The sequence below is a fragment of the Microbulbifer sp. genome, from assembly GCF_051659245.1.
Taxonomy (GTDB): domain Bacteria; phylum Pseudomonadota; class Gammaproteobacteria; order Pseudomonadales; family Cellvibrionaceae; genus Microbulbifer.
In genome coordinates this window covers 1-56,934 of sequence record NZ_JBOFOC010000194.1, presented here as the reverse complement: position 1 = coordinate 56,934, position 56,934 = coordinate 1, and the positions used below count along the sequence as shown (strand labels likewise).

At 63.5% G+C, this 56,934-nt stretch carries 53 protein-coding genes and 1 riboswitch (1 of these 54 only partly in view); of the genes, 8 read left to right on the top strand and 45 right to left on the bottom strand.

Annotation, left to right across the window (positions count from 1 at the left end):
- The 23 genes from ACRC0P_RS18540 to yrfG all read right to left on the bottom strand — a co-directional run.
- Positions 1-684, bottom strand: the 5' portion of a protein-coding gene (locus tag ACRC0P_RS18540; protein WP_438632789.1) for a cobalamin-binding protein. The gene continues 123 nt to the left of window position 1, outside the view; the window shows 684 of its 807 coding nt (coding positions 1-684); it begins with the start codon at positions 682-684; its stop codon lies off the left edge, out of view.
- 75 nt (positions 685-759) lie between these two features.
- Entirely contained in the window at positions 760-1,791 is a 1,032-nt protein-coding gene (locus ACRC0P_RS18535; protein WP_438632788.1) for a threonine-phosphate decarboxylase, read from the bottom strand.
- Between the two features lie 82 nt (positions 1,792-1,873).
- Positions 1,874-2,794: an adenosylcobinamide-phosphate synthase CbiB gene (gene cbiB / locus ACRC0P_RS18530; RefSeq protein WP_438632787.1), complete on the bottom strand. Its 921-nt coding sequence runs from the start codon at positions 2,792-2,794 to the stop codon at positions 1,874-1,876.
- A complete protein-coding gene (cobS, locus tag ACRC0P_RS18525; RefSeq protein ID WP_438632786.1) occupies positions 2,788-3,612 on the bottom strand; it encodes an adenosylcobinamide-GDP ribazoletransferase in 825 nt (274 codons plus the stop codon). The genes cbiB and cobS overlap by 7 nt, the downstream gene beginning before the upstream one ends.
- Complete coding sequence (locus tag ACRC0P_RS18520; RefSeq protein WP_438632785.1) at positions 3,596-4,195, bottom strand: histidine phosphatase family protein; 600 nt, start codon at positions 4,193-4,195, stop codon at positions 3,596-3,598. The genes cobS and ACRC0P_RS18520 overlap by 17 nt, the downstream gene beginning before the upstream one ends.
- A complete protein-coding gene (gene cobT, locus ACRC0P_RS18515) occupies positions 4,185-5,222 on the bottom strand; it encodes a nicotinate-nucleotide--dimethylbenzimidazole phosphoribosyltransferase (RefSeq protein WP_438632784.1) in 1,038 nt (345 codons plus the stop codon). Before cobT ends, ACRC0P_RS18520 begins: the two co-directional genes overlap by 11 nt.
- A gap of 159 nt (positions 5,223-5,381) precedes the next feature.
- Positions 5,382-5,903 carry a bifunctional adenosylcobinamide kinase/adenosylcobinamide-phosphate guanylyltransferase gene (cobU, locus tag ACRC0P_RS18510; protein ID WP_438632783.1) on the bottom strand — a complete coding sequence of 174 codons (522 nt, stop codon included), beginning with the start codon at positions 5,901-5,903 and terminating at the stop codon, positions 5,382-5,384.
- A 5-nt stretch (positions 5,904-5,908) separates the two neighbouring features.
- Complete coding sequence (locus ACRC0P_RS18505) at positions 5,909-6,703, bottom strand: heme ABC transporter ATP-binding protein (RefSeq protein WP_438632782.1); 795 nt, start codon at positions 6,701-6,703, stop codon at positions 5,909-5,911.
- Positions 6,700-7,713: a FecCD family ABC transporter permease gene (locus tag ACRC0P_RS18500; RefSeq protein ID WP_438632781.1), complete on the bottom strand. Its 1,014-nt coding sequence runs from the start codon at positions 7,711-7,713 to the stop codon at positions 6,700-6,702. Before ACRC0P_RS18500 ends, ACRC0P_RS18505 begins: the two co-directional genes overlap by 4 nt.
- Complete coding sequence (locus ACRC0P_RS18495; protein WP_438632780.1) at positions 7,710-9,182, bottom strand: cobyric acid synthase; 1,473 nt, start codon at positions 9,180-9,182, stop codon at positions 7,710-7,712. Before ACRC0P_RS18495 ends, ACRC0P_RS18500 begins: the two co-directional genes overlap by 4 nt.
- A gap of 84 nt (positions 9,183-9,266) precedes the next feature.
- Complete coding sequence (gene cobO, locus ACRC0P_RS18490) at positions 9,267-9,881, bottom strand: cob(I)yrinic acid a,c-diamide adenosyltransferase (RefSeq protein WP_438632794.1); 615 nt, start codon at positions 9,879-9,881, stop codon at positions 9,267-9,269.
- Positions 9,882-9,926: 45 nt separating this feature from the next.
- Positions 9,927-11,789: a TonB-dependent receptor plug domain-containing protein gene (locus ACRC0P_RS18485; RefSeq protein ID WP_438632779.1), complete on the bottom strand. Its 1,863-nt coding sequence runs from the start codon at positions 11,787-11,789 to the stop codon at positions 9,927-9,929.
- Positions 11,790-11,890: 101 nt separating this feature from the next.
- Positions 11,891-12,028: riboswitch (cobalamin riboswitch) on the bottom strand.
- A gap of 190 nt (positions 12,029-12,218) precedes the next feature.
- Entirely contained in the window at positions 12,219-13,436 is a 1,218-nt protein-coding gene (locus ACRC0P_RS18480; RefSeq protein WP_438632778.1) for an alpha/beta hydrolase family protein, read from the bottom strand.
- A gap of 192 nt (positions 13,437-13,628) precedes the next feature.
- On the bottom strand, positions 13,629-14,726 hold the full coding sequence (locus ACRC0P_RS18475; RefSeq protein WP_438632777.1) for an AI-2E family transporter: 1,098 nt from the start codon (positions 14,724-14,726) through the stop codon (positions 13,629-13,631).
- A gap of 155 nt (positions 14,727-14,881) precedes the next feature.
- Positions 14,882-15,583, bottom strand: coding sequence for a D-Ala-D-Ala carboxypeptidase family metallohydrolase (locus ACRC0P_RS18470; RefSeq protein ID WP_438632776.1), 702 nt, complete (start codon positions 15,581-15,583; stop codon positions 14,882-14,884).
- Between the two features lie 16 nt (positions 15,584-15,599).
- Complete coding sequence (locus tag ACRC0P_RS18465; RefSeq protein WP_438632775.1) at positions 15,600-16,286, bottom strand: D-Ala-D-Ala carboxypeptidase family metallohydrolase; 687 nt, start codon at positions 16,284-16,286, stop codon at positions 15,600-15,602.
- A 404-nt stretch (positions 16,287-16,690) separates the two neighbouring features.
- Positions 16,691-17,398 carry an alpha/beta fold hydrolase gene (locus ACRC0P_RS18460; protein WP_438632774.1) on the bottom strand — a complete coding sequence of 236 codons (708 nt, stop codon included), beginning with the start codon at positions 17,396-17,398 and terminating at the stop codon, positions 16,691-16,693.
- Between the two features lie 76 nt (positions 17,399-17,474).
- The gene (locus ACRC0P_RS18455) at positions 17,475-19,034 is read right to left on the bottom strand and encodes a phosphoenolpyruvate carboxykinase (protein WP_438632773.1); all 1,560 of its coding nucleotides are present in this window, start codon (positions 19,032-19,034) and stop codon (positions 17,475-17,477) included.
- A gap of 406 nt (positions 19,035-19,440) precedes the next feature.
- Complete coding sequence (gene hslO / locus ACRC0P_RS18450; protein ID WP_438632772.1) at positions 19,441-20,319, bottom strand: Hsp33 family molecular chaperone HslO; 879 nt, start codon at positions 20,317-20,319, stop codon at positions 19,441-19,443.
- 48 nt (positions 20,320-20,367) lie between these two features.
- The gene (locus ACRC0P_RS18445; RefSeq protein WP_438632771.1) at positions 20,368-20,799 is read right to left on the bottom strand and encodes a DUF4124 domain-containing protein; all 432 of its coding nucleotides are present in this window, start codon (positions 20,797-20,799) and stop codon (positions 20,368-20,370) included.
- A gap of 31 nt (positions 20,800-20,830) precedes the next feature.
- Positions 20,831-22,336 carry a S1C family serine protease gene (locus ACRC0P_RS18440; protein ID WP_438632770.1) on the bottom strand — a complete coding sequence of 502 codons (1,506 nt, stop codon included), beginning with the start codon at positions 22,334-22,336 and terminating at the stop codon, positions 20,831-20,833.
- Between the two features lie 137 nt (positions 22,337-22,473).
- Complete coding sequence (locus tag ACRC0P_RS18435) at positions 22,474-22,851, bottom strand: RNA-binding S4 domain-containing protein (protein ID WP_438632769.1); 378 nt, start codon at positions 22,849-22,851, stop codon at positions 22,474-22,476.
- 74 nt (positions 22,852-22,925) lie between these two features.
- Positions 22,926-23,579, bottom strand: a complete 654-nt coding sequence (yrfG, locus tag ACRC0P_RS18430; protein ID WP_438632768.1) for a GMP/IMP nucleotidase — start codon at positions 23,577-23,579, stop codon at positions 22,926-22,928.
- Between the two features lie 292 nt (positions 23,580-23,871).
- Here yrfG and cysK point away from each other — a divergent pair, with 292 nt between their 5' ends.
- The 5 genes from cysK (at position 23,872) to ACRC0P_RS18405 (ending at position 27,085) form a co-directional block, all read left to right on the top strand.
- A complete protein-coding gene (gene cysK, locus ACRC0P_RS18425) occupies positions 23,872-24,789 on the top strand; it encodes a cysteine synthase A (protein ID WP_438632767.1) in 918 nt (305 codons plus the stop codon).
- 149 nt (positions 24,790-24,938) lie between these two features.
- Positions 24,939-25,778: a 3'(2'),5'-bisphosphate nucleotidase CysQ gene (gene cysQ / locus ACRC0P_RS18420; protein ID WP_438632766.1), complete on the top strand. Its 840-nt coding sequence runs from the start codon at positions 24,939-24,941 to the stop codon at positions 25,776-25,778.
- Between the two features lie 83 nt (positions 25,779-25,861).
- On the top strand, positions 25,862-26,068 hold the full coding sequence (locus ACRC0P_RS18415; RefSeq protein WP_183458065.1) for a hypothetical protein: 207 nt from the start codon (positions 25,862-25,864) through the stop codon (positions 26,066-26,068).
- Between the two features lie 135 nt (positions 26,069-26,203).
- A complete protein-coding gene (locus ACRC0P_RS18410) occupies positions 26,204-26,485 on the top strand; it encodes a type II toxin-antitoxin system HicB family antitoxin (RefSeq protein ID WP_438632765.1) in 282 nt (93 codons plus the stop codon).
- A gap of 39 nt (positions 26,486-26,524) precedes the next feature.
- Entirely contained in the window at positions 26,525-27,085 is a 561-nt protein-coding gene (locus ACRC0P_RS18405; protein ID WP_438632764.1) for an outer membrane protein, read from the top strand.
- A gap of 72 nt (positions 27,086-27,157) precedes the next feature.
- On the opposite strand, the gene ACRC0P_RS18400 is transcribed toward ACRC0P_RS18405, so the two are convergent.
- The 9 genes from ACRC0P_RS18400 to ACRC0P_RS18360 form a co-directional block, all read right to left on the bottom strand.
- On the bottom strand, positions 27,158-28,195 hold the full coding sequence (locus tag ACRC0P_RS18400; protein ID WP_438632763.1) for a hypothetical protein: 1,038 nt from the start codon (positions 28,193-28,195) through the stop codon (positions 27,158-27,160).
- A 154-nt stretch (positions 28,196-28,349) separates the two neighbouring features.
- A complete protein-coding gene (locus ACRC0P_RS18395; protein ID WP_438632762.1) occupies positions 28,350-28,775 on the bottom strand; it encodes a hypothetical protein in 426 nt (141 codons plus the stop codon).
- A gap of 258 nt (positions 28,776-29,033) precedes the next feature.
- Positions 29,034-30,368 carry a DUF58 domain-containing protein gene (locus ACRC0P_RS18390; protein WP_438632761.1) on the bottom strand — a complete coding sequence of 445 codons (1,335 nt, stop codon included), beginning with the start codon at positions 30,366-30,368 and terminating at the stop codon, positions 29,034-29,036.
- Positions 30,365-31,363 carry an AAA family ATPase gene (locus tag ACRC0P_RS18385; RefSeq protein WP_438632760.1) on the bottom strand — a complete coding sequence of 333 codons (999 nt, stop codon included), beginning with the start codon at positions 31,361-31,363 and terminating at the stop codon, positions 30,365-30,367. Before ACRC0P_RS18385 ends, ACRC0P_RS18390 begins: the two co-directional genes overlap by 4 nt.
- On the bottom strand, positions 31,360-32,667 hold the full coding sequence (locus tag ACRC0P_RS18380; RefSeq protein ID WP_438632759.1) for a DUF4350 domain-containing protein: 1,308 nt from the start codon (positions 32,665-32,667) through the stop codon (positions 31,360-31,362). Before ACRC0P_RS18380 ends, ACRC0P_RS18385 begins: the two co-directional genes overlap by 4 nt.
- Positions 32,660-34,216, bottom strand: coding sequence for a DUF4129 domain-containing protein (locus tag ACRC0P_RS18375; RefSeq protein ID WP_438632758.1), 1,557 nt, complete (start codon positions 34,214-34,216; stop codon positions 32,660-32,662). The genes ACRC0P_RS18380 and ACRC0P_RS18375 overlap by 8 nt, the downstream gene beginning before the upstream one ends.
- The gene (locus tag ACRC0P_RS18370; RefSeq protein ID WP_438632757.1) at positions 34,206-35,165 is read right to left on the bottom strand and encodes a stage II sporulation protein M; all 960 of its coding nucleotides are present in this window, start codon (positions 35,163-35,165) and stop codon (positions 34,206-34,208) included. Before ACRC0P_RS18370 ends, ACRC0P_RS18375 begins: the two co-directional genes overlap by 11 nt.
- Positions 35,166-35,846 (bottom strand): RDD family protein, encoded by a 681-nt coding sequence (locus ACRC0P_RS18365; protein WP_438632756.1) that lies wholly within the window; start codon positions 35,844-35,846, stop codon positions 35,166-35,168.
- Between the two features lie 18 nt (positions 35,847-35,864).
- Entirely contained in the window at positions 35,865-36,614 is a 750-nt protein-coding gene (locus ACRC0P_RS18360) for a hypothetical protein (RefSeq protein WP_438632755.1), read from the bottom strand.
- A gap of 159 nt (positions 36,615-36,773) precedes the next feature.
- Here ACRC0P_RS18360 and ACRC0P_RS18355 point away from each other — a divergent pair, with 159 nt between their 5' ends.
- Complete coding sequence (locus ACRC0P_RS18355) at positions 36,774-37,358, top strand: DUF2939 domain-containing protein (RefSeq protein ID WP_438632754.1); 585 nt, start codon at positions 36,774-36,776, stop codon at positions 37,356-37,358.
- 1 nt (position 37,359) lies between these two features.
- Positions 37,360-37,737 carry a DUF2237 family protein gene (locus ACRC0P_RS18350; RefSeq protein WP_438632753.1) on the top strand — a complete coding sequence of 126 codons (378 nt, stop codon included), beginning with the start codon at positions 37,360-37,362 and terminating at the stop codon, positions 37,735-37,737.
- A 172-nt stretch (positions 37,738-37,909) separates the two neighbouring features.
- Here ACRC0P_RS18350 and ACRC0P_RS18345 read toward each other — a convergent pair whose 3' ends face one another.
- The 13 genes from ACRC0P_RS18345 to ACRC0P_RS18285 form a co-directional block, all read right to left on the bottom strand.
- Positions 37,910-38,878, bottom strand: a complete 969-nt coding sequence (locus ACRC0P_RS18345) for an AgmX/PglI C-terminal domain-containing protein (protein WP_438632752.1) — start codon at positions 38,876-38,878, stop codon at positions 37,910-37,912.
- A gap of 1 nt (position 38,879) precedes the next feature.
- Positions 38,880-39,404: an ExbD/TolR family protein gene (locus ACRC0P_RS18340; RefSeq protein ID WP_438632751.1), complete on the bottom strand. Its 525-nt coding sequence runs from the start codon at positions 39,402-39,404 to the stop codon at positions 38,880-38,882.
- Position 39,405: 1 nt separating this feature from the next.
- On the bottom strand, positions 39,406-39,942 hold the full coding sequence (locus ACRC0P_RS18335; RefSeq protein WP_438632750.1) for a biopolymer transporter ExbD: 537 nt from the start codon (positions 39,940-39,942) through the stop codon (positions 39,406-39,408).
- 12 nt (positions 39,943-39,954) lie between these two features.
- Positions 39,955-40,620 (bottom strand): MotA/TolQ/ExbB proton channel family protein, encoded by a 666-nt coding sequence (locus ACRC0P_RS18330; RefSeq protein WP_438632749.1) that lies wholly within the window; start codon positions 40,618-40,620, stop codon positions 39,955-39,957.
- Positions 40,621-40,774: 154 nt separating this feature from the next.
- Positions 40,775-41,050 carry a hypothetical protein gene (locus tag ACRC0P_RS18325; protein WP_438632748.1) on the bottom strand — a complete coding sequence of 92 codons (276 nt, stop codon included), beginning with the start codon at positions 41,048-41,050 and terminating at the stop codon, positions 40,775-40,777.
- Entirely contained in the window at positions 41,051-41,728 is a 678-nt protein-coding gene (locus ACRC0P_RS18320; protein ID WP_438632747.1) for a tetratricopeptide repeat protein, read from the bottom strand. It abuts the gene before it with no gap.
- Positions 41,715-44,564 (bottom strand): tetratricopeptide repeat protein, encoded by a 2,850-nt coding sequence (locus tag ACRC0P_RS18315; protein ID WP_438632746.1) that lies wholly within the window; start codon positions 44,562-44,564, stop codon positions 41,715-41,717. The genes ACRC0P_RS18320 and ACRC0P_RS18315 overlap by 14 nt, the downstream gene beginning before the upstream one ends.
- Positions 44,557-46,452, bottom strand: a complete 1,896-nt coding sequence (locus ACRC0P_RS18310; protein ID WP_438632745.1) for a hypothetical protein — start codon at positions 46,450-46,452, stop codon at positions 44,557-44,559. Before ACRC0P_RS18310 ends, ACRC0P_RS18315 begins: the two co-directional genes overlap by 8 nt.
- Positions 46,453-46,458: 6 nt before the next feature.
- Positions 46,459-46,980, bottom strand: a complete 522-nt coding sequence (locus ACRC0P_RS18305) for an AraC family transcriptional regulator (protein ID WP_438632744.1) — start codon at positions 46,978-46,980, stop codon at positions 46,459-46,461.
- A 157-nt stretch (positions 46,981-47,137) separates the two neighbouring features.
- The gene (locus tag ACRC0P_RS18300; RefSeq protein WP_438632743.1) at positions 47,138-48,220 is read right to left on the bottom strand and encodes an FAD:protein FMN transferase; all 1,083 of its coding nucleotides are present in this window, start codon (positions 48,218-48,220) and stop codon (positions 47,138-47,140) included.
- Positions 48,221-48,324: 104 nt separating this feature from the next.
- The gene (locus tag ACRC0P_RS18295; RefSeq protein WP_438632742.1) at positions 48,325-49,899 is read right to left on the bottom strand and encodes a hypothetical protein; all 1,575 of its coding nucleotides are present in this window, start codon (positions 49,897-49,899) and stop codon (positions 48,325-48,327) included.
- 109 nt (positions 49,900-50,008) lie between these two features.
- Positions 50,009-52,585 carry a LamG domain-containing protein gene (locus ACRC0P_RS18290; RefSeq protein WP_438632741.1) on the bottom strand — a complete coding sequence of 859 codons (2,577 nt, stop codon included), beginning with the start codon at positions 52,583-52,585 and terminating at the stop codon, positions 50,009-50,011.
- 121 nt (positions 52,586-52,706) lie between these two features.
- Positions 52,707-53,927: a hypothetical protein gene (locus tag ACRC0P_RS18285; RefSeq protein WP_438632740.1), complete on the bottom strand. Its 1,221-nt coding sequence runs from the start codon at positions 53,925-53,927 to the stop codon at positions 52,707-52,709.
- A 183-nt stretch (positions 53,928-54,110) separates the two neighbouring features.
- On the opposite strand from ACRC0P_RS18285, the gene ACRC0P_RS18280 reads away from it, so the two are divergent.
- Positions 54,111-56,768, top strand: a complete 2,658-nt coding sequence (locus ACRC0P_RS18280; protein ID WP_438632739.1) for a hypothetical protein — start codon at positions 54,111-54,113, stop codon at positions 56,766-56,768.
- Positions 56,769-56,934 lie beyond the last annotated feature (166 nt).

The following is a 56,934-nucleotide window of genomic DNA, read 5'->3' as shown; positions in this document are numbered from 1 at the left end:
AAGCGCTGGATATTCCAGCCAATCACCCAGCCACTCGGGGCGCTGCTCGCCCATGCCACTGGCAACAATGGCGTCCGGGTTGCGGGCAAGGACGGATTCGATATTAACCTTGGGCGCCAGGGATACGGCATCGGCGAAGGCGTTGCGACCTCCGCACAGGCGAATCACATCACTCACCAGATGCTCACCGTTCAGGGTTTGTAAGGGGTCGTTCCATACCTGGTAGAAAACGCTCACCGGAGCGGCGCCCCGATACAGCTGCTTTAGTTCACGCAAGCGCGCGAGCCACTGATCCCCTCTCCGATTGGCCACCTCGCTGGTACCGGCGAGTAACCCGAGGGTGCGCACTTCACCAACAATATCTTCGAGGCTGCGCAGCTCGTCCACATACACCGTGAGCCCCAGCCGCTCAAGCTGGCGCGCCACTTCCGGGCCGTTACCCGAAGACCAGGCGAGTACCAGATCGGGTTTGAGTGCGAGCACGGTTTCGTAGTTGACCAGCTTGTAGCTGCCCACCTGAGGCAGCTCCGCAGCCTCAGGTGGGTAGTCGCTGTAGCTGACCGCCGCTACCAGTTTATCGCCAGCACCGGCGGAATAGACGTTTTCCACAATATGTGGTGCCAGAGCCACAATCCGGCTGGCCGGCTCCTGCAGGCGAATTACCTCGCCCCGCGCGTCGGACACTTCAATAGGCGCCGCTGCGGCCGCTGCCGGGAGCAGAGTACATAAGAGTGTGAAAAGCAAAACCTTTATCATCACCTAACCTTTGACTTCGCAAGCATGGTCCAGAGCCAGCCCCAGGCGCTGACCACCATCATCCGCCAAACCCAGCCGCAACCAGGCCTGTTGTTCATCCCCGGGCACTTTATAACCCCAGCGTGAATAAACACCGGCTCGCCCCAGGCGCTGGTACAAGCTATACAAGCTTCGCGATTCGCCATGAAGCGAAATAAACAATCCAGCATTCGTGGCAACGGCAGCCTCAGGCAGACGCCCTTCGAGCAATTCCATAAGGCGCTGACTTGTATCCGCGATGTGTCGTCGCTGCATCCCGTGCCAGGCGGAATCCGCAAGCGCGCGGGTAGCAGCCCAGAGCGCGGGGGCGCTCACTGCCCAGGGGTCCATGGCATCCCGCAGTTGCTGGACACAGGAACCTGAGCCCAGCAGAAAACCCAAACGCACTCCCGCCAGGCCAAAAAACTTGCCCAGCGAGCGCAGGACGTAGAGTCGGGGGTTTTCCGCCACCCTCCCCGCCAGCGAGAGCTCTGGATTCACATCGGCAAAGGCTTCATCAACCAGCATGATGCCCGGGAGTTCCCGATAAAGGTCGAGCAGCGCTTGCGAAGAGATGCGTTCACCGGTGGGGTTGTTCGGATTGATAACGACCGCGTGCCGCACGCGCCCGGAGAGAATCAGCTCGGACAACGCCTCACGGGAGCGGTAGTACAAAAGCTGGTGCCCCGCGTTTTTCCAGCAGCGGGCGTGCTCCGCATACCCAGGCGCAGGCACTGCCACCGCTGCGCCATCTAACAGGCCCGGGAATCGCGATATCGCATATTGGCTGCCCGGCACCGGCAACAGGTGTTCCCGCCCCGCGCCGTAATATTCACTGGCTGTATCCATCAGCGGAGACTGATCCGCGGGCAGCGAGCGCCAGACGTATTCGGGAACCTCTCCCAGCGGGTAGCTCCAGGGGCTGACGCCTGTGGACAGGTCCTGCCAGCCGCCATCCGGTTCGCCGAACAATTCCGTGGCATGGGCGAGATTACCGCCGTGAAATGTCTTACTCAATTACAATTTCCAAACAAAAACATGTAACTACTCAATCATAGGGAACCTGCATTGGCTTAAGCGAGCCACCCTGTAGGAGCGGCTACAAACAAAAACCAAGAAGCATCATCAGCACCAGTGTTGCGGCAACGGCACGGGCAGCCAGAGCCTGCGCGCGGGGAATATCCGCCGCCGTTGCCACTCGGCCGGCAGTAGCCGGCTTTTCCTGCCACTGGCCGTGATAACTGGCACCGCCGCCGAGGCGAAGTTCGAGTGCCCCGGCGCCGGCGGCAATAACCGGGCCGGCGTTGGGACTGGCCCAGTGGCCCGCACAGCTGCGCCACTGCTGGAGCGCCTCCGGCCTGTTTCCAAACAGGGTGAAGGCGGTGGCGGTGATACGAGCGGGAATAAAATTGAGCAGATCGTCGAGGCGCGCGGCGGCCCAGCCGAAGGCGCGATAGCGCCGGTTGCGATAACCCCACATGGCATCCAGGGTATTGCTCAAACGGTAAATCAGCACTCCGGGCAGGCCGGCAATGGCAAACCAGAAGAGTGGGGCTACTACCGCATCGGAGGTATTTTCCAGTAGGGATTCTATAGCCGCACGCGCCGTTTGCGCTTCGTCCAGGTTATCGCAGTCGCGGCTGACAATGCGCCCCACCGCAGTGCGCGCACCGGCCAGGTTTCCCCGCTCCAATGCCCGGGCAACTGGCGCTATGTGGTCGCTCAATGCCTTCCAGCCAACCGCAAAATATACGGAACCCGCTCCGAGAATCAGTGCCCAGGGCCCCTGCACCTGCAGCGCCCGGTCCCAGAGCAGGTTGCCGGCCAACCACACCGGCACCAGCAGCAGTGCCACGGCCAGTATGCCGTACACCTTTGGGTATTTGGCATCGGTGCGATTGAGCTTGCGCTCGAGCCCGCTGGCCAGCCGCCCAAACCCCACCAGCGGGTGAAGGCGACGGGGCTCACCCAGCAACCTGTCGAGCAGCATCCCGAGCAGCAATGCGGCAGCGATTACCACAGCGCCACCAGGAGAATCAGGACCAGCAACTCACTCAGTTCCACCAGCGCACCCAGGCAATCCCCGGTGTAACCGCCGATCTGTTCGTGCCAGAAGCGCCACCAGTAGAGCACCAGCAGCGCCAGCGCCGAAAATAACACGCCGGCGACCAGGGGGCCGAGCAGTAAACTGACCAGGGCACAGGTGACCAGGGCCACCAGCCAGAGTGTCTGCACACCAGCCGTTTGCGCAGGTGCCACCACACCCTCGCTGCGGGCGTAGTCGGCCAGGGCCATAAAAGGCAGTACCACCGTGCGCGCGAGCAGCGGAGCCAGCAATACCGCCAGCAGCGATACGCCCTGTTCCCACAGGCTGGCCACAGCCACCACCTTGAGCAGCAGCACCAACAACAGCGCTACCAGCGCTACGGCGCCGCAGGCGGGATCATGCATTACCTGCAGAATACGTTCGCGCCTCGCCGATTTGTCGGCCATCTTGTGGCCGGCGCAATAGCCGTCCATGCAATCCGCCAGGCCATCGAGATGCAGGGCGCCAGTGAGGAGAACCCACAGGGTCACCATCAGCGCCGCCGCCAGCCAAGTGCCCAGGGGCGCGAGGATAATGGCGGAGAGCAACAGCAGGCTTCCCATCAGCGCTCCCACCAATGGATAGAAATACACTGCCCTGGCGGCGACTTCGGTATCTGAACTCCGCACAAACCTCCCCACCGGCAGGCGGGTGAGAAACATCAGTGCATAGAAAAATGCCTCGGTACCCCGGCGCAGTTGATCCCTCACATAGGGTTTGTCCCCGGTATGCAGTTTATCCTTGATATACATAGGCGGATTCCTGCGGGTAGAGAATATTCAGATTGCGGCTATCGAAATTCAGCGAAGCGGCAAAACCGTACCCGACCGTCAACTCCATCATGTCCGACGGCGGCATCCCGCGCGCCACCGAGAGCAGCAGCCTGATCACACCGCCATGGGTAACCAGCAGTGTCCTGTCACCAGCCCCCGCGCACGCTATCTTCTCCACCGCCGCCAATACCCGCTGGCGAAAATCCCCGTAGGGCTCACCGCCGGGCGGACCCACTTTGTCCGGTGCGCGCGACCAGGCCAGGCAGTGGTTTTTGTGCTCCCGCCAGATTTTCTCGATACTCTGGCCTTCCCACAGGCCGAAACCGAATTCCCTGACCCCCGGTTCTATACTCAGGGGCAGATTCAACTTTTTCGCCTGCTGCTCGGCGAAGGTGCGGCACCGCTGCAGAGGCGAGCTGACAATGTGCGTCCAGGGTCCGGCGAGCTGTGCCAGGCCTTCGCGCATCTGCCGCCACCCCTCTTCCGTCAAAGGCACATCGGTATCCCCGCGAAAGATATGCCCACCCTCGCAGGCTCCGTGCCGCAACAGATCAATCTGCACTGGCCACTCCGGCCTCGGCAAAAGTGGCCATTTGGTTGTGCAGCGCCAGGGCCTGGCGAATCACACCCGCCGCCATGGCCGCACCGCTGCCCTCGCCCAGGCGCATATCCAGGGATAACAGCGGCTCTGCCCGCAATTTGTCCAGCGCCAGCTTGTGCCCGGATTCATTGGATAAATGGGAGTACACCAACCAGGGCTCTATGCCGGGATTGATCGCCAGGGCAACGGCGGCAGCGGCGGTGGTGATAAACCCGTCCACCAGTACAGGCACGCCTCGCTGGGCGCAGCTGATATAGGCGCCCACCAGTGCGGCAATCTCAAAACCGCCCAGGGTCTGCAGCAGTTGCAACGGGCTCTGGCGTTTGGGGCTGTGCAGGACCAGCGCTTTTTCGATCACCGCTACTTTGTGTTCCAGGACCCGGTCATCAATGCCGGTGCCGCGGCCGGTGATGGCTGCCACAGGCAGCTGATACAGCGCGGCCAATATTGCAGCGGCGGCGGTGGTGTTGCCGATTCCCATTTCACCGCCGAGAAATACATCCGCCCCGACGACCTGATCGCGGCCGGCATTGAGCGCCATTGCCAGTTGCTCTCTGCTCATGGCAGGCTCCCGGGTAAAATCGCCGGATGCAGGCGCGATACGCGCGTCGATCAGATCGGGATGCTCGGGTGTCTCGCCGGTACAACCGAGGTTGACCACCTTGAAATCCGCCCCCAGTTTCCTTGCCAGCACACAAATCGCCGCACCGCCGCGACAGAAATTCGCCACCATTTGCGCGGTTACCGACTGGGGAAATGCCGACACACCCTGTGCGGCCACACCGTGATCGGCGGCAAAAACGCGAATGACAATGCGCTCGAGCTGCGGCTCGGCGGTTTGTTGCAACCCGGCAAAACGCACCGCCAGGCTTTCGAGCTGTCCCAGGGAGCCCGGCGGTTTGGTCAGATTTTGCTGGCGCGCGAGCGCCGCCTGGATAAATGTTTCGTCCGGTACCCGGGCGGGTACCGTCAGCCAGTCCAGATCCATAATTAACCTTTAACAGTTATGCTGAGCAGAGTGATAAGGCCCGCCACCAGCCTAGTTTCGTAGGATGGGCAAAGCGAAGCGTGCCCATCAAGGCCGCGGAAGATGGGCACGTCGCTTCGCTCCTTTGCCCATCCTACAAAGAGAGCGGGCCATTCAACCTCAACCTTTCAGTCGCAGTGGCAGGCCCGCCACAACCAGTGTCACCTGATCACAGCGTTCGGCCAACGCCTGGTGCAGCCAGCCGCTGGCATCCACGAATTCCCGGGACAGCTGCCCCAGCGGCACGACGCCCGAGCCGACCTCGTTGCTCACGAACAGCCAGTTGGGAGCAGTGCCGGTTGCCTGGCGCCGGTCCACTTCCGCCAGCAATTGCCCGCGCTCCTTTTCCCAGCAGCCGACGTGCAGGCAATTGCTGATCCACAGGGTCAGGCAATCCACCAGCACCCAGGTGTCGGGCCCGGAGATGCGCGCGAGGGCCCGCGCCAGGTGAAGGGGCTCTTCGCGGGTCTGCCAGCGCGGGCCGCGATCACCGCGGTGCCTGACAATGCGCTTTCGCATCTCATCGTCGCGCGCTTCGGCGGTGGCCAGGTAAATCGGGCTCTTATCGCCACACTGCGCTTCAGCGCGCTCCTGCGCATACCGGCTTTTACCGCTCCTGGCGCCGCCCAAAATCAATTGCATCGCAGCTAACCCCCGAGAATCACCGGTTTGCCCGTTTCCGGGTGAGAGAGTATCAATACCTGTGTATCGAATACGTCGCTCACCAGAGTGTCCGTCAACACGACTTCCGGTTCGCCCTGGGCGACGCAGTGGCCATTTTTTATCAGCGCCAGCCGGTCGCTGTAGCTGGCGGCGAGGGTGATATCGTGCACGGTCATCAGGACCCCCACCCCGGTTGCGGCAAATTCCCGCACGGCGCGCATCAACTGATACTGGTGGCCTATATCCAGGCTGGTCGCCGGCTCGTCCAGCAACAGTAGGCGGTACTGGCCCCCGGCATCCTCCGCCCGCCAGATTTGCGCCAGTACCCGCGCCAGTTGCAGGCGCTGCTGCTCGCCGCCAGAAAGCGTTGGATACAGCCGCCCGGCCAGGTGCCCCACATCCATCGCCTCCATGGCTTCGCGACAGATGTGCAGATCCAGGGCCGCGCCGGTGCTGTGCGGGCCCCGCGCCAGTGACACCACCTCCAGGCCGGTAAAGGCAAACTCCAGCGAATTGTGCTGGGTAAGCACCGCCACCCGCCGCGCGCGCTCGCGCGCGTCTATGCCGGCGATGGCCCGGCCGCCGAGCTCTATCACACCGCTGTCCGGCTGCAGGTCATTGGCAATGGCGCGCAGCAAGGTGGTTTTACCCGCACCATTGGGGCCGATAACCGATACCACCTCACCGGCGCTCACGGACAGTTCGGCGGCATGCAGCAGGCGCTTGCCCGCCACATCCACGGAAACCCCCGAAACTTTCAGTAACTTCAGCGGGCTCACCGGATCAGCTCCCGGTGGCGAACCAACAGAAAGACAAAAAAGGGCGCGCCTATCAGGGCTGTCACCAGCCCCACCGGCAGTTCGGTGGGCGCTATCACCGTGCGGGCAAGGGTATCGGCCAGCAGCAGCAGGCTGGCGCCGCCCAGCGCCGACAGCGGCACCAGCATGCGGTGATCCGGCCCCACGCACAGGCGAATCATATGGGGCACCACCAGCCCGACGAAGGCAATACTCCCCGCTACCGCGACGGATACGCCCACCCCCAGTGCCACCAGCACGATCAAGTGGGATTTCAACCGCTCCACATCCACCCCCAGGTGGCGCGCCTGGGATTCGCCCAGCAGCAGGGTATTCAGCCCCCGCACCGTGGATTTCATACTGAGCAAAAGCACAGCCAGTGTCGTCAGCACCAGCAGAGCCCGCGCACCGGTGGCACCATCCAGCCCACCCATGCGCCACAGGCTCATGCGCCGCAGGTTGGCGCTATCGGCGAAGTAATCCATCAATCCGGTTAGGCTGACAGCCAGTGCCTTAACGGCGATGCCCATCAGCAGCATGGTGGCCACCGAGGTGCCGTGTACGCCCGTGGCAACCCGGTACACCAGCCACACGGCAACCAGGCCGCCGGCAAAGGCGCCCAGGGATACGACTCCCAGCATACCGCCGCCGAACATGATCGCCGCACTGGCACCCACGGAGGCACCGGCGGTTACGCCGATCAAAGAGGGGTCCGCCAGTGGATTGCGAAACATGCCCTGCAGGTAGGCGCCACATACCGCCAGCACGGCGCCCACGGAAGCCGCCAACAGCGCCCGCGGCAGGCGAATGGCTCGCACGATATCGCCACCAAACCCCTGCAGTTCACCGCCGGCCAGGGCCCGCAATACGTCGGCAAAGGGCAGAGCCACCGAGCCCAGGGCTATGGCGACCACCAGGCTTGTGGCCAGCAGTGTCGCCAGCACGATGGACGTCCACAGGCGGCGCTGTATACGGTTGGCGGCAAGGTTCATTGGGCGGCCAGTCTGGCGAGCCAGCTTGCATCCAAATGCTGTTCGAACACTTCCGCCAGGCGTTCCAGCTGCGCCTCGCGGTGGGCGTTCAGGTCGAACTGTGCCGGGGATTGGGATGCAAAGCCGGCCCAGAGCAACAACTGTTCCAGTGCCTCGGGGTGATCGAAGAGACCGTGCATATAGGTGGCGAGAATATTGCCGTCCTCGCTCAGGGAACCATCAGTGGTTTCCCCATCTTCTCCATGCACTTTGAAAACACCCGAGGCCATGGCGGGGCCATTGGTTGCGCCGCAGTGAATTTCGTAACCGGTGAAGGGCACGCTGAGATTATTTAAGGTGAGTCGCCCGTGCCGGTTGTGGAGTTTTTTATCTTCCAGGAGTTCGCTGGAATAATTCAGATAGCCCAGACCGGTGGTGCGCCCGGGAGTACCTTCCATGCCATTGGGATCGTCAATAAACTCACCCAGCATCTGCAGGCCGCCACAGATACCCAGGATTTTGCCGCCGTAGCGCAGGTGTCGGTCGAGCTTGTTCCGCCAGCCGTTGGCGAGCAGGTGCTGTAAATCCGCGCGCACGCTCTTGCTGCCGGGCAGTATCACCAGGTCACAGGGCGGCAGTTCATCCGCCGCGGACAGATACTGGAAATCCACTTGCGGGTGCAGCCTCAACGGGTCGAAATCCGTGTGGTTGCTGATACGCGGCAATACCGGCACGATAACTTTTAGCAGCTTTGCGCCGCCCTGCCGCTGGGCGTTGTGAATGGCATCTTCCGCGTCCAGGAAGAAATCGGCCAGGTAGGGCAGTACGCCCAGTACCGGTTTGCCGGTTTTTTGCTCCAGCCAGTCCAACCCCGGCTGCAGGAGTGAGAGATCTCCGCGAAAGCGGTTGATGACGAAGCCTTTCACCCGTGCCCGTTCGCTGGGTGACAGCAGCTCCAGTGTCCCTACCAGGTGGGCGAAGACGCCGCCTCGGTCGATATCGGCTACTAGTATGACCGGGCAGTCCACCGCCTCGGCAAAACCCATATTGGCGATATCGTTTTCGCGCAGGTTGATTTCGGCGGGGCTGCCCGCGCCTTCCACCAGTATGCAATCGTACTGCTGGCGGAGGCGATCGAAGGATGCCAGCACTGCGTTTTTCGCTGTGGTCTTGTAGGCGTGATAATCCAGCGCCTGCATATTGCCCAGGGCCCTGCCGTGAATAATCACCTGCGCGCCGGTATCGGAAGCGGGCTTTAGCAGTACCGGGTTCATATCGGTATGCGAATCGAGGCCGCAGGCCTGTGCCTGCAGGGCCTGGGAGCGGCCTATCTCGCCACCATCGACGGTCACGGCACTGTTGAGTGCCATGTTCTGGGGTTTGAAGGGGGCGACCTTGACACCGCGTTTTTTCAGCAGCCGCGCCAACCCCGCCACCAGTGTGCTTTTACCGGAATCCGAGGTCGTGCCCTGTACCATAAGGCAGTTCATGCTGTGCGCGCCCTGTTAATACTCAAGTTTCGGAGTTCAGACCGAGCTGTGCAACTCCCAACCTTCTGGACTCCGAAACTTGAGTTAATAGTCCACACCCTTTCTGGCTTTGACGCCGGCTTTATAGGCGTGCTTTATATCCTTGATCTCCGAGACGGTATCGACCAGTTCCTGCAGTGCGCTGCCGCCACCGCGGCCGGTGATTACCACGCTCTGCTCGCGGGGGCGGCTGGCAATGGCTTGCAGCACCCGGGTTTCATCCAGGTACTTGTAGGCGATCATATAGGTCAGCTCATCCAGCACCACCAGGTCGACGCTCTCGTCGGCGAGCAGTTTTTCCGCCTCGGCCCAGGTTTTTTCCGCCTCGCGGATATCGCCGCTGCGGTCCTGGGTATTCCAGGTAAAGCCGGTGCCCATTTGATAGAGATACACTTGCGGGCAGTGGTTTTTAAGGTAAAGCTCCTCACCGGAGAGCTGCGCGCCCTTGATAAACTGCACCACGCCCACCTTCTGGCCGTAGCCCAGGGCGCGCATCACCATACCGAAAGCAGAGCTGGATTTTCCCTTGCCGTTACCGGTGAGCAAAACGGCCACGCCCCGTTCGATATTCGCGGCGGCGATGCCGGCATCCACCTTGGCTTTCTGCTTTTGCATCGCCGCCTTGTGGCGTTCGTTCTTGCTTTTCTCCTGCTCGCTCATAGTCGCCTCAATGGGCGCCCGCATCGCGAGCACCCTTTTCGTAGATTAAAAAGTAACCTCGACACCCGCATAACCGGAGGCACCGGCGGTGCGGTAACCCGGCACTTCCACATAGGACTTGTCAGTGAGGTTTTCACCGCGCAGGTATACCGTTACCGAGGGGTTCAGTGTATATCGCAGGCTGGCATCCAGCACTTGGTAGTTGTCCTGTGCCTCGCCGCTGGTATCCACGGCACCCCGCGCTGCGCGCAGGTTCAGGGAGGCGCTGAGCGTATCCACCGGTACATAGGTGAGGCCGATGTTGGCCATGTGCTCGGGCATCCGCGCGCGCGGCGCGTCGGCGGCGTCCTCGGCATCGGTGTAGGTGTAGTTGGTGTTCAGTACCAGGGTGTCGGTCAGGGGCGCATCCGCGATCAGTTCTACCCCGCGCGAGCGGCTCTCGCCATCGCTCTGGATATACCCGGTCCAGTTCACCAGGTCAAAACCTATCTCATGATCGATTCTCTGATCGAACAGCACGGCCTCCAGGTGCAGGCCATCGTCGCCGAAGTACTCCACGCCGATATCAATCCCTTCGCTTTCTTCCGGCGAGAGGGCGGCCAGTTCTATACCGTACAGTTCCAGTGCCTGGTTGTTGTAGTCGGTTTCGAACAGGCTCGGCGCGCGGAAACCCGTGCCGTAGCTGGTTTTCAATTTGAGCGAGCCGGCGGCAAAGGCGTCGATCAGGTAGGCGCCGCTGAGGCGCAGGCTGTCGTGATGACCGAAATCGTCGTTATCGTCCCGGCGCACGCCGGCGGTGAGATAAAAAGTATCGGCGTAGTTGCCCTGGTATTCGGCGTAGAGGGCCCATTGGTCCCGCTGCAGTTCTCTTACCGAGTCCTCGCGCTGCTCCAGGCCATAGACCAGGGCATGGGCATCACTCAGGTCGGCGCGGCCGGTGAGGTTGAGTTTTTCAATCTCGCCTTCGGTATCGTAGGAGACCGCCCCCCCGGCGAAGTTTTTGCGGGCAATTTCCGTGCGCGAGTAAGCCAGCTGGTTTTCCAGTATCCCGGTTTTGTGGGTCATGCTTACGCGGGCATTGGTCTGATCGAAGTCGCCTGTGCAATCATCCACCGCGGGGAAACTACAGCGGTCGAACTCGTTGGAGGCATCGGTATCCCGCGCCACCGCTTCCAGGCGCAGCGAATCGCTGATGTTCCAGCCGCCACGCGCATGCAGGGTGGTATTTTTGTAACCGTCGTCATCGCGCAGCTCCTTATCGTTCAGGCTGGTATTGAAACCGTCGGTGTCGGCGCGGGTCGCGGAGACAAAATAATCGGCGGCTTCCCCACCACCGCCAAGGCTGGCGCTGTAACGCTGCGAGCCGAAGCTGCCGCCCTCGGCGGCAATGTTGACTTCCGTATCCTCTCCGGTGCTTCGGGTGCTGATATTGAGTACGCCGCCGGCATCGGCGCCGTACATCATGCCCTGCGGGCCGCGCAACAGCTCCACCCGCGACACATTGCTGCTCAGGATATGCTGGATGGGCGCGCTGGCCTGGAGGTCCGTGGGGTCGGAGACGTCCACACCGTCGATTCGCACCAGGGTGCGGAAGCCCGCCTCGCCCCGCACTCGCAGGGAGCTGACCTTGCCCATGCCGCCGGAGTTGCTTACGGAGACGGAGGGCATGGCCCGCAGCACATCCGCCAGGGCGGTAAAGCCGCGTGCCTCGATCCGCGCTTCATCCATCGTCGCCACAGAGGTGGCCACCTGGCGTAACGGCATCTCCCGGCGGGAGCTGACCACCACGACGGTTTCCAGTCTTGGGGTTTCCAGGCCGGGTACGATCTGGGCATTATCGGTCGTCTGCGCCGCAACAGGCGCACTGGAAGCGGCAACCACTGCCGCAGTGAGAATAGACTTTTTCAAGGTTCAATCCCTAAGTTAGGAGAGCTTGGGATCGAGGGAGGAATAGCAATGCGGACGCCGGGCGCGATGATTCGTATTGCCAGATGGTAGCCCTCCGCTCCATCACGGTTTGATATCGGGCCGGTATCGGGCTGACAGCATCTTCTGGGAGGGCTGATCACCGTTGCGGGGGCAGCGCCGGATTTCCGGACTTCCCGTTTAACCTACTCAGCTATAACACCGCCAATTAAAGACGGGTCATGCAGCAGGCACCTGATATCGTGGCCCGCAATTTACGAGGCGCCGGACAAATTGTCAATTTGGCGGACAGGAGTTCAAGTCGCTCCCGGACAACGCCCGCGGCTCTGGTGGCAGCCCCTGCCGGTAGCCCATCCCCACGAAAGCAGACCGCCAGTATGAGCACAGTCATATTCACCGCAACTACTTCCCTCACGCCGGCATCACCCCCGCGAGCCAGTCGAACATACGCTGGTCATAGAGGCTGCGCGCCTTGGGTTCGCAGTGCCAGTTGGCGCCTTCCGCGGCGGTGAAGCTGGCGATGGTTTTCGGGCAGGTGAGTGCGTTGTAGACCTCTGCGGACTGCCCGGGCCAGAACTGTTCGTCCTCCGGATCGGCGACAAACATCGGGCACTGAATCCGCCCGATCACGTCGCGGACGCTGTACTGGCGCACGGCCTTGTACAGTTGGTAGTAGCTCTGCACGCCGTAGGGTTTCATTCTCCAGAGGAGGTTCTGGCGCAAATCCGCGCTCTCCTCTTCGAGTCCGGTATCCATGGCCTCGTTGAAATCCTTTTCCCTACCCGCGTTGAGAAGTTCGATCATTTCCGGCGGCATATAGCGGAAAAAGGGCGTGAACACATCCATCACACCCGGATCGGCAATACCCGCGGCGATCCGGTGTTCGAATGCCAGTGCGCGCAGTATCCAATAGCCTCCCTGGCTCAAACCGGAGAGGGCGATCCGCCTCGGGTCCACGTCCAGCCGTTCTTCCAGGAAATCCACCACCGGCGCAATGACTTTTTCCCAGTCGTGGCGGAAGGGTATGCCGTGCAGCCACAGCATCGCATTCTGGCCGGGGCCGTCGAATACCAGCGCGGCGTAGCCCCGTTCGAGCGCCGCCGCCACTCCGAATTGCCACATGGCACTGGTGGCGCCGTCGCTGCCGTTGTTGAAGATAATCGTGGCCCTGCGCCCGCCGCTGCTGTTGGGGCGGAAGAAATAGCCGGGCAATGAAGCTCCTTCATAGGGAATGTAAACTTTCTCTGCCGGCGGGCTCAGCCCGGCGCAGAACTGCTCCCAACAGTCCAGGTGCCGTTTCCAGGCGGGCACGCCCCGGGACGGGTCTTCGGTGCCGTCGATAAAAATGGCGGAAGCGGAAAAATAGCCGGCGGCACGCAGAAAGGCTTTCCTCGCACTCACCGGGTGGCCGGCCGCGGCGCAGCCTTCCGCAATTTTCTGTATCCGCTCCGCGAGTGCATGCCACTCCCGATACCATTGCTCAAAATCGCCGGAGGGAATACGCCCTATTGTCGAGAGGATCTCTCCCGCGTCCGCCGCGCCATAGTAACAGCCGCCGAGGAGGATCTGGGTTTCAAAGTCCATCTGCTCGTGCTGCATGAAATACTGCTTTCGCTGGGTTGCACTCATTGGCACAGCTTTCCCTCAAGGTGTTTTGATGTCCCTAAGTTTAGACCGGGGGATCGGATAGGAAGCTCGGGAGGCGCGCCCGGGATGGCGGGCGGAGGCGGGGCGCTATTCGCGTGCAAGTCACGGCGGGGTTCCCGCCCGGAGCCTGGATTCGCTGCCGGGCGGTTTCCGCCGGATTTCGGCGCCGGTGGGCTACCGGTCCGGAACGTCGCTTTGCTCCGGGCCGGCGCTCAATGGGGTGCTGTCGGAGGGGCTGACGAACTCGCGGATAAAGATTTCCCAGAAGGCCATAAACAGCGCCGCCAGCAACGGTCCTATGGCGAAGCCGCTGATGCCGAACATAAACAGCCCGCCCACGGTGGAGAACAGCACGATATAGTCCGGCAGCTTTGTGTCGCGGCCGACCAGGATGGGGCGCAAAAGGTTGTCCACCAGCCCGACCACCGTGATGCCGTAGACGATCAGCACCGTGGCCTTGATCGGCTCGCCGGTGGCGTAGAGGTAGAGGGCGGCGGGAAACCAGATCAGCGCCGCGCCCACCGCGGGCAGCAGCGACAGTAGGGTCATGACCACGCCCCACAGCAGCGGTGCCGGCAGCCCCAGAATCCAGAAGATCAGCCCGCCCAGGGCGCCCTGGGTGACCGCGACCACCAGGTTGCCCTTGATGGTGGCGCGGGTGACCTCGGCGAACTTGGCCAGCAGCAGGTGTTCGCGTTCATCCCCCAGGGGCAGGGCGCGGATCAGCAGGGTCACCAGCTTGTCGCCGTCGCGGATGAGGAAGAAAGTGAGGTAGAGCATCAGCCCCAGCATCACGAAAAAGTTGAGGGTGTTCTGCCCCAGGGCCAGGGCGTTTTTGGCCAGGAAGCCGCCGGCGCTCATCACGCCGCTGAGCAGCCGCTCTTTCAGCTGATCCAGGTCGACACCGATCCGCTCCAGCAGGGAGTTGATGCCGGGAAAGGCGCTGTGCACCTGCTCCAGTTGCTGGGACAGGTCTATCTCCCCGCTCTGGATTTTCTGGTACAGGTTGACCCCTTCGTTGACAAAGGAGCTGGCCACCAGCAGTACCGGGATCACCACCATCACCACGCACAGCAGCAGGGTGAGCAGCGCCATCGAATTGCGCCAGTTGGGGTAGCGCCGCAGAAGGCGGCGGTACACCGGGTAAAAAATCAAGGTGATGGCACAGGCCCAGAAAATCGGGGTGAAGAATGGCTTGAGCAGCAGTGCGAAGGCCAGGGTGACCAGCAGCAAGGCAAGTACAAACGAGCGCTGTTCCAGCTTTTCCTGCACTTGGGTTCCTCTCGCAGAGATTTTATTTGTCGATGACTTTCGATTTGTAAGTTGCAGGGCGGATAAGCGAAGCGCATCCGCTACCGAATGCCGGTGGATGACTACCCTACGTCTTGTTGGTTTCGCGGGCCAATGAAAGCAGATCGGAGCAGTTTTTACCAGCGCCGGTAGCCACAGGTGTCCACGTGAAAGCGGATGCCGCTGTAGATGCCCAGCCCCATGTTCCATTGCTTGCCGGATTTCTTATGGATCTTGCGCAGTACGGGCAGCAGCTGTTTGCGGGTGAATTTGTGCTGGGGCACCAGGTCCACGCCGCAGAAGTGCAGGTGCTTGCTGGCATTGGCCCCGCCGGCCTTGCCGTTGTAGTGGGGGGTGCGCCAGCCGGAGAGCACCACGACCGGGCCGATGCGCGGAATGATTTCCCGCTGTATCACGCGCAGGGTGTTCACCATGGTCCCCCATTGTTCCATAGGCGGAATGGCGAAGGGCGGCTCGCCTACCAGCAGCCAGTCGCTGCCCTGGCGCAGCAACTCGTAGGGGGGCACCACCTTGTCCACCCTTTTGAACTGCAGATACTTCTCCAGCATGGCGAAGCGTAAGCGGTTGTCGCCGCGGCTCAGGAATTCTTCGAATAGTTTTTCCGAGGCGGCGGGATAGCCCTGGATGTCGTAGACATCCGGGGTGGGTCTGTACTCCTCCGGGGTGACGACGCGCTCGGCCAGTTCCCGGATTTTGTCTACGGTGAGCACCACCAGTGAGAGCAGGCCGATAAGCACCAGTATACTGATCCAGATAAACCGGCGGCGCTCGATATGGATGTCGACGTACTCTTCGTCCTTCCTCTCATGTATGTCCATAGGGAGAATCCATCACTCACCAGCTCCGGTAGCCACAGGTGTCCACGTGGAAGCGCACATCGCTGTAGACCCCCAGGCCGAAATTGCTCTCGGGGCCCAGGCGCGCGTGCAGGCTGCGCAGCTCCTCTATCAGTTCCTTGCGGCTGATATTGGATTGGGGCACCAGGTCCAGGGCACAAAAGCTCCCGTGGACCCGCCCGTTGGCACCGCCGGCCTTTTGGTTGTAGCTGTCGCTGCGATAGGCGGAGACGATCTCCACCGGGCCCACAGCCGGCTTCACCCGGTCGCGCACCATCGCCAGGGTGGCAATCATATTGCGCCACTGGTCCTGCGGTGGAAGGGCAAACGGCGGCTCCTCGATATCCAGCCAGTCGGGGCCCTGGCGCAGCAGGTTTGCCGGCGGGGTTACCTCGCCCACTCCCGCGCGCTCGAGGAAATCCGTGAGCTGGGCCAGCTGCGCGCGGTTCTCCTCCCGGCGCAGGAAGGCTTTGAGGCTGCGATGGTCGGCCACACGGTAGCCTTTGAGTTCGTAATAGGGTCTTTCCAGGGATTTCAGGTGGAGGTACAACCACAGGGCGACCACCACCACCAACAGCAGCGCCATGAGCGCAAGCAGTACTCCCCAGTTGGTCTTTTCCCCGCGGGACAGCCGGCGGAAGCGGGAGAGCAGCGGCGTTATAGGGTTGATTGGAGGTAGTGACATGGGCCGTGTATCGCGCTATTCCTTCAATCACTATAGCCACCAAAAACAAAAAGCCGCCGCAGATTGCTCTGCGGCGGCTCTTGGGGGCCGGACTGAATGGCACTGCGTTAAGGGACGGCAGGGCAACTTTTGTAGGATGGGCAAAGCGCAGCGTGCCCATCAAGGCCCGGAAGGGATGGCACTAAGTTAAGCGGAATCCCCCTGTAGGAGCCTGCTTGCAGGCGAATTGAGGTCGCGGCAAGGTACCGGGAATGTTCGCCTGCAAGCAGGCTCCTACAGCGCAATCCTCAGGGCAGGAGCAGCTCGGAGCTTAGCTTAGTGCCATTCAGGCCCGGAAGATGGGCACTGCCCATCCTACAAGGAGAAGCGGCTTATCTTTGTGCCAATTTGGGGCTGGACGGGGATCAGGTCTGGGGGGCGATGGACGCGATCCGCCAGTGATTGATTTCCCGTGCCAGCAGCGCCGGGGCCTCCAGCGGCAACATATGGCCCGCTCCGGGCAGCTCGCATACGGGAGCGTGGCGGGCAATGGCGGCCATCCAGTCGCGGTTCACCAGCCGGTCCAGCTCGCCGTAGCAGTAAGTCACCTTTGCGCCCAGCGCCGCCAGCGGCTTGTACAGGTCCCGCCGATCGCTGGTGGCCGACAACTGGGACACCAGGACGGCCTGTCCCAGACGCTGGTCCATGGCCTTCATGCAGTCGGTGATGGCGCGGTTGGCCAGGTTGGCCGGCGCCACCATCTGCGCGATCTTGCGGTCGCTCAGGCCGCCGTAGCCCTGACGTTGAACCCAGGCCAAAAGTTGGCGCCGTTGCTTCACTTCGTCTACAGGTAGGGCGCAGGGGCTGTTGGCAGAGACCATGACCCGCGCAAAGCGGTCCGGCGCCGCCACTACCAGCGCTGCGGCAAGGTAACCGCCCAGGGAAAAACCCAGCAGATCCACCGGCGTGTCGGGCAACTGTGCCAACAGCGCCCGCACCAGTCCGGGCACCGAGTCCGCATTGGGAATCGGGATGTGAACGAGCGGTTGCTCCAACTGCGGACGCAGAAACTGCCACAGCTGCTGGTCGCACATGGTGCCGGGAATGGCGTAGATGGGGGATGAGTCGATCATGGTCGAACCGGGCCGGCGCCTGTTGCCGGCCAGCCTCGTATGGGAAACTTGCAAAAGACGGACAGGACACTGGGACTTAGGCCTGTGGTCCCGCGGCTTTCACCTCGTGGCTCACGTTGAATTTCTCAATATTCTCCGCGAACAGCCCGGCCAGCTTGCGCGCCTGCTGGTCGTAGGCCGCGGTGTCGGCCCAGGCGCCGCGGGGGTTCAGGTAGCCCTTGTCCACGCCCGGCACCTCCAGCGGGATATCCAGGTTGAGGATATCCAGGTGCTCGGTCTCGACATCTTCCAGCGCGCCGCTCTGGATGGCGGCGACCACCGCGCGGGTCACCGGGATCGGGAAGCGCTTGCCCTGGTTTTGAGAAGAGCCGCCGGCGCCGCCGGTCCAGCCGGTGTTGACCAGGTAGACCCTGGAGCCGAAGTCCTCGATGCGTTTCATCAGCAGGTCGGCGTACTCTCGCGGCGGGCGCGGCATGAAGGGTGCGCCGAAACAGGTGGAGAAGGTGGGGTGGATGCCCGCCTCCGCGCCCAGTTCGGTGGAGCCCACGCGGGCGGTGTAGCCGGACAGGAAGTGGTAGGCGGCGGCTTCCTTGGACAGAATGGACACCGGCGGCAGTACGCCGGACACGTCGCAGGTCAGGAAGATCACGTTCTTTGGCTCGCCCGCGCGGTTTTCCGGCTGGCGCATCTCCACGTGTTCCAGCGGATAGGAGCAGCGGCCGTTCTCGGAGAGGCTGGTGTCGTCGTAGTCCGGCACGCCGCTTTCGTCGGTGACCACGTTCTCGACGATGGCGCCGAAGCGGATGGCCTCCCAGATCACCGGCTCGTTCTCGCGGCTCAGGTTGATGGTCTTGGCGTAGCAGCCGCCCTCGATATTGAACACCGCGCCCTTGGCCCAGCCGTGCTCGTCGTCGCCGATCAGGTAGCGCTCCGGGTCGGCGGACAGGGTGGTCTTACCGGTGCCGGAGAGGCCGAAGAACAGGCAGGTATCGCCGTCTCTGCCCACGTTGGCGGCGCAGTGCATCGACATCACGTCTTTTTCCGGCAGCAGGAAATTCTGCACGGAGAACATGGCCTTTTTCATCTCTCCGGCGTAGCGCATGCCGGCCAGCAGCACCTTGCGCGCGGCGAAGTTGATAATCACGCAGCCGTCGGAGTTGGTGCCGTCGCGCTCCGGCTCGCAGACGAAATTGGCCGCGTGCAATATGCGCCACTCCTCCTTGCCTTTGGGATTGTACTTGTCGGTGCGGATGAACATGTTGTGCGCGAACAGGCTGTGCCAGGCGGTCTGCGCGGTCACGACGACGGGCAGGTAGTGGTCCTCGTCCTGGCCCACGTGCAGTAATTGCACGAAGCTGTCGCCGCCGGCGACGAATTCGTCTACCCGCTTCCACAGGGCGTCGAACTTGTCCTGCGGGAAGGGCCGGTTGATGCTGCCCCAGTCGATGCTGTCGACGGTGGAGGGCTCTTCAACGATAAAGCGATCCGCCGGGGAGCGGCCGGTGCGGGCGCCGGTTTCCGTTACCAGCGCGCCGGTTTCGGAGAGCCTGCCCTCACCGCGCGCCAGCGCCTGTTCCACCAATTGCGCTGGCGCCAGGTTCCTGAAAATCTGCGCCGTGTCGTCCATCTGTGCCATTCGTCGATTACCCGTGTTGTATCTAAAGAAAGTAGTCGGGCCGGCGCAGAAAGCGGCGACCGGGCAAATTCGGGGGCGCATTATGGCAAACTTCAAATTACCCGGATAGCAAGTCTGGTCATTTTTTATTCGATGACAACGCTATCAGGGAAAATTTTGCGTTGTTTTATTTGTTTTGTTTATTATGAATTTTTAGATAATAAATTGCATGGATTTTTGTTTGGCGATGGCGCCATTGTAGGTGCCCATGGCCGCGATCGGAGTTCGGTAGATACCCGGAGATTGATCGCGGCCATGGGCGGATGGCCGCCCCGCCGCTCCTACAGGGCACACTCATTGCGAGTCCCGAGTCCCGAGTCCCGAGTCCCGAGTCCCGAGTCCCGAGTCCCGAGTCCCGAGTCCCGAGTCAATGCATCGTGTGCGGCGGGGCGCTGAACAGGGCCTCTATCTGCTCCCGGTCGAAGCGGTACTGCCTGTTGCAGAACTGGCAGTCGGCGGCTATCTCTCCACCCTGCTCTTCCAGCAGCTTGTAGACCTCCTCCGGCCCCAGTGAAACCAGTGCGCGGGCGCTGCGCTCGCGGGAGCAGCTGCATTTGAAGCGGATATTGGCGGTGCCGAGATGCGCCGGCGCCAGCTGGTGGAACAGGCGGTGCAGCAGCTGGTCGTGCGGCAGACTGTGCAGTTCCTCCGCGGTGACGGTTTCCGCCAGGTGCTGGGCGGTCTCCCAGGCGTCGTGATTCTCCGCCTCGGCGGCGGCGTTGTTGCCCGGCAGCACCTGCAGCATGATGCCGCCCACGGTGTCGGGGCTGGATTCGATCCAGAAGCGCGTGGCCAGCTGCTCTGACTGGGTGAAGTAGTCCTCCAGGCACTCGGCCAGGGTGTCCTTTTCCAGCGGCACTATGCCCTGGTAGCGTTCGCCCTGCCGGGGGTCCAGGGTGATCGACAGCACGCCCCGGCGGCCGATCAGCTCGCGCAGGGTGCCGCCCCCGGCGATCTCCGCGCCCTCGGCCACGCGGGCGATACCGCGCAGGTCGCTGTGGTGGGTGCACTCGGCGAGGATCAGCGGTACGTCGCCCTCACCGCGGGCCTGCAATATCAGCAGGCCCTCGAACTTGAGGGTGGTGGAGAGCAGGCAGGCGGCGGCGAGGAACTCCCCCAGCAGCTGGGCGACCGGTTGCGGCAGCCGGTTGTTCTCCAGCACGGCGCGGTAGGCTTTGGTGAGGGTTACCACCTGGCCGCGGATATCGTGGTGGGAAAAGATAAAGCGTTCCAGCTGGTCTGACATGAACGGATTGCCTCGGCAAAAAACGCGGGATTTTAGGGGGGTGCCGCTTCAGCCGCAAACGCGGCTGATCTCCCGCTTCAACAGCTCCGCCTGCCGCTGCCGCTCGCGCTCGGTCATTTTCACTTCTTTGCCGTCTCCGCCCACGAAGGTTACGGGGCCCTGGAGAATGCGCAGTTGCCTGCGTGCGTTGTGGCAGGCTCGGGCCATCTGTTGCCGGTGCTGCAGCTCTTTCCTCTGCCGGCGGCTTTCGTACTCCTGTTGCAGCTTGTCCTGCTGTCGGGGGGCCTTCTGCGGGGCGCCGCCATCGGCGCTGTTGATGGGGCGCAGTTCGCCCTCGACATTTTTCGCCGCGGCCTGCGCCGGCGGGCGGTCGCCGAAGTGGACCTTGCCCTCTTCATCGACCCAGCGGTAGACCTCTTCGGCGGTGGCCATGGCGGCCGACAGCGACAATGCGATAATTCCAATCCCTGCTCTTATCACGATTTCTTTTCCTCTGATCACTGGCCGCCGATCACTCGCCGCCCTCCCCCTGGGCCAGGGTGCTGAACAATCCCTGGGAGTGGCGGTTGGGGATGTGATAGGTCTGCAGTATGAAGGGCTGCTGTTCGCGCGCGTCGGCGGCGTCCAGCACCATGCGATAGCCGGCCTGGTCGCGCAACTCGACGAAAGACTGCTCATTGCTTTCCATCAACTGGGCGAATTCCTCGAAGTCCGCGACCGGCGAGCCGTTGACCGAATCGATAATCCAGTTTTTCCAGTCGTGGTAGCCCAGGTTCACCGCCGCCGGCAGCACCTTCAGCGCCACCACCAGTTCGCGGCGCCGGGCGTCGCCCCACTGGTTGCGCGCGTAGAGGTAGTCGATGGGCGCCTTGGAGTGCCAGTTGTTGCCCCAGCGTTTGATGAGGTTCATGTTCAGCGGCACGAACACTACACCGCCGTAGATGTAATAGCGCGGGCGCTGGTCGTACTGTTCGCTCAGCACCAGCGAGCGCGACGGCGGCGCTGCGGCCAGTTCGATCTGCGCGCTGCGCACCTCGCCGTTGCGGGAGAAGCGCACCGGCAGCTGGTCGCCCACGTGGTACTGATCCACCGCGTAGTGGTAGTTGGTGCGCTGGTTCTCGCTCCACTCCACGGTACGGTCCGAGGCCACCGCGTAGCCGTCCACCTCCAGCAGCACGTCCCCCGGGCGCAATACCTGGGCTGCGGGCGAATCTTCGAAGACCTTCACGATCAGCGCGCCCTCCTGGCTGTCGTCGAGATCCGCCGCCTGCTTCATGGCCGGGCTCTCCATGCTCTGGGTGATTGCACCCAGCTCGGGGAAGCCCTGGTGCACGCCGTCCCCGGCATCCTCCAGCACGTGCTCAATCACGCTGGGCGGGACGAAATAGCCCAGGTTCTCGGCGCCCTGGCTCTGGTTGGTCTGCATCGCCACGCCGACGATACGGCCGTTGGAGATCACCGGTCCGCCGCTGTTGCCGGGATTGATGGCGGCGTCTATCTGCCCGGCCATCAGGTAGCTCTCGGCGTGGGCGTAGTACTGGTGTTCAACCCGCGAGAGCACACCGCGGGTGATGGACAGGGACTTGCCGCCGATAGGGTAGCCGTACACCGTGACTTCTTCCTGTAGGTCCGGCAGTTCGCCCATGGCCAGGGGGCGGGTGCCCTTGAAGAAGCTGTCGTCCTCCACGGTGAGCAGGGCCAGGTCCGCATCGTGGGATACAAACTGCACCCGGGCGCGGAATTTCTTCGCGTCCCCGTGGCGCTGTACCTGGATAAAGCTGCCGTTGGCCACCACGTGGGCGTTGGTGAGGATACGCTCGCCATCGATCACCGCGCCGGAGCCGGACAGCTGCTGGGCGTTGAGCAGTGCCCAGGGATTGAAGTAGTCCGGCGCCGCGGCGGTGGTGTAGATCTTGATAATGGAGCGCTTGAGCTGCTCCCGTTCGCGGCTGTCGGCGGCGGCGGGCTGGGTGAATATCAGAAGCAGGAGGGCGAGGGGGGCTAGTCGTTTCATCATGGGCGGCGAAGTTATTGCTTGGTGTGGCGAGTTTAGCAGTTGGTGCAGTACTCCTGTAGGAGTCTGCCTGCGGGCGAAAATTCCCTAGTGTCCTGTATGGTACCTAGCTGCTTAGCGGCCCGCTGGTGTCACTAACACTAGTCCTGGTCGCGCAGGAAGCGGTGAATCTGCCGGCGCTGTTTCTTGTTGGGGCGCTCGCTGCGGATGCCGGCGTTGCCGGCCCGTCGCTCGGCGCTAGCCTGCTCGCGCCTGGCGATACTGGCCTCGGTTTCCCGGTACAGGGTGCGGGCGACATCGGCGCCGCGGCGCTGGTCGGACAGGGCCAGCACCTCCACTTCCACCAGGTCCCATCCCTGGCGGATGCCCAGGGTGATGCCGGTGGTGATCTCCTTGCTGGCTTTGATCCGCTGGCCGTCGGCGTGCACCTTGCCGCCCTCGATGGCCTGTTTGGCGATGCTGCGGGTTTTGTAAAAGCGTGCGGCCCAGAGCCACTTGTCGATGCGTACTTTGTCCATTCAGGTGCGGGTTTGATTACTCAATTGAAAGGATTTGTGCCCGTAGGAGCGGCGAGAACCAGCCGCGGCTCGTTTCAAATAATCATTATCTCATCGAACTGGTGAATCGCCGGAAAATCGGCGATCACCCGCATGGGGCCGCGGCTGTCCGGCTGGCGGATGCACAGCAACCGGCCGATGCCGTAGTCGCGGGCGGCGGCGAGTACGCTCTCGTTGTCGTCCACGAACAGGGTGCGGGAGGGCTCAAAGTCGATATGCTGCCGCAGCGCGGCCCAAAAATGTCCGCTCTCCTTGGCGTGGCCCAGGTCGTGGGATGAGACGATGCCGTCCAGCCAGCGGTCGATGCCGGTGATCTCCAGCTTGTGGGCCAGGCTGTCCGGGTGGGCGTTGGTGACCAGAAATGCGCGCTTGTTCAATTGGCGCAACCCTTCGAGAAAGGATTCGGTCTGCGGGCGCAGGGCGATGCGGTCCTCGATCTCGCGCAGGATGGTGGCGATATCCAGTTTCAGTTCCCGGGACCAGAAGTTCAGGCAGTACCATTCCAGGGTGCCGCGGCGGGCGTCGATCTGCGCGCCCAACCGCTCTTCCGCCTGTGCCAGCGGGATATCGTGGATCTCCGCGTAGCGCCTGGGCAGGTGGGTGAGCCAGAAGTGGTTGTCGTAGTGCAGGTCGAGCAGGGTGCCGTCCATATCCAGCAGCACCGTATCGACGTCTTGCCAGTCGAGCATGGGGTCAGTTTACCTCTCGTATAGGCCATGTTCCTGTCGCCCTTATTAATGCCCCCATTATGCCCGCGCGCGGCCCAGCCCGTACAGCAGCATCAGTTGCGCGAGCAGAAAGGCACCCGGATAGATCGCCGCACGCGCCGTGAAGGCCAGTAGCGGTGCGGCGGGACTGTGACAGCGGATTCGCGACGGTTGCGGGGGACCCGGTCATGGCTTTTCGCGCGTTTTTCTTGTATTTGTGTGGGGCAGTATTTGGCAAAGGTTATCCGACAGGCAGATCAGGAGAGCGTCGCGCATGAAGGCAGCCAATATTCTCGAAACCATCGGCAACACACCCCACGTCCGCATCAATCACCTGTTTCGCCCGGATATCGAGGTGTGGATGAAGGTGGAGCGCTTCAATCCCGGCAGCAGTATCAAGGACCGCATCGCACTGTCGATGGTGGAGGAGGCGGAGGCCAGCGGCGAACTCAAGCCCGGCGGGGTGATTGTCGAGCCCACCTCCGGCAACACCGGCGTCGGCCTGGCGATGGTGGCCGCGGTGCGCGGCTACCGGCTGATTCTCACCATGCCGGAATCCATGTCGGTGGAGCGGCGCAAGATCATGAAGGCGATGGGTGCGGAAATCGTGCTGACGCCCAAGGAGCGCGGCATGGGTGGCGCCATCGAGCGGGCCCGGGAGCTGCTGGAGGAGAACGCCAACAGCTGGATGCCGCAGCAGTTCAACAACCCCGCCAACGTCAAGGCGCACCGGGAGAGGACCGCACAGGAAATCCTCGCGGATTTTCCCGAGGGGCTGGACTACCTGATCACCGGCGTCGGCACCGGCGGTCATATCACCGGCTGCAGTGAGGTGCTGAAAGAGCATTTCCCCGAGTTGAAGACCTTCGCGGTGGAGCCGGAGAAATCGCCGGTGATTACCGGTGGCGAGAAAGGCCTGCACCGGCTGCAGGGAATCGGTGCCGGCTTTATACCGGAAATCCTCAATATCGACGCCCTCGACGACGTTATCCTGGTCAGCGAGGAGGACAGCTTCGAGATGGCTCAACAGTGCGCCCTGAAGGAAGGCATCTTCGTCGGCATCTCCTCCGGCGCCACCCTGGCGGCGGTAAAACAGCGCCAGGACCAGCTTCCCGCCGGCAGCCGGGTGCTGATATTCAGCTACGACACCGGCGAGCGGTACCTGTCTATCGAGGGGTTCTTTCCCGCCTGAAAAATTGTTCAAGTTGAGCCGTAGGGTGCGCCGCGCGCACCACTGCGGAGCCGAGCCCCGGTGCGCACGGCGCACCCTGCGGTCGGTTTACCGGTGGGATCGCCGCAGCCGATGCGTATAATCCCCCGCTCATACAAGTTGGAGTGATTATGGACAAGGCGTTGGATACGAAGGTGTTGGTGAAGCAGGTGATCGACATCTGCACCCGCGCGGGCGAGGCGATCCTCGAGGTGTACAACAGCAGCGCCGAGCTGGAAGTGGATACCAAGGCGGACGATTCCCCGGTCACCGCCGCAGACCTGGCCGCCCACCGGTTGCTGGCGCCGGCGCTGGCGGCGCTGATCGAAGGTGTGCCGGTGCTCTCCGAGGAACAGGAATTCCCGCCCTATAGCGAGCGCCGCCAGTGGAAGCGCTACTGGATCGTCGACCCGCTGGACGGCACCAAGGAATTTATCCGCCGCACCGGCGAGTTCACCGTGAACGTGGCGCTGATCGAGGGCGGCGAGCCGGTGCTGGGGGTGGTGCACGTACCGGTGCTGGATATCACCTACGGTGGCTGCAAAAACAACGGCGCCTTCAAGCGCAGCGCCGGGACTGAACAGGCGATTCGCGTGCGCAGCCTGGCGCCGCGCCTGGAGGCCGGCGAGCCGGTGGAACTGGTGGCCAGCCGCAGCCACGGCGCCGGCGCCGTGGACCGGCTGGTGGAGTGTATCGAATCCGAACTGGGCACTGTGGCCTGCAAGAATATGGGCAGTTCGCTCAAACTGTGCCTGGTGGCTGAGGGCGCCGCGGACCTGTACCCGCGCCTGGCGCCCACCTGCGAGTGGGATACCGCCGCCGCCCAGGCGGTGGTGGAGGCCGCGGGAGGCGTGGTCGTGGATGACAAGTTCCAGCTGTTGCGCTACAACACCAAGGATTCCCTGCTCAATCCCCACTTCTACGTCATCGGCGATTCCGGATTCCCCTGGCGAGAATTGCTCATAAAATAACCAATTTCGTCTAAGCTCTACTGTAAGCCAAGTTTTCGGGCGACCCGGTTCGCCCGGCTGTCTGTATTGGTAGAGGTAGAGCCATGACCCGCCCCCGCAGCGCTCACGTCAACATCAGCGAGAGCGAGACCCGCAAGCTGCGCCAGCAGCTGGAAGTGGAAATCACCTGGCTGAACCGGCAACTGGAGGAGCTGCAGGGCGCGGAGACCGACCTGGACATCTCCCTGCTGCAGACCTACCGGGAGATGATCTTCTCCCGCCGCGCGCTGCTAGGCCGCATTCCCCGCTGACCGGCTCCCCCTCTCCCTAACCCTCTCCCCCCAAGGGGGAGAGGGTACTGGAAGGGATTTTTTCGCGCGCAAATTTGCCACGAAAAACTGAAAGCCGTCTACGCTTGGTACGTTAATGTAAAAGAGTAACGTCCGATGCGTTATCCGGTTGTGGTTCACAACATTGAATACGCCGGCTTCGGCGCCATAGCGCCGGACCTGCCCCATTGCCACTGCCACGCCGACACCCTCGACGCCACGCTGCAGAAAATGGCGGAAACCATTTTGCAGCGCCTGGAAGAAGTGCGCGCCGCTGGAAAGGCGCCGCCGACGCCGGGCAATATCGAAACCCTGCGCAACAACCCGGCTTTTGCCGGCGGCATCTGGGCCATTATCGACGTGGCACATTCCCACCCGTCCCCCAGCGCCGAACCCTGAATACCGGTCGGTAAATCGTTTGCACCAAGGAAGGTTGTGATGAAAAAAATCCTGTTTGTCCTCGCTTTTCTCACCTCATCCACAGCCGGCGCGATAGGGTGGAACAACCCCATCGAAGGTATCTGCGCCGGCGAGTACCGGGTGATTACTACCCTCGGTTCGGGGCAGGGCGATCTGCAGATCGAGAACGACCAGGATTTTTTTGGCCTCGCCAGTATCGGCATCACGCCCACGGTGGGAGTTTGGCAGGTGGAGCTGCGCTACTCCCATTTCGACGGTAGCGGTGTTTCCGTCGACCAGTACGGCATCAACTTCAAGGTGGATTTCAGCCTCGCCTGCGACGTGCAGTGCCTCTATTGGATGGCGGGCTGGAACTACGGCGAGTTCGACGTGGACACCGTGGAGCAGCACGGCTTTGTGTTCCTGGTGGACGACCACGACGAGCGGAGCTACTGGAACGCCGGAGTCGGCTATCGCTACAACTGGACGGACGATTTGGATACCTCGTTGGAGTACAACTACAACGATATCGATCGGGTGGCGGGGGTTGACCTGGGGCACCTGCGTACGTGGACGCTCAATCTCAGCTACCGTTTTTAGCACAAGCCGGCAAGTTTGATCGCGGCCATGGGCGGATGGCCGCCCATGGCCGCGATCAGGCTTTCAGGTTAACTAAAAAGCATAGGAAAGGCTCATATTCACCCCATCCTCCCGCGCCAACTGGTAGCCGTTGTAGTGCGCGGAAATATCCTCCACCCACTCCAGCCCCAAGCGTATACCGGCCAGTGCACCTCCCTGCGCCACCAGATTGAAACCCAGCCCCAGGTCCAGCATCTCACCGCCGTAGTTGCCCTGCAGATCCGCCGGGCTCGAGTGGTTGTGCGGGCCCGTGTAGTGACCGTCGATATCCCCCTCTTTGGAGTACTGCAACCGCGCCGACAGGCTCAGCCAGTCGGCCACGCGATAGGCGCCCCAGGCGCTGGCCCCGTAGCGTTCGCCGAAGACAAACCCGGAATCGTTTTCGCTCTCCATGGGCAGACGCGCGGAGAGCTGGGCTCCCCAGCTCAGCCTGTCCAGGGCGCTTGTGTAAGTGAGGGAGGGCATCAGGTCCCAGGTGCCGGTGCCCAACTGCATACCGTAGTGGACGAAGGTGCCGTCGGCATTTTTCTCGTTCACCGAACCGGTGGGCGCGCTCACCGCCAGGGTTGCGTGCAGCCGCTGGGCGCCGGCGTCCGCCAAGCGGAAGAGTCCGCCTACCACCGTGTCGCCGGTGCCGGAAACCCGGCCCCTGTGGCTGCCCATCTCGTGGCCGCCGTGCATATCGCCGTGGCCGCCGCCGGTCATCGCCATGTCCATTTCCATGGACATGACCTGGGGCATCAGCATCAGGGTCAGGTCGTCGGACACCGCGTACATGATGTCCAGCATATGCATTTCCATGGTCATACCGGTGGGCATCATCGAATAGCCGGCCGCGACCAGGTCCGTCGCACCCACCTCGTCCGAACCGCGATAGACCCCGGAATATTCGTCGCGCACGGCGCGGTAGCCGAACATCCACTCACCTTTCGCGTGCAGGTGATCGGCCATCACCCCGGCGGGGGCGTGGCCTTCAGGTAGATAGAAGGGCGCTTTGTTATCGTGGGCAAAAGCGGATTGGGTGGCGAAGCCGGCCGCTACGGCCAGCAAAGTCAAATTGAAGTGTTTCACGGATTTTCTCCTGCCATAGGTTCGCGCACCGCAAACGTTTTGCAGTGCGCAAATTAAAAAGTTTTTTCGTAACTGCTCACTCGCAGGGAATGTGCGTTGGCTTAAGGGAGCCACCCCGCCGCTCCTACAGGGGTGAGTAGTTACGTTTTTCTTTCTAGAGATGCAGGAAATTGGGAGGGGCGCGCTCGGGCGGCAGAAAATAGCGGTGCCTTTGAGCGGCATTTTGAACGGGGCCGGCAAAGGAAGGGGAAATCCCGGCGATACTCGGGAAAATTTCCGCAGAGCCGGTAACCGCCGCGGTGGCGACGGAGGAAAAGCTGCAGTGGTTGTCGGCAAAATTCTGCGCCGTGGGCGCATCGTGCTGGTGGCCGGCCGGATGGTGGTGGCCGTTGTGGCGCGGGGCGAGCAGTTCGAGCAGCAGCGCACTGCGGCTGTCGCCGTGGCAGTATCCGTAGGGAGCGCCGCCGGCCAGCGGCGCGGGCATAAAGCCCGCGGGCACCAGGCCGCGCACCGCGAGGAATACCGCCAGCAGCAGTACGGCCTGCCAGCGGTGTAAATTAAAATTTCTGCGTTGTGCCATCGTACTTATCGGGTTCGGCTTCGACAGCGGGTCTGATCGCGGCCATGGGCCGCTCCTACAAGGGTTATTTCCGGCTGTAGGAGCGGCGGGGCGGCCATCCGCCCATGGCCGCGATCAGAGTTTCAGGATAACTACGAACTCAGATCCCACCGCTGCGCTTAAGGCGCCAATAGTGCAGTAGGGTGCGCCGTGCGCCGGCACTGCGCCCGGACCGTTCTGGTGCGCACGGCGCACCCTACGCAATCCCGCTTGTACTGCTCAGATTCTACCGCTGCGCTTAAGGCGCCAATAGCTCTCCACCAGCGCCATATGCAATTGCGCCGGCTCTGAGTCTACCACCAGTACGTTGCGCGCGCGCAGCTGTTGCAGCAGGCGTGCGCGGCGGTGCAGGAAATCCCGCGCGGCGGTCCGGTCGATGGCGCTGTCGAAGTCGCGCACCGGTTCGCGCACCAGGTTATCCAGCGCGGTCTCCCGCAGGCTGGCGACCATCACCAGGTGACGGCGGCTCAGCAGCTGCACCGCGGCCAGCAGTTCGTCGCTGTCCTCGTCGCGCAGGTTGGTCACCAGGATGACCAGGGCGCGGCGCTGGTGCCGGGCCAGCAGCTGCTGGGCGGCGCCGCTGAAGTCGCTGTGGGCGGTGCCGGAGTGCAGGTCGTAGACGTGGTTGAGCAGCAGGTTGATACCGCCCTCCCCCTTTACCGGCGGCAGTTCGCCGTCGCCGCCGCCGGTGGCGAAGGCGTGCAGGCCCACCGCGTCCCCCTGCTTGATCGCCACGTAGGCGGACAGCAGCAGCGCGTTGAGGGCGTGGTCGAAATGGCTGAGTTCGCCGTCCTTGGTGCGCATGCGGCGGCCGCAGTCCAGCATGTAGACGATTTCCTGGTCGCGCTCGTCCTGGTACTCGCGGCTGATCAGCTTGCGCATGCGCGCGCTGGCCCGCCAGTCCACCTGCCGCTGGCTGTCGCCGCGGCGGTATTCGCGCAACTGGCGGAAATCCATGCCCTCGCCGCGGCGCTGCTGCTGGTGCAGGCCCAGGTAGCGCAGGCTCTGCTCGGTGCTGAGCGCCTGCAGCGAGGAGATGCCGAGGAAATTGGGGTAGACCTTTACCATCTGCGGTTCGCCCAGCAGCACTTTTTTCTGCCACAGTCCCCAGGGGGCGTCCGCCAGCACTTCGATGCGGCCGAAGTCGGCGCGGCCGCGATGGTGCGGTACCAGGGGGTAGTCGATCTCCACCTCCTGGTTGCAATCCAGCTGCGCGCGGCGCGGCAGTGCGCGGCTGTGCAGCTGGTCGGGAAGCTGGTCGCTCACCAGCAGCGCAAGCGGGCGCGGGCCGAAATTGCGCAGGGTGAGCCGCACCCGGTTCTCAACCCCGAGGGCCAGGTTGCCGGGGAGCCGCCGTTCGCCCTCCGCTCCCCACACTTTGCGCCCCACCAGCCAGTCCAGCAGCGCCGCCCCCAGCAGCAGGGCGCCGGCGCACCACCAGGCGGCGGCGAGCCCGTCGGCGGCGCGGGGCAGCCAGATGCGCGCGGCGCTGACCGCCAGCGCCGCCAGGCACCAGTAGCCGAGCAGTATTACCAGGCGGCGGCTCGGTCTCACAGTCGGGGCGCTTCCACGGTGTCGATAATCTGCGCCAGCACCGAATCGGCGGTCTCGCCGTCGATCTCCATATCCGGCGACAGGCCCACGCGGTGGCGCATCACCGGGATGGCCATGGCCTTGACGTCATCCGGCAGCACGAACTCGCGGCCCTGGATCAGCGCCTGGGCGCGGGCCGCCTGCAACAGGCCGATACTGGCGCGGGGGCCGGCGCTGCGGCGCAGCTGCGCGCTTTCGCGGGTGGCGCGCACCAGGCGCACCGAGTAGTGCAACACCTGCTGGTCTACCGCGACTTTGGGTACCAGGGCCTGCAACTGTTGCAGCTGTTCGACGGTGAGCAGGCCGACCGGCTGTTGCAGCTGCTGCTCGATGCGCCCGCTGCTCGCCGCCGCGGCCAGTTTCAATTCCGCCTCCAGGCTGGGGAAATCGATCAGCACCTTGAGCAGAAAGCGGTCCAGCTCCGCCTCCGGCAGCGGATAGGTGCCCTCCTGCTCGATGGGGTTCTGGGTGGCCAGCACCATAAACGGGCTGGGGGTGGGCAGGGCTTCGCCGTCGATGGTGACCTGCTTCTCCTGCATCACTTCCAGCAGCGCCGCCTGGGTCTTCGCCGGGGCGCGGTTGATCTCGTCCGCCAGCAGCAGGTTGGTGAACACCGGGCCGCGGCGCACCTCGAAGCGGCTCTCGCCCATGTGGTAGATGGCGTGGCCGGTGACGTCCGCGGGCATCAGGTCCGGGGTGAACTGGATGCGGCGGAAGCGGCCGCCGAAGCAGTTGGCCAGGGAGCGCACCAGCAGGGTCTTGCCCAGGCCGGGTACCCCCTCGAGCAATACGTGGCCGGAGGCGAGCAGCGCGATCAGCACCTGCTCCACCACCGCCTCCTGGCCGATCAGCAGCCGGTTGATGGTGTTGCGCAGCAACGTCAGCTGGGCGCCGACGGCCTGCCATTTTTCGGTTTCCGCGGATTGGTCTGTGGGGGTGTTCAGGGTTTCGCTCATAGTGCGGCCTCGATTTGCTGCAGTTTGCGCATCTGTTCGGTAAAGGTCTCTTCGCTCCGGGGCGGGTCGCCCCAGAGGGTCGCGGCGACGGCGGACTCGTCCAGCCCGGTCTGGGCGGCCAGTTGTGTGCAGAGTTTGCGTCGCACCGGCGGACTGGCCCGCTCCCCGCCCAGGCGCCGCAGCAGCGCGTCCCGCTGCTGGCGCACCAGGTTTTCGCAGTGCCCGGCGCGCCAGTAGTAGTGGCCGCAGGCGGAGATATGTTCCAGCAGCGAGCGTCGCGCGGTCTCCGGTTCCGGCGCGCGGGGGCCGAAGCGGCGCGAGCGGTACAGCAGCCAGGCGAGCAGGGCCAGGGCGCCGGCGAGGAAGAACTCCCCGGCGTAGCGCCGCGCCAGCTCCCCCAGCGAATCGAAACGCGGCCGGGTGAGGAAAACGAAGTCGCCGTCGGCGGCGAGCAGGCGCAGCAGGTAGGCGTGGTCGAAATGGCCGATGCGGTCCGATCGCCAGAGGCCGCCGTCCGCCACAATGGTGATCAGCCCGTCGCCGCGCTCGAACTGCATAAAGGGCACGCCGGTGTCATCGCGGTGAATTTTGGCCCAGAACACGGGGCCGTCGCCAACCTCTTCCCCCTCTCCGTCCAGGGCCGGGTGTTGGAGCAGGTGGCGGCCGGTGAAGTGCAACCGGTACTCGTCGCCGCCTCCGGTGGTGAGGGTGACCAGGTCCTCCGGGTCCACATCCGGATTGCGCGGCGGTTCTTCCTCTTCGGCGGGCTCCTCTTCTTCCTTTTGCCCGTCTTCTTGCCTCCCTTCGCGCAGGCGGCGGTTGTGTTCGCGGAGTATTTCGCTGGCGCTCTTGCCCTCGAGCTCCTCCGCCTCTTCGCCGAGGAGTTCGCGGAAGGGGTGCTCGAAGTCGATTCCGTCCCGCTCCTCCAGGGAGACCTCCAGCCGGTCCAGCAGCCAGTCCCGCTCGCCCTCGCCCGCGATGTGGGCCACCACGATGGCGTGGCCGCCACTCTCCACCCAGCCGAGCAGGTCGTCCGCGCGCTTGAGGTTATACGCCTGGCTGGAGCTGGCCAGATAGAGGGTGTCGTCGGGGGCGAGAGTATTCAGTACGGAGATATTGTCCCCGCGCCGGGTGTGCAGGCCGTCGGCGGCGAGGAACTGTTCCGCGGCCAGGTAGGGATTGCGCCGGGCCTCCGTTCCCCAGCCGAGGTCCACCTCCTCGCTGTAGCGCTCGAACAAATACAGGAAGGCGGCGGTGGCTGCGGCGGCGATCAACAGCGTTGCAACGAGAAAGACCCTAGTCATGGGCAAACACCTCCCGCCACTGGCCGCACAGGGTCTGTACCCGCGCCGTTTCCGGCGCGCGGTGGGCGTAGGCGAGTTGCTGCCAGACCGCGGTCAGCTGTTGTACGAAGCCGCTCAGCGCCGAACTCACCGGCGGCTGCTCTTGGTTCCCGCCCCGGCGGCGCTCCACCAGCCGCGCGCACTCGCGCTCGGTGAGATGGTCGCCGAACTCAAAGAGATAGTCCTCGATCAGGTGGGACAGGGTGGCGCGATACAGCAACCCCAAGCCGGCCCGCTGCTCGCCCTGTTGCCACAGGCGCAACACTTCGGCACACACATCCGCCGGCAGGCTGGACTGGCGCACGTCCAGGCCGAACAGGGTCTCCGGCGCGGCCTTTTTTTCCCGCGGGGGCTTACTGCGGAATTTCAGCGCCCGGCCGAGTTGTTCGCGGTAGTGCCAGAGCAGGTAGACCGCCAGGGCGACGGCGCCGATCCACAGCAGTACTTCCAGCAATCCGGCAACAAGCGGGCCCCAACTGGCTCCGCTGTCCTGTGGAGACTCATCCGTGGACAGCTTCTCCAGCCACTCGATAAGCGCTATCAGCCACTCGGGGAAGGCTTCGTCCTCCCGCTCGAACTCCTTCAGGCGCCATCCCCTGACGGTCTCCATCCGATGGAAATCCTCGCCCGCGAGGATTTCGTCGACCTGCTCCCGCGCCTGTTCCGGACTGCCCCCGGCCTCGGCGCGGGCTTGCAGCGCCGGCGCCGCGGCGAAAATGCCCAGGGCGCACAGCAGCATCAGCTGCGCCGCCAGGGGGGCGGTCTTTTCGCTGCGCCGCTGGCGCTCCACCAGGTTGCGGAACTGTATCTCGATATCCCAGGCCTCCAGCTCGATGCGCCGGCCGATATACAGGGAGAAGCCGCAGACGATATAAAAGGGCGCGACCGCGGCCATCACCAGCAGGTAGAGGCCGTTCAGCGCCCACACCAGCCAGGTTTCCCCACTGCCCAGAAAGGGCACCCAGTCGATCTCCACCTGTTCCGGTATCAGCAGGTAGATCAGCGCCATCAGCGCCAGGGAGAGAATCAGTTCCAGGTGATACCCGGTGAGCGTCAGCCAGGTGGCGGCGCTGGCGTGCTTGCGGTGCAGCACGCCGATGCGCGCCCCCCGCGCCGCCCCGCTGCTCTGCTCCAGCAGGGTCACCGGCATATCGAAGGAGCGGGTGGGGCTGAGGCGCCGCCAACTGAGCCACGCCAGCCAGTCGCGGCGGTTGACGGAAAAGAACTGTTTCAGCGCGGCGCCGGCGGACATTTTCTCGCCGAACAGCGCGCGGCTGGCGATCAGCAGCGGCAGGCGGTCGTACACCGGCTTCAGCCACCACACCAGGAAGAACCCCCATCCCGGGGAGTCGCGCAGCAGCAGCGCCGCGATCCCGAACGCCAGCGCCGCCGGCAGCAGCCACACCACAAACAGCGGCCACCACAGTCGCCGCGCCAACGCCACCCCCAGGTCGATGGATTCCCAGGGCGAGCGCAGTCGTGCGCGCACTGCCAGCCGGTTAAGGTCCACGGTTCGCCTCCCCGCGTCCGGCGAGAGCGAAGTAAGCGATCACCAGCAGCCACAGCGCCGCGCCCACGCCCAGTTTTATTCCAATCCCCAGTTGGGTACTGGAGGACCAGAAGGCCTCCAGGAAGGCGGCGATCACCAGCATCGCGAAGGTGCCGTACATGATTTTCATCGCCTCGACACCGGCTAGGCGCAGTGCCACCAGGCGGCGGTGGCGGCCCGGGTCGATCAGCGACTGACCCAAGCGCAAGCCGGCGGCGCCGGCGAAGACGATGGCGGTCAGTTCGAAGGCGCCGTGGCCGATCACGAACGGATAAAAGGTTGATACGAAGCCCACCCGGGTGATTTGCCCGAACACCGCGCCCAGGTAGACGCCGTTGAACACCAGGAAAAAAATCGAACCCAGGCCGAATAGGATGCCCCCCGCAAAGGTGCGGAAGGCGATGCCGATATTGTTCTTGATGTAGAAGCCGAACATCATCAGGTCGGAATCGGAGCCGCGCTCGCGGCCCAGCACGCGGTTGGCCGGGTCGTACATGGATTCGAACTGCATCACCTGCTCCGGGGTCATCACCGCGTAGATCAGCGCATCGTTCCAGTAGCTGCCCAGGCCCAGCACCAGCGCCGGCAGCACGAAGAGCGCGGTGGCCAGCCAGACGTAGCGGGCCTGCTCGCGGATCGCCCGGGGAAAGCCGGCGGAGAGATACCACAGCCAGGTGTTTTTGCGCAGGGTCTGCTGCTGGTAGACCCGGTGGTGCGCGGCCATCACCAACTGGTTGAGTCGGTCGATCAGGCGGTTGGTGTACTGGCGCTCCACCGCCACCGCAAGCTGCTGGCACAGGCTGCGGTAGGCCGCCGGCAGGTCCAGGCCGGCATCGCCGCCGCGCTTGAGCCACTGTTCCAGCTGCTGCCAGCTCTCGCCGTATTTGTTCTCGAAATCGTTCTGTTTCATCTATCTGGAACCGAGCAGCCAGCAGCCCACGGCGCGCAGGTACTGCAAACCGGTTTCGCCGGGTTTGCCGGTCACCGGCTCCAGCAGTCCGGCCAGCTCCCGTTGGCGCGCCTCGCTGAGTTCGCCGTGGCGCTCCGCCAGGCTGATTACCGCCAACTGGTCCTGCAACTGCAGGCCGCGGGGCGGCGCCAGCGGCGCGACCTTGGGCAGCTCCGGTCGCTGCCCGCCGGCCTGCCGGTAGACCACCAGGGTGCCCGCGGCCATGTCCCCCAGGCGCTGGAAGTTCTTGTTCAGAACCATGGACAAAGTGCCGGCGGCGTAGCCGAACGGCAGGAAGTCGGCGAAGCGCAGCAGGTTGCGCAGCAGGGAGGCGCCCCAGGATACGGGGGTGAGATTGTCGTTGACCACGATCAGGCCGAAGGCTTTCTTGCCCGGGGTCTGGCCGTTGCGCACCACTTCAAAGAATACCGGGTAGAACCACTCCAGCAGGAAGGAGCACAGCAGCCATATCCCCGTACCCGCGCGATCGGCGAACGCCAGCGCAATGCCGAGCGCGAGCAGGATCAGCGAGCGGTAGAAGACATCCACCGCATAGGCGAGGATGCGCGGCACAGGCCCGGCGGCCTGTGCTTTCAGGTCGATGCCCTCGGGGGTCTCGATACTGTAGGCGGTGTCCAACAAACCACCATCCCCCGCAAATTAAGCGTTTTCCGGACCGGCACCGAAGACTTTGCGGTACACAACGCCATAGGCCACGGCTACGGTGGGGATCGCCCAGATCAGGCCGATCAGCAGCGCGAGGCCGCCCACCACGTAGATCACCAGGCACAGCAGCAGGAAGCCGAACATGGGGAACCAGTGCTTGGTGATCGTCTTGCGTGATGTCTCCAGAGCCTGCCAGGGGCCCAGGCCCTTGTCCACGATCAGCGGGATCGCCAGGATATAGGCCACCATCAGGTAGATGCCGGGGATGATCAGCAACATAAAGCCGATGACAATCAAAATCGACATCAGAATATTGCACACAACCAGCGGCACTATCTTGTCGAAATGAGAAAAGACCTCGGTGCCGGACACCGTTTCATCGCGGGCGATCTTGACGCCGATCATCAGCATCCCGGCCACCAGCGGCGCGGACAGGGCGGTGACAATCAGTTGGTGCAGCAGTGAGGAAGTGAGAGTTACGTTCGCAGCGTTCGCCGGATCGAAGGCGGGATAGCCGGTGATCAGGCCGGAGATAAAGGTAATAACCCCCACGGCGATCGCGTAGAGCAGAATGCCCAGCCACACAGTGCCCTTGTGGCCCTTGATGCGGCCCCAGGCCTCGCTGATGATGTCGCCGACGGAAATCGCATAGTCCCCCGCCAGTCCTTTTTCCAGAGAGCCGTAGTCCCCACTCTCTTCCCCCGCAGTCAGCTCCGATTCCGGGGCTTTATAGATGTCACTCATTGTTTTGATATCCTGTCTCGGTTCTTTTTTGTTCAGAGTCACAGAGCCCATCCGACCAATATCTCACAGCCGCACCCCCTGCGACAATCCCACAGCAGGATTAGGCGATCGGTGCGGGAGGCTATAAGATCGGCGGCGGGAAAAGAGAGAGCGCGTACTATGAAGAAAGGATTGCTGATCTCAGCACTGCTGCTGGCACTGTTCGCCGGCGGCTATACCGCCCTGCCCTGGTACACCGCGGAGCAGATAGTGCGGGCCGCGGAGGCGGAGGACATCGAGCGGCTGCGGGGCTACATAGACTTTCCCACCCTGCGCGAAAATCTCAAGCTGCGCCTGCAGCAGCGGCTGCGCGAATCCATGGGCGAGTCGGTGCCGGAAGAACTGAGCGAGTTGCTCACCGCCGGTGCCAACCTGTTTATCGTGCCTATCCTGAACCAACTGGTAACCCCGGAGGGCATCGGCGACCTGCTGCGCGGCGGCAAAAACCTGCGCGAGTTCGAGCGCGAACTCTACCGGGATTCACTGCCGGACGGGGAGCCGGTGGAGCCCGACCCACGGGAGCGCGAAGGCGACTGGCGGCTGTTGGGCTGGCACTTCGTGGACTTCAACCGCGTCGCCGCCGACTGCGGCGACGACAACGGCGCGCAGTTGCGCCTGATACTGGAGCGCCAGGGCCTGCACTGGCGGCTGGTGGATATCGCCCTGCTGGACCGGAAAGAAGAATTAAAGTGGACCGGAATTTGATATGAAAATGGAAGACTCCCTCAACGTATTCGGCGATCCCCTGCTGCCCTGCAGCACGGACCCGCTCACCGGCTTTTTTCGCGACGGCTGCTGCAACACCAACGAGCATGACCTCGGCTCGCACACTGTATGCGTGGAAGTCTCCGAGGAATTCCTGAATTTCTCCCGCGCCCGGGGCAACGACCTCAGTACCCCCATGGAGGAATTCGGCTTCCCCGGCCTCGAGCCCGGCGACCGCTGGTGCCTCTGCGCCGCCCGCTGGCTGGAAGCGCAAAAGCACGATATGGCGCCGCGGGTCTATTTGCAACGCACGCATGTGAAGGCATTGGAAATAGTGCCGTTGACGGTGTTGCGGCGGTACGCGGCGGATCTCAACTAGTTGCGGAATGGCTCTGGCTTTCTGTAGGAGCCTGCTTGCAGGCGAATCCTGGAGCTTAAACGACAGCGGTTAGGTAACTGTTTCTCGTAGGATGGGCAAAGCGGAGCGTGCCCATCAGGCGGTCGAAGATGGGCACGCTCCGCTTTGCCCATCCTACATAAAATCACCGAGATCAGGACGGCAGAAAGTCAATCGAGTAATTCAGTGTGGCCCGATCCACATTGGCCGCTCCAAAGTTGATAAGGCGGATTCTGGCCAGCAGTTTTCGCTCCAGGCCCGGGCTGTTCAGTTCGCTGCTGACCAGTTTTATTCCCGAAACAGTGCCGTTGGGCTCGATGATCAGCTGCACGGTGACCTTGCCCTGTAGCGTGGGGTCGCGGCGCAGGGCGCGGTTGTAGATGGCGTAGATGGCGCTCTTGTTGGCTTCCATGACGCTGCGGATGGATTCCTCGGCGCGGGCGGATTTTTCGCGGCGCGCTTTCCGGCCCGCTTCCCGGGCGGCGCCGCTGGCCTGGGTGTTTTCCACCACCGTGGTCTCCCGCGCGGCCAGGGATTGGCCTCCGGTATCGCGGCTCAGTTTGCCGGTGTTGACGCCGCCGCTGGCGGTTTTGGAGCGGTCGGAGATCAGTGAGCGGTCTACGGTTTTCGCGCTGGTGGCGGCGCCGGCTGCCAGCTGGCCGCTACTCACTTCCGCGATATCGACACTCTCGCGCATCGCCAGCAGGTCGTCCTGCATCTGCATCAGCCCGCTGTTGGCGGCTTTCTTGCGCGCGAGCTCCACTTTTGCCGCCGGGGGTTTTTCCTGGATTTTGGGCTTCGGTTCGGGCTTTTTCGGTTCCGGTGCTTTTTTCTCGGGTTGTTTTTTCTTCACCGGTTTTGGCTTGGGTTTTGGCTCCGGCTTGGGCAGGGTTTTCTTTTCCAGGATCACCTTGGCCAGTTGCGGTGGAATCCGCTCGGCCTGTTCGCGGGTGAGTTCCGGCACCGGTATCAGCGCCATGACGACGCCCAACAGGAGAAACGCGATCAGGCCGTGCTTGAGAAAGCGGGCGAACCTTCTGTCCTCCTCCTCGCTGGCGGACCAGGGCAATATCGTTTCCTGGAACAGCCAGGGGGCGCATTGGGGGTTGATTGCACTTGCCATATCAGCTGCCGGCCCCCGTCTCCGATGGGTCTTCCGGCGTTGTCTGGTTGACGGCGAAAGACATATCGCGGAAATCAGCCGCTGCGCAGGTTTGCATAATCTGTTTCATCAGCTGGTAGGGCACCATTTCGTCCCCCATAATGGTCACCGCTCGGCCGGCTTCCTTCTTTTCCTCCGGCAGGGGCCCCGCGCGCTCGGCGTGGTATTTCAGTTCCGCCAGCAGCGGTGCTATCTGTCCGGCATTGCCGTCGATCTCATCCACGCGCGCGACCAGGCGCTCGCCCACGAACAGCTGTTCGCCGTTGACGCGCACCAGGGTGGTCAACTCGGGTTTCTGGTTGGAGGTGGAGTCCGGCAGTTTGATGGTCTTGTCGGTCTGCAGCACTTCCACATCCGAGGAGTTCACCAGCAGGAAAAACACCAGGATAGTGAAGATATCCATCAGCGAAACCAGGTTGAGTTTCGACTGCTGTTTTTTCTGCCGCTGTTTGCGCTCTTGCAGCTTGGCGGCCACATTCAAATTCATCTTATTGCCCCGCTGTGGTTTCCAGGGATTGCCCTTGGCCCCGGGGCGCATCGCCCAGGGATATCTGCGGGAAGAGTTCCGCGTCCACCACCGACGCGGCCACCACCGCGCGATAGCTGCGCGCGGTGTCCATGGCGGCCACCAGGGTTTTGTAGGGGGTGTTCACTTCGGAAAGTATCACCAGGTCTTTTTTGTCGATGGATTTTTCGCGCAGCTGTCGTTTCACTTCCTGCAGCACATCCGACACAGTGTCAAAATCCGGCTCGCCGTCCCGATGCGGTATGCGCTTGACCCGCATGCCCGCCGGATAGTTGATATCGATATGGGACTGACGCAGCACCACTTCCAACTGCCGGTTTTCCTCGCCGCTGGGACCGCCGTCGCTGAGGCCGGGCAGGTTCAGTTTGAGCACTGAGATGTGCGAGAACACCATATTGAGCAGCAGCACCGGTACCAGGATGGTCATCAGGCTCATAAATGAGGTGATGTCCAGTTCCCCGTCCTGTGTTGTGCGCCGGCGTATATTGAGTTTGAGCATGATCGCTTTCCGTCAGCCCTTCGCGGCCCGCTGCTCCGCCATCTGTGCGCGGCCCATGGTGAGCAGGTTGAGGTACTTGACCCCGGCCATCTGCAGGCTGTCGACAATCTCGTTGGTCTTGTTCTGCAGCATGGAGTAGAAGAGCAGCAGCGGGATCGCGGAGATCAGGCCGAAGGCGGTGGTGTTCATGGCCACGGAAATACTGGAGGAGAGCATGGAGGCCTTTTCCGACGGGTCAGCGTTGGCCACCGCGGTAAAGGCGGCGATCAGGCCCATAATGGTGCCCAGCAGGCCGAGCAGGGTGGCGATATTGGCCAGGGTGGCCAGGTAGCTGGTGCGCTTTTCCAGGCGTGGCACCGCTTCGAGGATGCCCTCTTCGATGGCCAGGGCGATATTTTCGTCCCGCTTGGCGTACTGCATGGTGCCGATGCCGGCGGCTGCGATGCGCCCCATGGCCGCCTTGCTTTCCCGCGCCAGCTGCAGCACACCGTTGTAGTTGCGCTTTTGCAGCATCGGCAGCACCTGCTGGTAGGCGCGGCGGTTGGATGTCTTGGCGAGGGAGAGGAATATCCAGCGCTCCACCACCATCACCAGGCCGATCACCAGTACCAGCGCAATGGGGTACATGAAGGGGCCACCGTTTTGAAAGAAGCGCAGCAGCGCCTGGGTGAATTCCATGGTCAAAATCTCCGCGAATATAAATTGCTGATTATTTTATAGGCGAACAGGAACGGAGCTCCGTAGCCCTTCGCCTGCAAGCAGGCTCCTACAGATTGTAGGGTGCGCCGTGCGCACCGCAGGGTCGCTGCGGGTCTGGTGCGCATGGCGCACCCTACAATTGTTTCTTCTCTTCTTCATTGGACTGCAGCAGTTTGATCTCCCGCTGAAATTCCGAGTAATCCCGGTGCGCAAACACATCGCCTATCGTCTGCGGCAGGCCGCCGTCCAGGCGCGCGAGGCTGTCGGCCTGTTTCCAGGGGATGATATACAGCACCTTCGGTTGCTCCTGGTTGCCGATCACGGTGGATTCCAGTTCGATCACGTCCTCGGCGGCCGCGCCGCCGGACAGTGCCGCGAGCAGGGCGCCGTATTGCAGCAGCTTTTTCATTTACAGCCTCCGCTCCAGGTCCACTATCCAGCCGGCCAGCCGGCGGTCCTCTTCTTCCTGCAGCGCCTGGGCGGCGCGGTAGTGTTGCAGCGCCTCCTCCGGTTTGTGCAGGTAGAGGTCGAACAGTATGCCCAGGTTTATGTGGGCATCCGCGTAGTCCGGCCAGCGCTTCAGCGCCTCCCGGTAATTCTGTTCCGCCTCTTCGAAGCGGCCGGCGTCGCGCAGCAGGGCCGCCAATTCGTTCCAGGCGAATACGTTGTCGCCATTCGCGGCTACGGCCTGGCGCAGGCTCTGTTCCGCGGCCTCGGGTTTGTCCAGTTTTCTCTGCACTATGCCCAGGTTGAGCCAGGGGCCGGAGAGTTTGGGCCAGCTTTCTGTCAGTTTTGTTAATTCGGCTTCCGCCGCGGCCAGGTCGCCGCGCTCAAAGGCCTGACGTGCAATTTCCATTCCGTCCCGCGCCGCTTGCGGGGCGCGGTCCGTTTGGGCCAGGTAGGGGTTGGGGGTTCGCTGGCTTTCGCCGCTGATTTCTCCTGTGCTTTCCTGCGGTCCACGGGCGGGTGTGCAGGCGACCAGCGCCGTAAAAAATAGCGTGACGAACAGGCGGCGGGCGACGCGAAGGAAGGGGAGGTTCCCCTCCCCTTCCGCCCCGTCAGTAAATTGTCTGTCAGTGCAGTGCATTGCTCCACCCCAGGGTTTTTTCCGGTTTCTGGTAGCGGGCCGGCAGCAGTTTGCCGAGGGAGTCGAAGCTGCGTTTTACCCAGTCGTCGTAGATGCCGTCGGTGGTGCGCTGGATATTGGCCTCGTGCAGTTCGATGGCTTTTTCCTCGAAGGGATAGGCCTGCTCCTCCAGCAGGATTTCGTACTGCTCCAGCTCCAGCGCATCGAGGCCGTTGGGTCGCTGGGATTCCATCAGGTCGCGGCTCAGCTGCCGGTAGACTTCCGCCAGGCGGAAGTTCGCCTGGGTGGTGAATTCGGCGATATTGAATTTCAGCACCTTGCGGTAGTCGGCCACGGTGGTGTCCAGGGCGCGCTTCTTGTCCGCCAGGCTGGCCTTCAGCGGCAGCCGCAGGGGCAGACGCGCGAAGGACTGGAAGCTCTGTTCCGCCAGCTCGCTCTGGGCGTAGGCGGCCAGATAGCGGCCCCGCGGGGATTCGACTTTGTTGTAGGCCAGGCTTTGCAGCCATGGGTTGCGCTGTTGCCGCCGGGATTTGTCGTGCAGCTGGACCAGCTGGTACTGGGCCTCCAGCCGCTGTTCCGCGGGTTGCTGCCACTGTTCGCTGTACTGTCGATAGGCGGCGATGGCCTTGTCCGTTTCCCCCGCCTGCTGGAAATGCTCCGCGGCCATAAACAGCGATTGGCGGCGTACCTCCGCGTCCGGGTCGCTCTGCGCCAGCCGCAGCAGTTCGCCGGCGGCGTCGCCCGGCAGTCCCAGCGCCTGGAAAATCACCACTGCCTTGGCCGCCAGGGTCGGCGCCAGGCGGTGGGCGGGGTAGTACTGGCGGAAATCCGCCAGTTCCGCGCTGGCCCGCTGCCAGTCCTGCATGTCGATTAGATAATTGATCGCGTCGTACTGGGCGGTGGCGGCGATATCCGTGCGCCCGCTGTCGCGGATGCGCAGCAGGTGACGCAGGCCCTCTTCGTTGGGCCCCGACCCCATTGCCAGCTCCGCCTGGCGGTAGATGGCCGCCTGCAAACGCTGTTGCGCGGTTTTGTACGCGCTCTCCTCCGGCGCCGCCCCCTGTAGCACCGAGGTGTAGGCCAGCTCCGCCTGGGGGTAGTCCTGCAGTTCGAAATAGCTGTGCCCGAGCACTAAATAGAGGTTCTGTGTCTGGCGACGGTCCGGTGGCGGCTGCCATTCACTGGCGCGTTGCGCTGCGGCGATGGCCTCGGGATAGCGGGTCTGGCGGAACAGGTTGTCGGCCGCGTCCAGGAGAACCGGCAGCGCGCGCCGGTCCCCGGGCCAGGCGTCGGCGAATTTCAGGCTGGCTTCGGTCTTGCGGTCCAGCCACAGGGTTTGCTGTTCGCCCCCGGTGCGCTGCTGCATCCTGCTCGCGGCGAGAATGGCCCCGTACCCCGCCTCGGCGCCCCGCTGCGGATCGCGGTATTCCCAGGCGACGGCGCTGTAGGCGCTCCAGGCGCCCGGGTCGTCGCCGGCGTGTTCCAGGCATTCCGCCATCAGGAAGACCATTTCCGGGGTGTCGCTGTCTTCGGGAAAGGTTTCCGCGTACTGCTGATAGAGGTCCGCCGCGGCCAGGTAGGCGGTCTGGGCTTGACGGGCAATTTCTGCCGCGGACTGTTCAGATTTGCCCTTCTGTGTCGCTAGCGTCTGTTGTGTCGCTAGCGTCTGTTGTGTCGCTAACGTCTGTTGTGTCGCTAGCGCTTGGGCCCGGGCGTGGTCGTACTTTGCCAGTTCCGCCAGCCAGGGGCGCAGCCAGTCGGCCAGCCTTTCCCGCTGGGCATTGTCCGACTGCTGCCAGTAGTCGCTGCGGATGCCGTAGCGCTGCACGAATTCCCGCTTTGCCGGCAGTACTTCGCCGGGCAGTCGGGCGTTCTGCAGTGTCTCGATGGCGCGCAGGTGCAGCGCCGGGGCCTCCGGGCTCTGCGGATGGTTTTCCACAAAGGCCAGGTAGGTATTGGCGCTCTCGCGGTAGCGCTCCTTTTCCCCGTACCAGTCCCCCAGCGCGCGGTACAGGTGGTGCTGGTAGGGCCGGTGCTCCCCGGCGGGGCTGAAGGATTCGATCGCCCCGGCGCCGCCCTGGTAGCTGAATCCCAGGGCCAGGCCGCGCAGGCTGTCTTCCGCCAGGCGGCGCTGGCCCGCGGGCAGTTCGTCGAAGGGAGCGCGCCCGTGGAGCTGGTCCAGCAGCTGCAAAAAGGTCTCCGCGGAGCGGCGGTATTCGGAGGACTTGAATTCGGACCAGCCGAGCATGTAGCGGGCGTTGTCGGTGAAGGGGTTGCCGTCGAAGGGGGTGTCCCCCTGTTGCAGCAGCGCGCGGAAATCCCGCGCCGCGGCGGGGTAGTCCTTGCGGTTGAAGGCCGCCTCGCCGCGGCGGAAGAGCACCTCGGCGATAAACGGGGATTCCGGGGCCGCCGCGGCGATTTTTTCCAGCGCCTGCAGGGATTCCCCCATTTCGCCATCCAGCGCCCGCGCCCGGGCCAGGCGGTAGAGGATATAGTCGTCCCCCGGGGATTCCGCGGCCAGCACCTCGTAGTGCTGCACCGCGCTGCGGTAGGAGACGGCGATCCCGGGGTTGTCCGCCTGCTGTTGTTCCAGGCGCTCCATTTCCAGGTCCGCCAGGCGCAGGCGGATCTGCCGCCGGGTGTGGGAATCGGTGTTGCTGGCCAGGGCCTGTTCGTAACTGCGCTGCAGTGTGGCGATATCCGGCTGTGGAATCTCGATCGCCGGTTCCTGCGGTATGGTTGCCGCGGGCAGGTCCGCGAGGGTTTCCGACGGCTGGTTGCCGCAGGCGGAGAGCAGGGTGCAGCCGATGGCGAGGGCGAGAATTTTTTTATTCACCGGCACCGCCTCCGGTACCGGGTTGCTCTCCAGATTGCTCTCCGGATTGAACAGCCGCGTCCTGCAGGCGCGCGATGGCCAGGCGGGTGTGGGCGAGATACTGCTGTATCTGTCGCCGCTGCCGCGCCAGCTCGGCGATCACGTCGCGACGTATGGATGCCTCGATGCTGCGGCTGGCGGCGTCGATCTCCCGTCGCTGCGTGCGCAGCTGGGGGCGGGCCGCGTCGACTTTTTCCTGCAGCAAATGGAGCTGCGGCGCGCGCTGGGCGATGCGGTCTGCGCTTCGCCGCCGGCGGTCGGCATTTTCCAGTTGTTCGCCCAGCTCGCTCAGGGCTTTGCGCTTTTGCCACAGGTTGTGGTGATATTCCTGGCCCGCTTGCCAGAGAAGAATGCCGCGGGCGCGTTTCAGGGTCTGCGCCTGCTGCGGGCGCACCTTGCCGAGGGCGGCCAGTTTGCGGTAGCGGTCTTCCGCTTCCTCTGTCAGTGCGAGAAATTCCCCACGCTCTCCATTTTCTTTATCCACCAGCGCGAGCGCGTCGCTGTCTTTTTCGATGCGCGCCAGCGAGGCCTCCAGTTGGCGATATTGCTGTCGGGCGATATCCACCTGCTGGTCGAACTGGGCACTGGTGTAGCTGTCCACGATGGCGCCGCGCCGCCGCTCCCGTTCGACGATCAGCTGGTCGAACAGCGGCAGGCGCTGTTGCCAGTTGTCGATCACTCCTGCCAGTTGCCGCAAGTCGCGCAGTTCCGACAGGCGCAGCTGAAAATCGTCGCGCTGCAGAATCGGGCGCAGGTAGCGCAGGTTTTCCCGCATCAGCTGTGGGGCCTCCGCCGCCTCCAGCCAGCCGTAGCGCTGTGCGGTGCCGGTGTTGGTAGGGGAAAATTCCAGGGATTCCACTGATTGTTGCAGCTGGTGCAATTCGACCAATGCCGAGTGGTACTGCCGCTCGGCCTGTTGATAGGCGGTCAGGGCGGCGCGGGGCCGCTCGAGTTTTTCGTAGCTGTAGGGCAAGGCGGCCAGGGCTTCCTGCACCTCGGTGGACAGCGGCTCGCGCGCGGCCAGGAATTGCAGCGCGTCGACGGCGGATTGGTACTGGCCGCTGTTGATCGAGGACCATCCCAGCCCCAGCAGCGCCCGGTCCGCCCAGGGGGTGCGCAGGCGCACTTGGCGGAACTCCTCCGCGGCCTGTGCGTGGCGCTGCTGCAGGCCGTAGGCGTAGCCGGCGGCGATATGCGCCTTGTCCTTGAGAATACTCAGTTCCCGAGGGGGTTCATCGACATCCAACACCAGGGCGCTGGCGCGGTGGTAGTGATCGATGGCTTCGGCGTAGCGCTGTTCGCGGGCCAGCGCGGCGCCGAGGTTGGTATGGCCGAGCACGCGGTATTTGAGCGGCAGGGTATCGCCGGCGAGGAGCTGCTGCGCGCGCTGCAGATCGCCGGTGCGCAGTGCCAGGTTCAGGGCCAGGTCGGTATCGTTCGCGCCGGATTTCTCCAGTTGTTGCGCGCTCTGCGGCCAATCCTCTTTCAGGTAGTTCAGTTCCGCCAGTTTCAGCCAGGCCAGCCGTCGATACCTGGCCGGGGTTTCACCGCCGTTTTTTTCCAGTTGCTGCTCGAAGAGTTCCGCCGCCCGCTGCCGCAGGCCGAAACCCAGGCTGATACCGCCCTCGATCAGCGCCGCGTTGTCCGCGTGTGCGCGGATGCCGCCGCGGTGCTCCGCCACCATCAGGGTGCTGAGCGCGTCGAAATAGTTACCCTGGAAATACTCGTACAGGCCGGCGCCATAGCGCATATCCTGGGCCTGTTGATATTTTTCCGAGGCGAGCGCGGGTGCGGCGGCGCAGACAAGCGCCGCAGACAGGAAAAAATGGGAGAGGGGTTTGTACCGCATAGCGATCTAGGGCGCGGGCCACTGCACCAGCTGGAATTCCGGCTGCTGCTTGCCTTCCGAGTCCGCGATGCGCAGTTCGATCACTGCCGGTTCATCGGTTTTTTCCAGCTCCAGGTTGGCCGCGCGCTTGTATTCGCGGCCCTGGGGGCCAATGCCGGTGAAAAAGGCGGAAACGCTGTAATTGCCGGATTTGAGGTTGCCCTTGAACAGCGGCTGGATACCGCCGCGGATCAGCGCGTGCCGCTGGTGGTCGGTGTACAGGTGGCTGGCTGCGAGATTGTTGTCGATATGCAGTTTTACCGCGTCCAGCTGGAAATATTCGCCCACGTCCATGGACACATAGACGGCGATCTGGCTCTGCGCCGGGTAGAGCAGGTCCTCCTCCAGGATCAACAGGCCGCGGTTGAGCTTCAGCACTTCGCTCTTGAGCGACTCGAGTTTTTCCGCGGGAAAGTCCCCGTCGCCGGCTGTCGCCGGCCCTGCGAAAGTGGCGAGGGAGAGAATCAGGAGCTGGATACAGCGTCGCATCTGGGGGGTGCCTTCTTGTTTTTTAGTTTTTTTTACGGAACTCGCCGTAGGATGGGCAAAAGGGCGAAGCGACATGCCCATCATGCCGCACTCCTAATGGGCACATCCGCTGCGCGGGCCTTGCCTACGGGTCGGAACGACGAATTATCTCAAGGGATCATGTTTCCGGCGTGATCTGGTTGGCAGTTTGTGTCGCCGATGGTTGTTCAGTCGACGAATGGCGGGGTATATCCAGTCCGCGGCTAAAAAACAGCCGTTTCCGGCTGTCGATTACCACCGCCTCGAAGCCGGGCAGGCGGTCGATCAGGGCCAGCCCCTTCGCTTTGCCCAGCACGAACACGCTGGTGGACAGCGGGTCCGTGTCGAAGCCGCGCGGGCCGATAATGCTTACGCTGATCAGTTTGTCGCTATCGGTGTCGTCGGTATTCGTGGGCATACCGGTAGTCGGGTTGAAGATATGGTGTACGCGGGCTTCGCCCTCGTCGATAAAGTAGCGTTCGTAGTCGCCGGAGGTGGAGATGGCGGTGTTTTCCAGCGGAATCACTACGGCGTTTTTGCCTTTGTCGCGGGGATGGCGGATGCCTACCAGCCAGGGCTGGCCGCGTTTGTCGCCGAGCATGCGCGCGTCGCCGCCGGCGCTGACGCTGGCGCAGCAGACGCCGGCTTTGTGCAGGATATGGATCGCACGGTCTACTGAATAGCCCTTGGCGATGCCGCCCAGGTCGATGCTGGTGTCCGGATGGGCGAAGTGCAGGGTGTTTTCCGCTTTGTTGAACCGCAGGTGGTGGTAGTCGATGGCCGGGAGTAGTTTTTCGGTGAGCTGGTTGTCCGCCCGCTGGTGCTTGCGGAAATCGTAGTGTTTGCCCAGGCTGGCGAAGGTGATATCGAAGGCGCCGCCGGTCTGTTCGCTGTACCAGAGGGATTTGTCGATCAGCGCGGCGAGTTCGCTGGAAAGCGTTACGGTCTGTTTGCCGGCGCCGCGATTGACCCTGGATAGCTCGCTGTTTTCTTTGAAGGGCGACAGCTCTCCGTCCAGGCGGTGGAATTCCGCCATCACCTGTCCGATCAGCTCCTGCGCCTTTTTTTCATCCTCGTGCCACAGCTGCACTGAGACTTCGGTGCCCATAATGGCCTGTTTTTCGTAGTGCCATTCGGCGCTGGCGGTGGAGGCGAGTAACAACAGCCACACAAACAGGTAGGGTGCGCCGCGGCAGATAACTGCTCCATGCGTTTTCTGCATGACCGCTGGGCGGCACCCCGCCATCCATGGCGGCCTCGCACCGAAAATATTGGCGGACGAAAAACGGTGCGCGCGGCGCACCCTACGGAAATCGGCAGTTATCATTAAACAATCGGTGCAAATGCGGTCATGCTGTCCATCAGTGCGCTGTTGCCCAGCCCGTGGTTGGGAAAAAGGCTGGCAAAATTGCCCTGTTCGTTGTGCAGCGCCAGATAGTTGAGCACCACGGTTTCCACCAACAGGTTGACGTTGTTGGCCGCAGGGCTGGAGGAGGTCTCCACATCGCCGGAGGCGCGCATATAGCCGAGCTGCTGGTGCACTGCCTGCTGGTCGGGGCTGCCGCCGAGCAGTTGCGGCCGCCCGGCGGGATTGTACACCAGGAAGAAGGAGGCGGCGGTCTGCTGGTTGTCGCCGGTCCACACGCCTTTGCCGCGGCCGTCCACCGAGTCGTCGATCATGCCGTTGCTGAATACTGAGCCGTCGCTGAACACGTAGATCATCAGCGGTTGGCCCACCCGCGCGGCGTACTCCAGGCAGGCGCCGATGCAGCGCCCGGCGCGCAGATCGCGGATCTCACCGGTGGCGCGGTCGCCGGTGTGGTAGTCGTAGCCGCCCATGGTCACGGTGCCGGCGCCGGCGTAGCCGTTGACCACCAGCTTCATGGTGGAGGCGGTTTTCTGGAATTCGCGGTCGTTGTTGAACTCGGCACTGGTGAATATGCCGGAGGGACCGACGATATCCGGGTCGGCGATCGGGTCCAACTGGGAGGGATCGCCGAAGCGGTCGGCGAGATCGGCGCTTTTCATATAGCCGCACTTGACCAGGTCCTTGATCACCGCGTCCGCGGTGACTTTGGTATCCACCCTGCCCAGTTTGGCGTTGGAGATGCGGAAGATGGATTCCATCACCGCCACCGTGTCCTGCTGGCTGAGCAGCCCCACCAGGTCCCCCGAGTCCACCAGCCCGGTGACGTCGCTGGGTCTGTCCACCTTGGTGGGGCGCGCCTCCGGATCGATCATCGCCATGGGCGCCACGGAGTTGCCGCCGGACTCGCTGGAACTGGAGCCGATCAGCGCCAGCAGTTCGCCATTGGCGCCGGCGCGGTTGATGCCGTACATGGGGTTGTGGGGGTTGTTGCCGGTGTCGTTTTCCGAGCGGGCGGGAATCACCGCGCCGTTGGTGGCGGAGGCGGTGCCGGCGGCGATCTTGTCGAGAATGCCGCGCAGCATGCCGCTGTCGCTATGGAAGGCGAGGCCCAGGTCGGTGTTGATAAAGGGGCTGCCGGCGGCATCGGTGATGGACGGCACCATATCCCCGGGCAGCCCCTGCTTGCCGTAGCCGGCGGTGCTGAGGAAATCCAGCTGGCCGCCGCGCTGGCCGACCAGCACATTGGAGCCGGCGATATTGGCACCGCCGGCCAGGTCGAAACAGATAAACGGTATCTTGCCCGCGCCGCCCACGGCGCTGATGCCGCAGGGCCCGCGCAGGGCTTCCAGGTCCGACGACAGCGCGGCGTGGGCGCGGCGGGGGTCGGCGAACAGGCTGAACAGCGAGCCACCCAGCACCGTGGCCAGCCCGGTGCGGAATCCCTGGCCGAGAAAATCCCGGCGGCTCACCGGGCGGTGGTGGTCCGGGTGGCGCAGGGGCTGGTCGAGTTCGAAGTGTTTTTTCTTGCTCATGGTTTTTTTCCGACATCGATCGCGGGCATGGCCCGCTCCTACAAGTTGTTTTTCACTCTCTGTAGGAGCGGCGGGGCGGCCATCCGCCCATGGCCGCGATCAGTAGTGATTAGTGAATCAAAATCATCGCACTGCCCATGGCCGCCGCGCAGGCCGCCTTCACCGTGGTCTCGGTGCGGTCCGCTTCGCAGCCGCTGCCGCAGGCGGTCATCTTGTCGATCAGGTCCGAGAGCTCGCCTTCCACTTCCGCACGGTCCGGCGCGGTGGCCAGTTGTGAGACGGTGTTGTCATGCCAGGTTATGTCGTGCCCCAGCAGGTGTTCGATCAGCGGGTCTATCACCAGCGACTTGTCGTTGAAGGCGGTATTTGCCGGCGCACTGAAACTGAAACCGGGGAAATAACTGCTCCGCGACGGGGATTCCACAAGAGTATTACAGTACTTCACCGCCAGTTGCGTGATACCCATCTGCTGCGCGGCGAGGAATCCGCGGATATCGCTGTCCACCGGAAGCTGTTGTTTCACCTTTTCCCAGGTCTCCACCACATCCGGGTGGGTGCGGGGAACACCGGTGGCGGCGGAGAGGGCCGCGTGTATCTGCTCGAAGCGGCGCAGGCCGATCCGGGGCTGTGGTTCCAGGTCCGCGGGCGCCGCCGGGGGCGTGGGGGTGGGCTCTACGCGCGCAAAGGTCTCGCTGCCCAGACGCTCGAAGGTGAGGAAGAATTCGTCGAACTCCGGCCCTTTCTCCAGCGAGATAATCGTGCCCAGCGGCGAGAGCAACTGGCCTTCCGCCGGGGTATAGCTGCCCGAGTCCAGGGTGACGGAGAGGTTGGCCCAGGCCTGGCCGGTTTCCGCCTCGCGGCCGTTGATGCCGATGCGCATACCCTCGAGGGCGATGCCGTCCGGGTCGGCGCTGTCGTCCAGGCTGACAAATGTCGGTCGGTTGAACAGGTAGCCGTAGTTGTCGAACTGCTGCACCTCGAACATCACATAGCTGTCGGGAATGCCGGTGTGCTCCTCCACCTTGAACAGCAGCAGGAATTTCTGCCCCACGCCCACTTCGTAGTTGGTGGCGATATCCTCCGGGGACAGCGCGAGGGAGTGAATCGCCAGCAGGCGCACCGCGCCCTGCCAGACGTTGTCGTTGGACACTTCACTGCCCAGGGCCAGGGCGAAGGTGTCGTCCCAGGTGCTGAGGGTGTCCGCCTCGGCGGGATCGGCGTCGCCGGTGAATTCGCCGTTGACGTACAGCTTGCGCCCCTCGATGGGGTCGTAGGTGGCCACCACGTGTTGCAGTGTGGCCTGGGCGCGCTCCGCCATGTCGTCGGTGATAAGCGCCGGCATCCCGTCCGCGTCGGTGCTTTCGCTGCGGTTCTGGAACACGTAGTTGTACATGGCCTGGCCGAGGGTGAAATTGCGGATATCGTTGCCGCCGGAGTAGGTCACGATGCGCGCCGGCCCCTCCTGGGTGACGTTGGCCGGGGCCACCCAGGTTTCGATGGTGTATTCGCCGGTTGCTATCAAAGTGTCGTACAGCTTGCGGCTGGTGGCGGTGGCCCCCTGGGCTTTGCCGCCCTTCAACTGGATGCCCCAGGAGCCGAGCCACTCCACATCCCCGGACAGGTTCAGGTCGATGGCCGGGTTGACCCCGGAGGTGTCGAAGGCGGTGGTGCCGGAACCGGTTTTGAATTCGTAGAGCGCGATCGCATTGCTCTCGATCCGCCCGCCGCTGCTGGCCACGATGCCGTCGGTGAGCAGCAGCGCCTTGCTGATCACCCAGTCGGGGTCCACCTCGGCGAGGGAGATGCCGTCGGCGAAGGTCTGGATTGCCGCGGTCATTTCCGCTTCGTTGTCCGCGCAGTCGTCCCAGCAGTTGTGGAATTCGCTACCCAGGCGCACGGAAAAGCGCGAGTCCGCCGGGTTGTCCAGGTTCATTTTGCTTTTCGCCGCCTCGTAGGCCTTGTCCACGTCGGCGCTGGCGAAATAGGGCTGCTGCGCGGTGCCGGCGTCCTCGCTGTGGCAGCCCGCGCAGTAGGTGCGCAGCAGCGGGTAGACGGTGCTGGAAAAGCCGGAACTGGAGGGGGGGAAGCTTTTGCTCGCACCCACGGTGCGCTCAACCGGCGGGGTGAGAGTGATGCTGTTCACCAGGCTGCCGCTCTCCCTGGCCCAGTCCTCGATATAGTTGGTGATGATTTCCGCACAGGCACCGGCGCTGGACAGCCAGCAGTTGTGGCCGCCACCGACCTTGGTCACCAGGCGGGATTCCGCCGGACGGGCCAGGTCCACCAGGCCGCGGCCGTCGCCGTAGGCCGCGTTGATATCGTCGCCGCGCACGAAGTGCGGGCTCTGGTTGCCCTCGACGTGGCAGCTGCCGCAGCGGTTCTGCGCCGCCAGGTTGTCCCAGATATAGCGCTTATACTGCTTTACGTCGTCGGTCTCCGGCGGCGGGCCGGAATAGCTGGTGCCGCCACCGCCGGGATTGGTGTTGGGCTGTTCTTCGGTGTCCTGGCCGCTGCCGCCGCTGCAGCCCGTCAGGATTGCCGCAGCCAGAAAAAGGCCCCAGGCAAACGGCGTTGAATGGACCGTAGTAGCGGCCCTGCTGCCGGAAGTTGTTTGCGAGACACGCCGTGAATATGACCGCCATGGATGGCGGAAATGCCGGTTTTGCAGGAGCAAAAAACCGGCCATCCCTGTAGGCTTGTCCGCGAGGTCCCTCTCGCAGACAGTCCCGCAAACAACTTCCGGCATCAGGGCCTTAGCATTAAGTTCACTGTTTCTTACAGCCGGGGTATTTTGAATTTTCATGGCATCAATCCCCCGCGCAATAAACAGCGGTATCGGCGTACACCTGTTTGAGGTGGTAGCCGCCGGCAGAAAAGCTGTCGGCAATGGTGTCTATCCGCGTGCGGTCCGCGGCGTCTTCCGGTGCGCGCAGGCAGACCTGCTCGAACACCTTGGTGACCTGGCACTCGGCGAAGGCGCGGCTGTGGGCCAGTTCCCGCCCCATTGACTTGGCGCCGTTGCCGCCGCCGGGGAGGGAGTCGCTCCAGCCCAGGTACATGTTTGGTCCCTGGCGCCAGTAGTTGTCCCAGCGGTCGTCCGGCACCACGAAGCCGTAGGGGAAGTTGGCGCTGTTGATATGGTTCTTGGCTTTTACCCGGGTGCCGGTTTGCGGATCGGTGTCCCCGGCGCTGTTGTAGTCCAGGCTGCCGTTCTCCCCTTCCGGGTCGTTGTCCGCGTCGTAGACGAAATCGTAATAGGCGAACGCCTGGGCCATGGGGTCCATGCCGCTGTGGCAGCCGACGCAGTTGTTCTGGAACACCCGGCTGTCGCCGCCGGGGCTGCGGCTCACGTCCTGGCGGATGCGGTCCGGCGGGCGGCTGGTATCGTGCACCTGCTCCATATCCCGGCACAGATGGTTGAGCAGAGTGAAGCGGAACATCGCGCGGTTGGTGCCGGCGATCAGGAAGGCCCGCGCACCGGCGCGGCTGGTCATCACCCCGGCGGTGGCCCCCGCCGGCAGGCCGGTGAGGGACGACTGGCTGCCGCGCACCAGGTTGTCCTTCAGCGAATAGCCGCCGGCTTCCAGCGCCTCGTAGTGATCGTTATCGCTGTTGCGGTAAGCGGGCAGGCCGAGGCCGCTGTCCCCCAGGTAGAGAAAGTTGCCGTAGAGAATTTCCCGGAAGTCCATATCGTCGCGCACCGCACCAATCACGCTCGCGGTATAGTCGTTGAGCGGCGCGAACACGTTGCTGTCGCGATTGGTCCAGGGCGTGGCGATGTTTTTCAGGGTGACATTGTAGAAAGCGTCATTTTCCATCGCCGTGTAGGCGGCGGCGGTGGCGTCGCCGTTGGCGATATCCTCGGCCATATCCACCAGTACGCTCTCCGCGGGTTTCACTCCGGTGAGGCGGCTGTGAATCTGCAGTGCCTGTTCCTGGGGGCCGGCGGAGACGTATCCCGCCCACAGGCAAGTGCCCAGCAGGGCCAGGAGCCGGACAACAGGCTGTTGGGGCGATTGTTTTTTCATCGGGCGGTAACGGTAATTGCTATAAACCCCGATACTAAGGCGTGTGGAATCTGGGAAGTGTGTCCCAGTCGGCAATTTCAGAGTGGTTTATCTTAATAGTGTCGACAGATCAACGGTGACAATTTGATCTGTGACAATCTTTGCTCTGATTTCGCGGAGCCGGCGAAAATAGTGAAAATAAAAATGAAACATTTTGGTGCGCTTTCGGCGCTGTTTCTGCTGGCCGCCTGCAGCGGCGGCGGGAGTGGTGGTTCCGGCGGCGGGGACCAGGCGGAAGATCCGGTAGTGGTGGACTACCCGCTCGCCTTCGTGCGCCGCAGCCTGTCGCTCGAGGACGACGGCGGCCTGGCGCCGGACGACGTCTACTCCCCGGCCGCCTTCAACCCCGGTGCCCAACTGGTGTTGAAAGACCGCGCCACGCCCAGCGCGCCGGAGCGGGTGCTCACCGAGGGCCTGTTCGAAGGCGACGATTTCGTGGGCGGCTACGACGTAAAGGACCTGAACACCTCCGCCGACGGCACCCGCCTGGTATTCGCCATGCGCGCCCCGGAAATCGAGGACGCGGACGACGACGAACAGCCCACCTGGAATATCTGGCTCTACGACCTGGAAGAGAACGATTTACGGCGGGTGATCCAGTCCGACCTGATTGCCGGGGAAGGCCAGGACATCTCCCCGGCCTTTCTCCCCGACGGCCGCATCGTTTTCACCTCCACCCGTCAGCGCCGCTCCCGCGCGCTGTTGCTGGACGACGACAAGCCGCAGTTCTCCTCCCTGACCGAAGAGCGGCGGGACGAGGCCTTCGTGCTCCACGTGATGGAACCGGACGGCACCGACATCCGCCAGATATCCTACAACCAGAGCCACGACCTGCACCCCACGGTGCTGAACGACGGCCGTATCCTGTTCAACCGCTGGGACAATATGGGCGGGGTGGACAATCTCAGCCTCTACACCCTGCGCCCGGACGGCACCGACCTCTCCTTCCACTACGGCTACCACAGCCAGCAGACCGGCACCGGCCAGACCGACGCCGCCTTCGTAAAGCCGCGGGAAATGCCCGACGGCCGGTTGCTGGTAACCCTGCGCGCGCCGGAAGGGCTGAATTACGGCGGCGACCTGGTGGCCATCGACAGCGCCGAGTACACCGAGGCCTACAGCCAGCCCGAGGGCGAGGGGGAACTGCAGGGCCAGGCGTCCATCGCTGTGGAACAGGTGATCACCGACGGCAGCCTCTCCCCCCACGGCCTTTTCGCCTCCGCCTGGCCCTTTCACGACGGCACCAGCCGCCTGCTGGTGTCCTGGAGCGAGTGCCGGGTGCTGGAGGAAGTGGATGAGGAGACCCTGCCGCGCCCCTGCACCGACGAGTGGCTGGACACAGAGGAGCCGGTGCCGGCGGACCCCATTTACGGGCTGTGGATCTACGACTATCGAGAGGGCACCCAGCGGCCGATCGTGGTGGCGGAAGAGGGGGAAATGATTTCCGAAGGCGTCACCCTGGAGCCGCGCATCGAGCCCGAATTCCTGCCGGATCCGGTGCCCGGCGTCGACCTGGACCGGGAACTGGTGCAGGCGGGCGCGGGCATTCTGGATATCCGCAGCGTGTACGATTTCGACGGGGTGGACATTCTTGCGGGAGAAGACGGGGCCGGCATCGCCGAGCTGGCTGACCCAGCGACCACCGGCGCGGAAGTCCGCCCGGCGCGGTACCTGCGCATCGTCAAAGGAGTGGGAATTCCCGACGACGACGTGCTGGATTTCGATCGCTCCGCGTTTGGCCGTAACGGTGCCCAGGGTATGCGGGAAATCCTCGGTTACACGCCCATCCAGCCGGACGGCTCGGTGCGGGTTGTGCTGCCGGCGGATACCCCGCTGGCGATTTCCGTAGTGGACGCCGACGGGCGGCGCATCGCCGGCCGTCACCGCAGTTGGCTGCAACTGCGCGCCGGCGAAGTGCGCCAGTGCAACGGCTGCCACACCGCGGACAGCGAAGTCGCCCACGGCCGCGCCGACAAACAGCCCGAGCCCGCCTGGAGCGGCGCCGCCACCTCCGGCATTCCCTTCCCCAACACCGAGCCGGCGCTGGTGGCGGAAATGGGCGAGACCATGGCCCAACTGCTCGCGCGCATCGCCGGCGAGGCGGAGCTGGAAGGGGATATCGCCTACGCGGACCTGTGGACCGATCCGGCGGTGCGCGCCAAGGACCCCAGCAGCGTTATTCCCTACGGCGAACTGGCCACGCCACAGCCGATGTCGCTGGTCTGCCAGGACAACTGGGACAGCAACTGCCGCATCGTCATTCACTACCCGGAGCATCTCCAGCCGCTGTGGGAGCGCACGCGGGAAATTACCGACGGTGCCGGCACTGTCCTTGAGGATCGCACCTGTACCGCCTGCCACTCCGCGCGGGATGCCGACGGCGTGGTGCGCGTGCCGGCGGCGCAGCTCAACCTGGTGGCCGACCCCTCCCCCGCCAACGCCGACTGGATGACCTCCTACGTGGAATTGCTGTTCAACAATCCGGCCCAGCAACTGGTGGACGGCGCGCTGCAAAATATTCTGGTGCAGGACACCGACGACAACGGCAACCCGCTGTTCGAGACCGACGAGGACGGTGAACTGATACTGGATGCCGACGGCAATCCGATTCCTGTTATGGTGACCGTCGATATCGAAGGTACGATGGGCGATTCCGCCAACGGCAGCCGCTTTTTCGAGATGTTCGAGCCGGGCGCCGGCCACGCGGATTACCTGGAGCCGGCAGAGCTGAGACTGATTTCCGAGTGGCTGGATATCGGTGCGCAGTATTACAACGATCCTTTTGCTGCGCCGGTAAACTGATTTATGGGCACCTCTGAAAATAGCGAATTTGGCTTGTATTGTAGGGTGCGCCGTGCGCACCGGCCGAGGGATGGTGCGAACTCCAAACCTTTTGGTGCGCGCGGCGCACCCTATGACTCCCCTCCCCCGCTTGCGGGGGAGGGGCTGGGGGAGGGGGGCTTCGGCT

Coding starts and splice junctions, on each gene's coding strand:
- cobU (WP_438632783.1), bottom strand. CDS start 5,903: ATGCAATTGATTTTGGGCGGCGCCAGGAGCGGTAAAAGCCGGTATGCG.
- ACRC0P_RS18385 (WP_438632760.1), bottom strand. CDS start 31,363: ATGAGCGAAACCCTGAACACCCCCACAGACCAATCCGCGGAAACCGAA.
- cysK (WP_438632767.1), top strand. CDS start 23,872: ATGAAGGCAGCCAATATTCTCGAAACCATCGGCAACACACCCCACGTC.
- ACRC0P_RS18355 (WP_438632754.1), top strand. CDS start 36,774: ATGAAGAAAGGATTGCTGATCTCAGCACTGCTGCTGGCACTGTTCGCC.
- ACRC0P_RS18345 (WP_438632752.1), bottom strand. CDS start 38,878: ATGGCAAGTGCAATCAACCCCCAATGCGCCCCCTGGCTGTTCCAGGAA.
- ACRC0P_RS18500 (WP_438632781.1), bottom strand. CDS start 7,713: ATGAACCTTGCCGCCAACCGTATACAGCGCCGCCTGTGGACGTCCATC.
- ACRC0P_RS18360 (WP_438632755.1), bottom strand. CDS start 36,614: ATGAGTGACATCTATAAAGCCCCGGAATCGGAGCTGACTGCGGGGGAA.
- ACRC0P_RS18295 (WP_438632742.1), bottom strand. CDS start 49,899: ATGAGCAAGAAAAAACACTTCGAACTCGACCAGCCCCTGCGCCACCCG.
- cobT (WP_438632784.1), bottom strand. CDS start 5,222: ATGGATCTGGACTGGCTGACGGTACCCGCCCGGGTACCGGACGAAACA.
- ACRC0P_RS18415 (WP_183458065.1), top strand. CDS start 25,862: ATGACCCGCCCCCGCAGCGCTCACGTCAACATCAGCGAGAGCGAGACC.
- ACRC0P_RS18340 (WP_438632751.1), bottom strand. CDS start 39,404: ATGAATTTGAATGTGGCCGCCAAGCTGCAAGAGCGCAAACAGCGGCAG.
- ACRC0P_RS18310 (WP_438632745.1), bottom strand. CDS start 46,452: ATGCGGTACAAACCCCTCTCCCATTTTTTCCTGTCTGCGGCGCTTGTC.
- ACRC0P_RS18395 (WP_438632762.1), bottom strand. CDS start 28,775: ATGGCACAACGCAGAAATTTTAATTTACACCGCTGGCAGGCCGTACTG.
- ACRC0P_RS18300 (WP_438632743.1), bottom strand. CDS start 48,220: ATGCAGAAAACGCATGGAGCAGTTATCTGCCGCGGCGCACCCTACCTG.
- ACRC0P_RS18465 (WP_438632775.1), bottom strand. CDS start 16,286: ATGTCACTACCTCCAATCAACCCTATAACGCCGCTGCTCTCCCGCTTC.
- ACRC0P_RS18330 (WP_438632749.1), bottom strand. CDS start 40,620: ATGGAATTCACCCAGGCGCTGCTGCGCTTCTTTCAAAACGGTGGCCCC.
- ACRC0P_RS18410 (WP_438632765.1), top strand. CDS start 26,204: ATGCGTTATCCGGTTGTGGTTCACAACATTGAATACGCCGGCTTCGGC.
- ACRC0P_RS18325 (WP_438632748.1), bottom strand. CDS start 41,050: ATGAAAAAGCTGCTGCAATACGGCGCCCTGCTCGCGGCACTGTCCGGC.
- ACRC0P_RS18370 (WP_438632757.1), bottom strand. CDS start 35,165: ATGAAACAGAACGATTTCGAGAACAAATACGGCGAGAGCTGGCAGCAG.
- ACRC0P_RS18495 (WP_438632780.1), bottom strand. CDS start 9,182: ATGAACTGCCTTATGGTACAGGGCACGACCTCGGATTCCGGTAAAAGC.
- ACRC0P_RS18455 (WP_438632773.1), bottom strand. CDS start 19,034: ATGGCACAGATGGACGACACGGCGCAGATTTTCAGGAACCTGGCGCCA.
- ACRC0P_RS18305 (WP_438632744.1), bottom strand. CDS start 46,980: ATGCGACGCTGTATCCAGCTCCTGATTCTCTCCCTCGCCACTTTCGCA.
- ACRC0P_RS18280 (WP_438632739.1), top strand. CDS start 54,111: ATGAAACATTTTGGTGCGCTTTCGGCGCTGTTTCTGCTGGCCGCCTGC.
- hslO (WP_438632772.1), bottom strand. CDS start 20,319: ATGTCAGACCAGCTGGAACGCTTTATCTTTTCCCACCACGATATCCGC.
- ACRC0P_RS18290 (WP_438632741.1), bottom strand. CDS start 52,585: ATGGCCGGTTTTTTGCTCCTGCAAAACCGGCATTTCCGCCATCCATGG.
- ACRC0P_RS18405 (WP_438632764.1), top strand. CDS start 26,525: ATGAAAAAAATCCTGTTTGTCCTCGCTTTTCTCACCTCATCCACAGCC.
- yrfG (WP_438632768.1), bottom strand. CDS start 23,579: ATGCTCGACTGGCAAGACGTCGATACGGTGCTGCTGGATATGGACGGC.
- ACRC0P_RS18380 (WP_438632759.1), bottom strand. CDS start 32,667: ATGACTAGGGTCTTTCTCGTTGCAACGCTGTTGATCGCCGCCGCAGCC.
- ACRC0P_RS18285 (WP_438632740.1), bottom strand. CDS start 53,927: ATGAAAAAACAATCGCCCCAACAGCCTGTTGTCCGGCTCCTGGCCCTG.
- ACRC0P_RS18435 (WP_438632769.1), bottom strand. CDS start 22,851: ATGGACAAAGTACGCATCGACAAGTGGCTCTGGGCCGCACGCTTTTAC.
- ACRC0P_RS18480 (WP_438632778.1), bottom strand. CDS start 13,436: ATGAGTGCAACCCAGCGAAAGCAGTATTTCATGCAGCACGAGCAGATG.
- ACRC0P_RS18460 (WP_438632774.1), bottom strand. CDS start 17,398: ATGATCGACTCATCCCCCATCTACGCCATTCCCGGCACCATGTGCGAC.
- ACRC0P_RS18470 (WP_438632776.1), bottom strand. CDS start 15,583: ATGGACATACATGAGAGGAAGGACGAAGAGTACGTCGACATCCATATC.
- cobS (WP_438632786.1), bottom strand. CDS start 3,612: ATGTATATCAAGGATAAACTGCATACCGGGGACAAACCCTATGTGAGG.
- cobO (WP_438632794.1), bottom strand. CDS start 9,881: ATGAGCGAGCAGGAGAAAAGCAAGAACGAACGCCACAAGGCGGCGATG.
- ACRC0P_RS18440 (WP_438632770.1), bottom strand. CDS start 22,336: ATGATGAAACGACTAGCCCCCCTCGCCCTCCTGCTTCTGATATTCACC.
- ACRC0P_RS18335 (WP_438632750.1), bottom strand. CDS start 39,942: ATGCTCAAACTCAATATACGCCGGCGCACAACACAGGACGGGGAACTG.
- ACRC0P_RS18350 (WP_438632753.1), top strand. CDS start 37,360: ATGAAAATGGAAGACTCCCTCAACGTATTCGGCGATCCCCTGCTGCCC.
- cysQ (WP_438632766.1), top strand. CDS start 24,939: ATGGACAAGGCGTTGGATACGAAGGTGTTGGTGAAGCAGGTGATCGAC.
- ACRC0P_RS18320 (WP_438632747.1), bottom strand. CDS start 41,728: ATGCACTGCACTGACAGACAATTTACTGACGGGGCGGAAGGGGAGGGG.